This is a genomic window from Autumnicola musiva, from assembly GCF_031846585.1.
GTDB classification, from domain to species: Bacteria; Bacteroidota; Bacteroidia; order Flavobacteriales; family Flavobacteriaceae; genus Autumnicola; species Autumnicola musiva.
This window is the reverse complement of record NZ_JAVRHK010000014.1, coordinates 1-57671: the sequence shown is the minus strand read 5'-3', so window position 1 is coordinate 57671 and position 57671 is coordinate 1. Positions and strand designations below refer to the sequence as shown.

The following is a 57671-nucleotide window of genomic DNA, read 5'->3' as shown; positions in this document are numbered from 1 at the left end:
GACTATTGGTTAAACTACAATTTTTTTGTCTCCTTTTACTTCTTTATGGTTTTTGCTCAAATCTTCTTCCTCATTTTGCTTTTTGAAGATCTTATAGGCCAGATATCCAACTCCGGCGGCGGCGCCAAGTGTGGCGCCAAGTACTCCACCGTTCATTACAACTTTTCTTCCTGCTCTAAAAATAGCGCCTTTTGCTAAGAATTTGCTTCCTGTGGTTAATAAACTACTCATTATTTAAATTTTAAAGGTTAGTAATTGATTTTTATGCTTTGCCTGTGGGCTTTATTAATAATTCATTTACGTTAACGGTCTCCGGCTGTGAAATAGCATAAAAAACCGCATCGGCAATATTTTTGGTATTAAGTTTGGGTTCATCTTCACTGTAGTCTTTATCCTTAAGTAACTCCTGGTCACTAATATCATTTCGCAATTCTGTTGCGACGCTTCCCGGCTCTATGGAAGTAACACGAATATTAAATTCGGGAGAAAGCTCCATTCGCATAGCTTTGGAAAGTGCAATAATTGCAGCTTTTGAAGCACCGTAAACTGCACCGCCCTCAAATATTTCTTTTCCATCTACCGAGGCGATATTAATAATGTGCCCGCTTTGTTGTTCTTTCATATGAGGTAGTACAGAATATATACAGCGCAAACAACCTTTCAGATTTACTTCCACAGTTTGCAGCCACTCATCTAAATGACGGTTTTTGAGATAGGTAAGTGGCATGACTCCGGCTGAATTTACCAGGATATCAATTTTGCCCAGGTTGTTAGTGATTTGTTTAAATCCCGCCACCACACTATCGGTGAGGCTAACGTCCATTTCTACCACCAGGCTTTTACCGGGTAAGTCTTTTTGTAGTTTTTCTAATTTTTCAACATTGCGGCTGGCCAGGGCTACCAGGCAACCTTCAGCAGAAAGTTTTCTGGCTATTGCCTTGCCAATTCCGCTGCTGGCCCCGGTTACCACAGCAATTTTATTTTCTAGATTCATTTTTTATTCGTTCTCGGATTATTTTCAATATCCAAATTATCTGAAAAGAAGCACGTTAACAGCATTGTAAATAACATGATTTTAACGGCAGCCTTTTTTTGCAATTTAATTTAGCTTTTAAAGGAGCTATTGAAAATATGAATTTGAAAGAATTTGCCTGTAATTCTGGAGAAAACATTAGTTCCCGGGAGGGTATTTAAATGCAGAATGGAAATACATACAAAATATTTACTTCAGAAGGCGCCTATACTATTATATGGGAAAGGGATAATAGCAATACCCAACGGAAGATTAAGCTGATGGGTATTTCTGAGAAAAAAGAATAAGGTTTAGCATTGAAATCAGTTAAGAGAATGGTTAAATGCTTTCATCATTTTGTATGCACATTTAAAACTCCTTCCCGTTTTGGAACTTTTTGCCTGCTCCATATTTATACTTATAAATTTTCCTCCTAGCCTGTAGAAACTTAAGTTGCGGGCCGGGATTATCACTCCAGAAGGATCAAGTTTAAACGCATCTCTTTTTCTGAAAATAAAATTGCCTGTACAATTTCTAATTAGATCGGAATTGTGAAAAGTATCATCCATGATTATGTATTTATAAAAATAATAACGGTTTAATTTACAAAAAATTAAGAATAAACTTATGTATATGATAAATATTTATTTTTAAAACATAAAATTTATCAAATATGTAAAGAGGGGATGATTGTCCGCTAAGAAATCCTAAAATATGCTATGTAATTTGGTTGAGGAGATATGTACTCCATCCTCACCCCAGCCCCAGGTCTTCCCGTGAGAGGGAGTGTTGTTCTGCTATCTTGAAATGATGAGCTAAATCCACTTTAGGTGTTAATCCGGACAGGAATATATTGAGACATGCTTTATAAGAAGAAAAATATACCCCGTGAAGAACTGCGGCATTATTTTAATTATCTTAGTTTTTACATTTTAAGTTTCCAGCTCTTGAAAAAGGCTTCAGTAATATTGCTACTTTTTATCTTCTCCTTTAATTCCGTAGGGTTTTATATCACCTTCGGAATTCAGCTTTACCAGATTAAAACGGAAGTGAGACAAAAAATTATTGACGGTACTCCGGAAGAGGAATTGGTACAGCTGAAATATTCTTCAGAAACAAAAGAGGAATTCCACTGGCATGAAGACGGTGAATTTCGATACAGGGGTAAGATGTATGATGTGGTAAGAGCTGAAGATGGAGAGAACACCATTGTGTACTATTGTATTGTAGATAAGGAAGAAACTATTTTGCTGGCCAGTCTTAAAAAACAGCTGGAGAAGAATTCCAAACGCAATAAAAGGAATGGCAAAATGGCAAAATCTTTTCATAAGGTTTTCTTTCAGCCCAGGAATCTGCCTGATGCTTTAACGCTATTTACTCCTGAAGAAAATTTGCTGATTAATTCCCGGCATTTCAATTTTTATACACCTCCGGGGCTGGAGCCTTCCGGGCCTCCGCCAAAATGGGTTTAACATTCAAATAAATATTCTGTTTAATTTTTTAGATTTTCCAATTCCCACTCCGGCTAATCTTCCGGAGGTACTCTACTATGGTTTTAGGTAAAGCAGAAGCTAAAAAGCAGATTATTTCAACCTAAGTAAAAGTGGTCGTTATTACGGTTGCTTGTCCTCTTATTAAACTTATTTAAAATTGAAATACATGATAAAATCATATTTATACCTAATTATATTATTAATTTCCATCCCTGGATTTAGCCAGAACAGCAGGCTTGCCGGGAGGATAATAGATGCGAAAAGCGGTGAACCGCTTTCTGATGCAAAAATCAGTATCAATAGCCTGGCTGCCGGAAGCTCCGGAAAAAATGGCTATTTTGATGTACGCTGCAAACGTGGAATGGAACTGGAGGTGAGTTTTGTTGGTTATACCAGCTGGAATGCGACTATAGAAGACTGTAGTAAAACTCTTAATATCGCCCTCATTCCTTCTGTTGCAGAACTTGGGGAAGTGCAGTTAAAAACTGCTTTACATGTACAGCGGGCGCTGGAAAATCCGGTTTCTGAAGTGCAGCTGAACCCCGTAGAACTCAATCGTGGCACGGGCCTGTACCTGGATGATGCGATAAATGCCAATGTTCCGGGGGTAAGCATGAACCGGAGGGCAGTGTCTTCCGGCCAGCAATTCAATATTCGCGGCTATGGCAATGGTGTTGGTTTCAGGGGCGCCACCAATAATTTTGACGGGCAGGGGTACAAGGTTTATCTTAACAATATTCCCGTGACCGATGCTGAAGGGGTAACTTTGCTGGATGACATTGATTTTGCTTCTATAGGTTCGGTAGATGTAATCAAAGGACCTGCGGGAACAAAATTTGGCCTTGCCATTGCGGGAGTGGTGCAATTGCAGACGCAAAGGCCCGAAGCCGGGGAGATATCGCTGGGACAGGAGCTAACGGTAGGAGATTACGGCCTGTTACGTTCCACGACCAAATTTGCCACGGCAACAGAAAACACCTCTTTATTGCTGAATTACGGGCATCAGACTTCTGATGGATATATGGCGCACACTGCTTCTGACAAAGATTTTGTAAATGCCGTGGTCGATTTTCGCCCGAATGAAAATCAGTACCTCTCGGCTTACTTTGGCTATAGTAATAGCTATGATCAGCGCGGGGGTGAGCTTACCATAGAGCAATATAATAATCTGGATTACAGCGGGAGCGCCAGGTATATCAAGAATAATGCACATTCTGAAGTGATTAGCTTCAGGGCCGGGCTTAGCCATTCTTATTTGTTTAATAACTGGCTTTCCAACACCACTTCCGTATTTGGATCGGGGGTGAATAGCAACGCCAGTTCGGCAGGAGGCTGGACAGATAAGACGCCGGTAAATTACGGCACCCGGTCGGTTTTCGATTTCAGCTTTAATCTGAACAATGATTTTGCCCTGAACGGAAGTGCGGGTTTTGAACTTCAGGAGCAACGTGCGCAGATTGTTGGCTACGGAATGGTGGAAAACCCTGAAGATCCTGAGGGATATAACATTATTGGTGGCCTGAGAAGCAATCAGTTTGCTGTTTCTAATAATTCCAACATTTTTACTGAATGGACGCTGCAGATGCCGCGGGACTTTTCCCTTACCGCGGGCGTGGGCATGAGTTCCATGAATATAGACCTGGAGAATCGCATGTATGAAGCCGATAGCGACATGGAAAGAAATGTAAATGCCGATTACCACAACCTGGTATCACCGCATTTCGCCCTTAACAAAATCTTTAACGACAATGTTTCGGTGTACGCGTCTTACAGCCGGGGCTACAATGCGCCGGTGAGTGGTAATATTGTGCTTTCCACTTCAGGAGAACTTAACACCGGGCTGGAGCCGGAAGTGGGCGATCAGTTAGAAATTGGTTCTAAGGGAAGCCTTTTCAGCAATCGTTTGTATTATGAAGCGGCTGTTTTTAATGCCTTTTTTAAGAACAAATTCACTTCAGTGGCTGTGCCTCTGGATGAAAACACCACCTCCTATACCTATATCGCCAACGGCGGAAAACTGGATAACAAAGGAATTGAATTGCTGCTGAAGTTTAATGCTTATGAATCTTCTGCAGGTTTCTTCCGAAGCATTCGTCCTTACGGGAATTTCACATATTCAGATTTTGAATATGAAGATTATGCCTATGAATCATTAAATTCCGAAGGTGAAGCCGTGCAGGTAGATTACAGCGGAAATGCTGTGGCTGGTGTGGCGCCATGGGTGGTAAATGCCGGGGTGGATTTACAGTCCAATGCCGGGTTCTACGGAAATATTAACTATTCCTATCGTGATACCGTGCCGTTTACTTCAGACGGTGCAAATGTAACCGATCCTTATAACTTGCTGAATGCGAAGCTTGGATACAGGCAGAATTTTGGCCATTTTGAAGCAGATGTTTATGTCGGCGCGCGCAATATCACCGGAAGCCAGTATTATTACATGGTATTTTTAAACCAGCTGCCAGATGCCTATTTACCCGCTCCTTATGAAGCGAATTATTTTGGCGGCATACGTTTAAAATATAATTTTTAAGCTGAAAAAAGAAAGCTGTCTCAAAAGCTTGTTATCGTCACCCTGAATTTGTTTCACGGTCTCATAACAAATAGTAAATCAACTAAGGTGATATCCTGAAATAGATTACCATTGGCTCCTGTTAAGCTGGAAAAAGCTCCCGGAAACGGGAGTTTTTTTGTATTTGTTGAAAATTTTAGCAGAAGAATTACCGAGGTTCAATAGATTTATGCAAACTCAGCTTTAAATACTAACCGTCCCCCTGAACTCGTTTCAGGACCTCATGGGGCTGGTTTTTGATTTCCAACCCATGAATTAGATGCTGAAACAAGTTCAGCATGACGAGCCTTGCTTTGTTACAATTTAGAAGATCATCAATTATTTTAGTTCTGATATTTCCCTGCTCTTATTGATAAAAATTTTTCAGGCCAACCCAGCTTTAAATATAACCGTCACCCTAAACTTGTTTCAGGGTCTTCAGGTTGGTTTTGCTTTCCAACCCATGAATTAGATGCTGAAACAAGTTCAGCATGACGAGCCTTGCTTTGTTACAATTTAGAAGATCATCAATTATTTTAGTTCTGATATTTCCCTGCTCTTATTGATGGAATCATTCGTGCAAATCCAGCTTTAAATATAACCGTCACCCTGACTTGTTTCAGGGTCTTCAGGTTGGTTTTGCTTTCAAACATTGATGAGATGCTGAAACAAGTTCAGCATGACGAGCCTTGCTTTGTATAATTTAGAAGATCAATTAATTATTTTAGTTCTGATATTTCCCTGCTCTTATTGATGGAATCATTCGTGCAAATCCAGCTTTAAATATAACCGTCACCCTGAACTTGTTTCAGGGTCTTCAGGTTGGTTTTGATTTCCAACCCGTGAATTAGATGCTGAAACAAGTTCAGCATGACGAGATTCCAGTTTACTATATTTTAGCTGCTCCAGTGGATAAGAAAATTGCTTCTGTAAAGATAATCTAGATAATTAGCAGTTAACAATAGAGAATAAACATTTCCCTATCTTAGTGGCTTCACCTAAACTTTCTGAAAATGTTTAAAAAAATCACTACGGTGCTGCTACTTAGCCTGTTGCTTACAGGATGCAAAGACGAAAAGACAAGTACACAGGAGGAGGCTGCAATGGCGGCCGGTGCAAAACTCGATACAATCCTGAATAATTATTACGAAGACGGACTGCAACTGAATCCGATTTCTGCGACCACTTCGGGAGATATGCGGTACAACGATCGTTTTCCGAATTTCCTTTCAGATAAGTATAACGATAGCCTTCGGAATTATTACAAAACATATAGAAATAAAGTACAGGCAATTGACGACGCCAATCTTTCAGAAAGTGAAAAAATGAGTAAGGAGATTCTGCTTTGGGAGACCAAAATTAATCTGGAAGGATTGGAATTTGAAAAGGAAAAGTATATGCCCATAGACCAGATGTGGTCTGTTAATCTCTTTATGGGGCAACTTGCCAGCGGCATGGGAGCGCAGCCTTTTAAAACGGTGGAAGATTACCAGAACTGGCTTGATCGTGTTGAAGGCTACCTTACCTGGATGACTACTGCGGAAGACAGGATGCGTGAAGGTATGGCCAAAGGTTATGTTTTACCGGTTTCCCTTATAACAAAGGTAATTCCGCAGTTCGCTTCTATGGCTGAAGGTAATGCTGAAGATCACCTGTTCTTTGGGCCGGTGAATAATTTTCCTGATAATTTTTCTGAAGAAGAGAAAAAGCAGCTCACGGCTGAATATAAGGAGATGGTTAAAGAGAAAGTGATCCCTGCTTATAAAAAGATGCACGATTTTATGGCGGAAGATTACCTTGCAAAAGGACGTGAGAGCAGCGGAATTGCTGATATTCCCCGGGGAGAGGACTTTTACAAACACCAGATTAAGCTTTACACCACTACAGATATGACTGCCGAAGAGATCCATCAGCTCGGGCTAAGGGAAGTGGAGCGTATCTCGCAGGAAATGACGGAAGTGAAGGAGCAGGTGGGCTTTGAAGGCAGCCTTAAGGAATTCTTCAATTATGTGCGGGAGAACAAAGATCTTATGCCTTACAGCTCGGCAGAAGAGGTAGTCGCCAATTTTGAAGACATTCATCAGCGAATGAAGCCGAACCTGAGCAGGCTTTTTAACGTAAAACCAAAAACAGCTTTTGAAGTACGAAGGACTGAAGAATTTCGGGAGCAATCGGCCAGTGCCGAATATAATCCCGGTTCCCTGGACGGTACCCGACCGGGGATATTCTACGTTCCTGTGCCCGATGCTTCTGCCTACAACGTGTACAGTGATGAATCGCTATTCCTGCACGAGGCCATCCCGGGTCATCACTACCAGATTTCCTTAACGCAGGAAAATGAGGATTTACCGGATTTCAGGAAGACCCTTTGGTATAGTGGCTACGGCGAAGGCTGGGCTCTTTATGCAGAATCCCTTGGAAAAGAACTGGGGCTTTATACAGATCCTTACCAGTATTTCGGGATGCTTGGCGCAGAGATGCACCGTGCAGTAAGGCTGGTGGTAGATACCGGTTTGCACAGCAAAGCCTGGACCCGGGAAGAGGCGATACAGTATTCGCTGGATAACGAAGCTGAATCTGAAGCCAGTGTAATCTCAGAAATTGAAAGGTATATGGCCAATCCCGGCCAGGCACTTTCATACAAGATCGGGCAGCTTAAAATCCGGGAACTGCGCGAGCGTGCAAAAACAGAGTTGGGAGACCAGTTTGATATTCGGGAGTATCATACCAAAGTACTGGAAACAGGAGCTGTTCCTTTGCAGCTGCTGGAAGAGAAGATTGACCGGTGGATTGGGGAGAAGACCGGAAGCTAACCCTGAAATTTATTTTCATTGTGATACTTCAAGAATTCTGTATCAGGTAAAAATTTTGATGGCAAAAAAATATCCTGGTTTTCGTACTGATAGAAATATTTTTCAAGAGAATCACTTTTCTTTTGTTTCAATATAATATTAGAAATTTTGATTTTGTAGTCTGGTGTGATTGTAATCAACCCACTCTCGAAAGCTTTATCGTGTAAAGCATTTATGGCAATACCATTCCTTGGATTTAATCTATTTTGCTCATCAGAACTCCAAGGTTTTATATGTCCTGCAATAAGAAGTTCACTCTGGCTTATCCCTGTTACACAGCAAGTATTGTTGTAAGAAGCTAAAATGGAACTACGGAAAAATGATTGATTCACTCTGACCTTTACAATTTGCTCTCTTGATTTTCCTTCGGGTAGATTTTTTAAGTCAATTTCGTTTAATTCTTCAATCGATTTATTTTCAAACTTGGATAGTAATATTTCACTTTCAAATGGTAGATCTGTCCAGTTGTTATAAAATTCATCCCAGATAATTTTGTCTAACTTGCTTGCATTAGATGCACCTTTTATTCCTCTTGCTTGTAAACTAGGATCAAGACTTGCAAAATTCACTAATTTGTAGGCTATTGAACTGGGTGTTCTTCCAATTAACTCTGCAAGGTGAACGACCTGTGGGTTGGACCGATGTAATCGACCAAAAGGTAACTTGCAATATAGATTTATTGCTAAAATTAATTCTTCCCTATTCCAAAGTTTTTGCCCTTTTTTCATTCATATCGATTTGAGTGACAAATTAATTTTTACAACTTTGAAATAAGCATTTATGAATTTGTGTCTGCTCATTTGTATGTGACAAATCTAAAATTATTTCAGTTCTATTTCCACAAATAGGACAGTTTACACGTTGGTCATTGTAGCATATCACTTCTTTAAAATCTATCATATAATTTTAGGTCACATTTGCGATAGGAATATAAATATACCTATTTAAATAGAAATTCAACCACCACTATATCCGCCTCCAGCCAATCCAAATTCTTAGTTCCTCTAAACTAAGCCATTTAATTTGTTTATGCTCTGCTAATGTTATCTTCCCGCTGGTGATTTTGCAGCGAAAGGGTAAAAGACTGATAATGATATTACCGGGATAAGTATGTTTGGAAGTCGGGAGCTGCTCAAGGATTTCAATTTCCACTCCCAGCTCTTCTTTTATCTCCCGCTGCAGGCAGGACCCGGGACTTTCGGTTTTTTCAATCTTTCCGCCGGGAAATTCCCATTTTAGGGGGTGCTTCATTTTTTCACTGCGTTGGGCGCAAAGGATCTTTTCATCTTGTTCTATGATGGCACAGGTGACGGGGGTTATTTTGTTTGGAAGGTTCATGTGCAATGAAAATACAGGTTTTTGAATAATTTTTTAATAGAGATTAATCTCATTTTTAACATTGCTTCGGGTTTCTTCCTGTTGCTAATTTTATACTTTTGGAAATATTCCATTTAAAAGGAATAAATCCAAATAATGAAAATAAAGTCAATTTTACATCTGGACCTGGATGCATTTTTTGTTTCGGTGGAACGAAAGCAAAACAGCGAATTAAAAGGTCGGCCGCTAATAGTGGGCGGAATGGGAGATCGTGGCGTGGTAGCGGCTGCGAGTTATGAAACCCGTAAATTTGGGGTGCATTCCGGAATGGCCATGAAAGTAGCCCGGCAGCTTTGTCCTGAGGCAACGGTGATTAAAGGAAATGCAGGGACCTATACCAAAGAGTCCCATACTGTGACCGAGATTATCCGTAGCCGCGTACCGGGTTTTGAAAAAGCCAGTGTAGATGAATTTTATGCCGATCTTACCGGGATGGATCGCTTTTTCGGGATTGAACAGTTTGCATCAGGATTGCGGGAAACTATCATCAAAGAAAGCGGACTCCCTATTTCTTTCGGACTTTCTCAAAACAAGGTAGTTTCTAAAATCGCTACCAGCGTCGCCAAGCCCAATGCCCGGAACATTATTCCAGTGGGAAATGAAAAGAATTTCCTGGCTCCCCTGGAAGTCAATAGAATCCCGATGATCGGAAATAAAACTTTTCAGACTTTACTCAACCTGGGCATCAGGGAGATCAGGACCATTCAGGAGATGCCGGTGGAAATGCTGGAGAGCGTGCTGGGAAAAAACGGCCGGACGATCTGGAAAAGGGCGCACGGGATTGATGAGGTGCCTATCATTCCTTTTCATGAACGCAAGTCGATCTCTACCGAACGTACCTTTGGCCGCGATACCATAGACGTGGTGCGTTTGCATGCCACACTCGTTGCGATGGCCGAAAGCCTGGCGTACCAACTTCGCAAAGGAAATAAACTTACCTCTAATGTGAGTGTGAAAATCCGCTATTCCGATTTTCAAACCTATACGAAACAGGCAAAAATCCCCTATACCAGCGCCGATCATATTCTTATCCCGAAGGTAGAAGAGCTTTTTAAACAGCTCTATAACCGCAGGCTGCTGATAAGACTTATCGGGGTAAAGTTTACCGGACTAGTAGGCGGAAATTACCAAATTAACCTTTTTGATGACAGTGAGGAGATGTTGAGTTTATATAATTCGCTGGACCACATCCGTAATAAATACGGCGAACACAGCGTGCGGCGTGCGGTAACTATGGACACGAGAACCATTGGCCGCATGGGAAATCCCTTTAACGGCGAACCTCCTGTGGTGCTGGCGCACAGGAAACAGTAATTTGAGGTTAGAAGTTAGAGGTTGGAATTGAAAAGTGAGAAGTGGAGAGTTGAAGTTTTAAAAAATGTCACCCTGAATTTATTTCAGGATCAACATGTTCAAAACTTCAAACAAGAAGATGCTGAAACGAGTTCAGCATGACGAAATTCATGCATGACGTACCTACCGTCACCCTGAATTTATTTCAGGGTCTGCATGTTAGGAAGTACAAAATTAAAAGTGAAGAGGAAAAAATGATTATTTATAAAAAGATAAAATCAAATTAACCTACAGCTGCATTGCAGATTCAGCGGAATTCGGCCACCTCCCCTTGAAAAAATGGGAGGAGCTTTTGTGTCGGAAGGAATTTTTTTAATAACAATAACAGACAGCAAAGAACAACATCAAACCCCAACAAAAAAACAACTGAAGCCTACAGCCTAACGCTTAACACTCAAACAACAGACAACAGATAACCCACAACCGAGATGTACCTAAACTGCCACACCTACTACTCTCTTCGTTACGGCACTTTTCCGGTGGAGGAGTTATGTAAACTTGCACAGCAAAACGGGGTAAATTCCCTGGCGGTGACCGATATCAACAATACTTCCGCCTGCCTGGAATTTCTAAGGATTGCTCCGCAGCTTGGTATACAGCCTTTGGTGGGGATCGATTTCAGGAATGGAGTGGATCAGCAATATTTGGGGATTGCCAGAAATAATGAAGGTTTCCGGCAGCTGAATGAGCATCTTTCGGCTCACCTGCATATAGAAAAAGATTTCGCTGCGCAGGCTCCGCAGCTGCCCGATTGTTATATTATTTATCCTTTTGAAAAAGTGGTTGCTCAAAAAAAAACAAATTTCAGCAAGAATGAATTTATCGGGGTTTCTGCAGAAAACCTTCAGAAATTAAAGTTTTCGACATACCGGAACATGGAAAATAAACTGGTACTGCTGCAGAGCGTAAGCTTCCGCAGTAAAAAAGATTATAACGCGCACCGCCTGCTACGGGCAATAGATAATAATACCTTGCTGAGTAAACTTCCCGAAAGCGAACAGGGAAGTTTCTCGCACCAAATGCAGCCGTTGAAAAAACTGAAAGCCGAATTTGAGGAATTTCCTCATATTCCTGAAAACACTAAAAAGATAATGCAAAGCTGCAGGGTGGATTTTGAATTTGGAAAGAGAGAAAGCAAAAATCTGAAATATTTAGAAGGGAAAGAGAAAGATGAACATGAATTGAAGAGAATCTGTTATAAAAATTTTCCTAAAAAGTATCCCGATGCGGAGAAAAAAGTTCTGGAGCGGGTAGATAGGGAGCTTTCGATAATTATTGACCTGGAATTCGTCTCTTACTTTTTAATCAACCTGGAAATTGTGGAATATGCAAAGGGTGAAAATTATCCGGTGATAGGGCGGGGGAGCGGTGCCAATTCCATCGTGGCCTATATTATTGGCATTACCAATGTAGACCCGATTGAGCTCGACCTTTATTTTGAACGCTTTATCAATGCCAACCGTAAATCTCCACCCGATTTTGATATTGATTTTTCATGGAAACACCGTAACGATGTAACGGCTCATATTTTTGAAACTTATAAAAATACCGCGCTTATGGGAACTTATGTGACTTTTAAGCGGCGGGCGGTGGCGCGGGAGCTGGGGAAGGTTTTTGGTCTGCCTAAAGAGGAGATCGATAAACTTTCTGCCGGATTTTTTAATTATAAAGAATTGGATGAATTAGAAAAACTGGTGCTGCGATACAGCGCCTTAATTGAAGGTTTTCCGAATTACCTTAGTGTTCATTCCGGCGGAATTTTAATTTTGAATGAGGACGTACACAACTATGCCGGCACTTTTCTTCCGCCTAAAGGTTTTCGCACCATTCAGATTGATATGAATATCGCTGAAGAAGTTGGGATCCATAAATTCGATATTCTGGCCCAGCGCGGACTTTCGAAAATCACCGATGCCATTGAAATCATTAAGCGCAACCAGCCCGGGGCTTATATTGAGGATATGGCAAATATTTCCGTTTTTAAAAATGATCCCGAAATCAATAATCTGCTGAAAGTTGGTGATTGTATGGGAGTTTTTTATGTGGAGTCCCCGGCCATGCGGGGGCTGCTCACAAAATTGCAGACCGATAATTATGAAAATCTTGTAGCGGCCAGTTCTGTAATTCGGCCGGGGATTTCCAGCGCCGGCATGAAGGAGGAATTCATCAAACGCCACCGCGATCCTGAACGCCGAGAACAGGCGCATCCGGTGATGTACAAAATTATGAAGGATACTTATGGCGTGATGGTTTACCAGGAGGATGTGATGAAAGTTGCCTATAAATTTGCCGGACTGGATTTAGACGATGCCGATGTGTTGCGGCGCGGAATGAGCGGCAAGAAAACTTCTAAAGCCCAAATGCAAAAAATTGAACAAACCTTCAGGGATAATTGTAAGCAAAAAGGCTATTCTGAAGCATTGACCACAGAGGTATGGGAGCAGATTTCATCTTTTGCCGGCTATGCTTTTCCGAAGGGACACTCCGCTTCCTATGCGGTGGAGAGTTACCAGAGCCTCTATCTTAAAAAATATTTTCCGCTGGAATTTATGGTGGCGGCGTTAAATAACGGTGGCGGATTTTATAAGGTGGAAACCTATATCCAGGAAATAAGAAAATGCGGCGGCACGGTACATGCGCCCTGCATCAACAAAAGCGATCATCCCAATACTATCTACGGGAAAGATGTTTACCTGGGTCTTGGATATATTAAGGAGTTAGAAACAAAAGTTGTTCAGCAGATTCTGGAAAACCGGCAGTTTTTTGGAGAATTTAAGTCGCTGGACGATTTTATAGACCGTATTCATATTTCTATTGAGCAGCTGGGTATTTTGCTGAAGATCAATGCCTTTAGGTTTACCGGACTTGATAAATATCATTTGCTTTGGAAAGCACATTTTAAATTAAGTAAAAGTAAGCCTAAATCCAATCAGGCGGTGTTGTTTAAACCGCAGCATAAAGATTTTGATTTGCCGGAATTTGAATTTTCCCGTTTAATTGAAGCTTATGACCAGATGGAGTTGCTGGGATTTCCGCTGAGCAGTCATTTTGATTTGCTGAAGTTTCCTATGAAACCTGCAGTAAATGCCGCAGATTTAAAAAGGTATATAGGAAAGGAAATAGAAATTTACGGTAACCTGATTACCGCTAAAAAAACCGGTACAGTAAACGGGAAGTATATATATTTCGGAACTTTCTATGATGAAAACGGGGATATTTTCGATACTGTTCAGTTTCCGGAGTCTGCGGAAAAATATCCGCTGCGGAATAAAGGAATTTACTTGTGCCGCGGAAAAGTGGTGGAAGAACTGGATTATATTTCTATAAGTATCAGCTGGATTTCCCGGCAGGAAACAGCTGGGGATCCAAGGCTTATGAATAATGGGTTTAAAGTGAGTTTTTAAGTGGAAAGTGATTTTCATCATGCTGAATTTATTTTAGCATCTTGTTGTTTGCAGTTTCCAACCTGTAGACCCTGAAACAAGTTCAGGGTGACATTGTTTGTGGAGTTTTGATTTATTTTTTTTCGTCCTGCTGAATCAGAATTGCGATTTACTAAGTCATGCTGAATTTATTTCAGCATCTATTTAGTTTGCAGTTTCGAACGTGCAGACCCTGAAATGAGTTCAGGGTGACATTGCTTGTGGAGTTTTGATTTGTTGTTTTCGTAATGTTGAATTCAGGGTGGGCAATCCACCACGTCATGCTGAACTTGTTTCAGCATCTCTTCAATAATATTTACAACTCTTCAAATAAATCCCTAAGCTCAGGATTTTGAGATTTAATGAGATTCCATTTCCACTCTTTATGCCAGTTTTTTAACTGCTTTTCCCTTGCAATGGCTTGCGTGATATCTGAAAACTCTTCAAAATATGCTAAAAAGGAGAGGTTGTATTTTCTTGTAAAGTCAGACCCCTTTCCTTCTTTGTGTTGAATAATTCGTGCCGGTAAATTAGAAGTGACCCCAATGTAAAGCATGTTTCTGGACTTGTTTGTTAGAAGATAAACATAGCTTGTTTTCATTGTATCAAGTTACTATAAACTTTCATAGTCTTAATGCTGAACTACATCAGCAGGTTCGTCATGCTGAATTTATTTCAGCATCTATTTAGTTTGCAGTTTCGAACGTGCAGACCCTGAAATGAGTTCAGGGTGACATTGCTTGTGGAGTTTTGATTTGTTGTTTTCGTAATGTTGAATTCAGGGTGGGCAATCCACCACGTCATGCTGAACTTGTTTCAGCATCTCTTCAATAATATTTACAACTCTTCAAATAAATCCCTAAGCTCAGGATTTTGAGATTTAATGAGATTCCATTTCCACTCTTTATGCCAGTTTTTTAACTGCTTTTCCCTTGCAATGGCTTGCGTGATATCTGAAAACTCTTCAAAATATGCTAAAAAGGAGAGGTTGTATTTTCTTGTAAAGTCAGACCCCTTTCCTTCTTTGTGTTGAATAATTCGTGCCGGTAAATTAGAAGTGACCCCAATGTAAAGCATGTTTCTGGACTTGTTTGTTAGAAGATAAACATAGCTTGTTTTCATTGTATCAAGTTACTATAAACTTTCATAGTCTTAATGCTGAACTACATCAGCAGGTTCGTCATGCTGAATTTATTTCAGCATCTTTTTGATTGTTGCTTCCAACATGTAGACCCTGAAACAAGTTCAGGGTGACGTTGCTTGTGGAGTTTTGATTTGTTGTTTTCGTAATGTTGAATTCAGGGTGGGCAATCCACCACGTCATGCTGAATTTATTTCAGCATCTATTGTGTTCAGAGTGTTCAACATGTAGGCCCTGAACCAAGTTCAGGGTGACGAAGCTAGTTTTTCAACTACCGCATCTACACAATTTATTCCGTCTATAGCTGCTGAAATAATTCCACCGGCATAACCGGCACCTTCCCCACAGGGATAGAGACCTTTTACTTTAATATGTTCCAGTGTTTCAGGATCTCGCGGAATGAAAACCGGGGAAGAGGTACGGCTTTCCGGAGCGTGAAGTACAGCATCATTGGTATAGTAGCCTTTCATTTTTTTACCGAACATCACAAAAGCTTTCTGGAGCCGTTTAGCGATTAGTGGCGGTAAAACTTTATTTAGATCAACACTTACTATTCCCGGCTGATAGGAGGTTTTAGGGAAATCGGCAGAGATTTTTCCTTCCACGAAATCTATCATTCGCTGCGCCGGTACCTGCTGGGTTTTGCCCGCAGCTTCCCAGCATGTTTGTTCCACCATTTTTTGAAAATCAAGACACACAAAAGGATCACCAGGTTCAAAATTTGGCAAATCTTCCGGTTGTATACTTACCACAATTCCGGAGTTGGAATAGGGATTATTTCGCTTGCTGGGGCTCCAGCCATTGGTAACCACTTCTTCCGGGGAGGTGGCACAGGGTGCAATGATGCCGCCGGGACACATACAGAAAGAATAAACTCCCATCCCGTCTACCTGCTCCACAAGGCTGTAAGAAGCGGGCGGTAAATATGGATTTTCATCATCTCCATGGTATTGAATCTGATCTATAAGTTTTTGCTGATGTTCAATTCGAACGCCGAGGGCAAAAGGTTTGGCTTCAATTTTAATATTCTTTTTATGCAGCAGGTAAAAGATATCCCTTGCAGAATGTCCTGTAGCCAGGATTACCTCATTAAAAGTATGCCATTCTTCAGCATTAATTTCAATGGCTTCAATTTGTGAATTTTTGAGCCTGAGATCTGTTAGTTTCGAATTAAAATATACTTCGCCGCCGGCTTCTATTATCGCCTTCCGCATAGAAGTGATTATTTTCGGCAATTTATTGGTGCCAATATGAGGATGAGCATCTACAAGAATATCTGGATCGGCTCCAAAATGAACAAACCATTGCAGGGCCTTCAGTACATTTCCGCGTTTTTTGGACCGGGTATATAACTTCCCGTCCGAATATGTTCCTGCGCCACCTTCCCCAAAGCAGTAGTTGGACTCGGGGTTTACAGTTTGTTCCTTATTGATCTTTGCCAGGTCATGCCGGCGTGCCCGTACATCTTTTCCTCGTTCAAAAATAACCGGTTTTAATCCGGCTTCAATACACCGAAGTGCAGCATAAAGTCCTGCCGGCCCCGCACCAATAATTGCGATTTCTTTAGAAGCAGAAACCTGCTGCGGAAGATAAACAGGGATTTCTGTCCCTACTTCATCCTTCTGCCAAAGCTCTACCTGCAAATTAAGCTTTACCGGTTTTCGGCGGGCATCAATAGAACGTTTCCGTATACGCCAGTCGCCTAATTTGGCCTTTTTCAGCTTCGCTTTTTCTAAAGCAAGTTGCAAAACAACATCTTTATTTTCCTGCTGATGAGGTAGAATTGAAATTTGTACCAGTGTGCTCATTGAGGGCAAAGATAATACAAAGGCAAAGAGAATTTTAGGTTGCGCTTTATGTTGGCAGGAAATTCTTCCGTAGAAAGAATCTACTTTTTTCCTTTTGTATTGTGACGAATATAATTTTCTGTTTCTGAATTTAATTCAGCTCCCAGAAGAATAATAAAACTGGTAAGAAAAAGCCACATAAGCAGTACTACAATTGCTGAAATTGAGCCGTAAACTTCTCCGTAGCTCCCAAATTTACTCACATAATAGGAAAAGCCCCAGGAAGCAATCAGCCAGAGTACGGTAGATAAAATTGCACCGGGAAGCACCCATTTAAATGCAGGGGTTTTACGCGGGGGTGCATGGCGGTAAACCAGCGCCAGAAAAAATACAACAATAAGAGCCAGAAGCAGCCATCGTGCCCAGCTAATAAGTGTTTTTACTGAACCTGGAAATCCAATCTGATCAACTAAGGCAGGAAAAGCTACAATAAAAGCCATACTTAAAATCACCAGAATTACAGCGCCAAAAGTAAACAGCAGGGTAAGGGCATTCTCTTTAATAAAGCCTCTTTCCGTTTGAATTCCGTAGGCGATATCAACTCCTATAAACAAAGATTTTGTCCCTTTATTGGCACTCCATAAACTAAGAAGAATTCCTATTGCGGTACTCCACCCCAAAGCCTCTCCCGGAGTAGCGAGGAAACTTTCCACCTGGGCCTGTAGAATCTCATATGCCTGCTGTGGCATCATAGAGGAAAGTTCTGCCAGCTGTCCCTGGATTTGTTGAGGATCTACCGCAAGGCCGTATATTGATATTAAAGCCATAATCGCAGGGAATACGGCAAGAAAAGCATAGAAGGCCACTCCTGCAGAGACTATGGAAACTTTATCTTCTGCAATTTGATCTTTTACGCTTAATACAATCTTTTTCCATCCTGAAAATTTGATTTTCGTGGGCTTCTTAATTCCCTTTATTTCACCTTTATGCTCTGTCATAGTTATATTAAAAAATTAAAAGGGCCTTTTGGCCCTCTTAATTGAATTATCCTAATTTAGGAATTTTAGCTGTTCCAGGTGCCTAAACTATTGTTAAGATCATCCTGTGGAAGCTATTTGCAATATCGAATTATAATTGCCTGTCCTCTGCGGTGAATTCGAGCATCCAGCCAGGGTATTCTGCAGGTAACCGGCTCACTTCGTCCAGTTTTTGAAGTTCGTCTTCAGTAAATTCAATTTCTGAAGTATTCAAGTTCTGCTCCAGTTGGTCTGCATTTTTGGCTCCTACAATCACGCTGGTTACTGCCTGTTGTTTAAGAAGCCAGGCGATAGAAAGTTGCGCCGGGGAGGCATTTTTCTTTTCAGCCATTGGTTTTAGTACATCAAGAATATCAAAAGCACGTTCTTTATTTACAGGAGGAAAATCAAAATCGTCTCTTCTTCCACCCGATTTTTTCTCCTCATCGCGGCTATATTTTCCGCTAAGCAAGCCTCCCGCAAGCGGGCTCCAAACCATTAATCCCACTTTCTGGTCCTGAAGCAGGGGGATAATTTCCCTTTCCAGGTCACGACCGGCAATGGTGTAATATGCCTGGAGGGAAGCAAATCTTTCAAGGTGATTATATTTGGAATGATCCAGTGCCTTCATCAGCTGCCATGCGGCAACGTTGCTGGCACCAACATAACGTACTTTTCCACTGCGCACCAAATCGTCAAATGCCCTTAAGGTCTCATCTGTTGGAGTAAGGGGATCGTTAGAGTGCATTTGGTAAAGATCAATATAATCGGTGCCCAGTCTTTTGAGGCTTTGCTCCACCTGATTTATAATGTGGTGCCTGGTAAGGCCTTTTTGATTAGGCCCTTCGCCCATACTGCCACGAACTTTGGTGGCAAGAATGAGATCTTCTCTGGAAGTACCTGAATTTTTAATTGCCTGTCCCGTGATTTCTTCTGAGATCCCTTCAGAATAAACATTTGCAGTGTCAATAAAGTTTACGCCCTTATCAATAGCCTGTTGTAAAAGCTTATCGGCATCTTTCTGTTCAACACCGCCAATGCTTTCAAACTTTCCTTTGGCTCCAAATGTCATTGTGCCAAGGCAGAGTTCAGATACTTTTAGTCCTGTGTTTCCTAATAAATTATATTTCATAGCTAAATTTTGTTTAGCTATAATTTAAAGGAATAGCGGCAGCCGTCAAAATGTTTAGAAGTACTTTAACAGAGGGAGAGAAAACCTATGACTCTATTTATTTAAAATATAATCAGCAAGGTGTTTTGCATCCTTTTTTATACCACCCAAAGTAGCCGAGCCCCGGGTATGCAGCCAGGGCAGACCAATAAAATAGAGCCCTTCTATGTTACTGATACCTCGATGGTGTTCTGGATATCCGTGTTTATCGGGTTCAAGTCCTTCAATCCAACTAAAATTAGCTCTGTAGCCCGTGGCCCACACAATATTTTGAATATCGGTAAGCTCCTTTTTTTCAGTGATAATGAGATTTCCATCGGCATGTTTAGTCTTGCCAACAGGATTGATGTTTTTTCGCTTTAAAATGGATTTTACACTGGTTCCTATAATGGGTTGACGGCCCTTGCGGATTTTCCTTCCCATCCAGGAATCGCGGCTAAAACTAAGGAATCCGGTTTTAGTGAACCACCACCATAAGGTTTTTCCCAATAATTCCTGCGGAAGGGTTCTCACCTTTTCAGGGCCTGAATAGTAAACTTTCCTGCCAGTCCTTGAAATTTCATCCAGAATTTGAAAACCGGAATCTCCGCCACCCACCACCATTGTATTGCCTTTCTTCAGCTGTTGCGGATTTTTATAATAATTGCTGTGGATCTGAAAAATATTTTTATTTATGTTTTTTGCAAATGGGGGTGTATAGGGAATGTGAAAAGGGCCGGTGGCGATAATAACATTTTTAGTCCGTAGATCTCCCTGCGTACTCTTCAGCAGAAAATAGTCTTTTTCACGGCAAATCTTACTGATGAAAGTATTGAAGCGGATCGGGATTTTATATTTTTCAGCATAAAGCTTAAAATAATCGGCCACTTCTTTTTTTGAGGGATAATGTCCCTGTGGAGCAGGAAAATCAAGGCCAGGCAGATTATTAAATTCCGAAGGAGTAAAAAGTTTAAGAGAATCCCATCGGTTAAGCCATGAAGCACCAATTTGCTCTTCTTTATCTACCAGCAGGAAATCTTTGTTGATATCCCTTAGATAAAATGCCATGGCCAAACCTGCCTGCGCTGCGCCAATCACTATAAAATCCTTTACTTTTTCCATTAATGTAAAAATAGGATTATTATACGTTACCGCTAAGCCTGTAAGCATTTACATTTACGCCTCTTCTTTCTGCTCCCGTTCGCGTTCTTTCTCAGTTTTTCTCTTAAAATACCCAATAATGGCAGGAGCGGAAAAGCCGTGTATAATAATGGAAATAAGAATGATATAGGCCGTGATGGCGTATAGTTCATTTTTATATTCAAAACCATCAAACTGCATGAAAGCCCAGGATAAATAGAAAACGGAACCTATTCCACGTATTCCAAGGAAACTAATAGCCAGTTTTTCTTTAAAACTTTCTCTTTTTCCTCCAATAAGCGCGATCATTCCTGCCAGTGGTCTCACAAAAAGAACAAATATTAATGCGAAAACTATCGCTTTCCAGTCGGTTAAACTAAGCATTCCGTTAAGCAGGGAACCACCAAACAGAATAATCCACACCACTAGTAACAGGCGTTCAATTTCATGGATAAAGTCATGCATTTTTTGCTTATAATCTCCACTTACCTTTTCATAATAGCGCAGGCTCAAACCTGCAAAAAATACTGCGAGGAAACCATAGCCGTGAAGGAGCTCACTAAGGCCGTATGTCATAAAGGTAAGGGAAAGCGCCAGAAAGCCGTCAAAGGTTTTTATGCCGGTAAGGCGATGGAAAGCAATTAAGAGCAAACCTATTCCCCGTCCTATTACCAGGCCTACTATAATTCCAATTACTATTTTTAATAAAAGTTTATCCCAGAACCATTCCTGAAAATTAAAAGCTGCCCAACCACCAGCCTGTCCAACCATTACTGCCAAATAGGAAAACGGGAAAGCCATTCCGTCATTAAGTCCTGCTTCTGAGGTTAAGGCAAACCTGATTTTACCTTTATATTCTTTTTCCCTGTCCGGGTCGTCCAGCTGTACATCGGCAGCAAGAACGGGATCTGTAGGAGCAAGTACTGCTGCCAGTAAAAGAGAGGAAGGTATGCTGAGAAGAAGAAAATAATTTCCCAAAAAATAAGCGCAAACCATACATATAGGCATGGTTATAAATACCAGCAGAAGCGGGCGTTTCCACGATTTCCAGTTGTACCTGGTGCCAATTTTTAATCCGGCACCCATCAGGGAAATTATAACAATTGTTTCAGAAAAATACATTAAGCCCTTATCTGCCCAAAGTGGATCCGGCCAGGGTAGCGGAATATCTGCGGCAAATAGCAAAAATCCGATAAGGATAAGAATAAGAGGGGAACTTACTTTAATTTTTTTTGAAACAGAAGGTAACCAGGCCATGATTAAAGTAGCAAATCCAAGTCCGGCCAAAATAAGGTAATGTTCTTTCATAGAGAATAGAAAAATCTGAATTTAAGTCTTCTGCTTTTGCTGCTCAAACTTTTTACAAAAGCCTAACATTTGATGCATTTCCAGAAAACCCACTCACATAGTCGTAGTAAGTTCTTTAAAGTTTCAAGTAGTTCATCAAAATGTTATAATATAAATTGAAGAGGAATTGATGGTCAGGGCCAAGGACTTTCAGAAGAACATTTGCAGGAGATAAACAAGGGAAATATAATTTGTCCATTAACTTCGGGAAAAAGGATGTGAATAAGATTAAAGTTAGGACAAGCAAGTCACTTGGGGGAATATGCCGTCTAAAAAAACCGCCTTCAGTAGGGTGAAGACGGTCTTATGTCCATAAATTAATTAACATGGAGCTATTGAGTGGTTGTAATAGTATCAATATCTGTACTGTAATTTGAAGTATCCACACCTGAAGGGGACATAGGAGAACTATTTATCTCTGAGTCCATTTGGCGTAGAATATCGGCAGACTGGGTAAAAAATCCGCTTAAGAAAAGATTTCGATCTTCATCACTGGTGTCTACAGCCAAATCATTAAGATGTGTCCTTAACCCCTGTACCTCATCTTCAAGTTCCGGATACTGGTTACTCTGGATTGCCTGAAGATTGTCAACTACTACTTTCCCGGTACGTCTAATACTATCCAGTTGTTGCTGGGGTTGCCACTGGCTGATACTTTCCATTTCGGGTCCCGGAGTGTGATTAAGTTCTATCGATTTCTCTTCCACAGCCTCTAAAAGAAGCATCATTGCCCTTTGCTGTGAACGGGGATCATTTCCCAAAAGGTCATCATCACTTCCCCCCTCTACGTAACTTAGATATTCCCCAACTGCGTTCTCAGGGTATTCATTGTTGGCATAATCTTCGGTTTCGTACTGCTCAATTTGCTGGATGTTATCTTCATCTGAAACATCGTCATTAGTACCATCGTCGGCCCATACAAAGAAGTAGAGTAATGCCAGGATGATTATAATAATTAGTAAAACCCAGGGCCAGACGGGTTTTTTCTTTTCAACATGTATTTCTGCCATAATTGTGTTTTTTTGGTTTATAGCTGTGCTTAATATTTAAAATTAAGAAAAATAGGAAAGGGGTAGGATTAAAGCTCTAATAAAGAAAAGCAAAGATTTGTTAATTGTTATAGCTGGAAAATGATTAATTATCAGGTACTTCAGGTGCTGATTTAGATAAACTACGGGGCGAATTAAATATATAAGATATCAATTTTCTGCAGATTCTGGTAGCCCTGGAATATGACAGTATTTAATTAGCAGAAAGATATAAGTAGTCATCCCGGGATGATAGAAAAGTTGGCTGAAGTATGATTTTTTAATAGAAATAATTTTATAATCCCAGCTCTGAAGGAAAATCTCAGGCGAAGGTTTTAGAATATAATTTGTCTGTATTCCCAAAATTTTACCAGGAATAGAATAAGGAAAATAAAAGCCGCCATAAATTCCATAAAAGTTGAAGCGAGGAAGCCTGCAAAAGAACCAATTGCAGCACGTAAAGCTGATTTTGAATTACTTTTATTAATCATTTCCCCTATAAAGGCTCCCACAAAGGGGCCAATTAAAATAGCAAAAGGAATTGGAGTAAAAATACCCACTATAAGTCCTATAGTGGTACCAATAACTCCTGCTCTGCTCCCGCCGAATCTTTTTGTACCCATGGCGGGAATTACAAGCTCCAGAATATAAATGAGTGCAGCAACAAAAAAGCTTATTCCTAAGAACCAGTAGTTAACAGGGACTGAAGGGGCAAGGTGGAATACGAGCAATCCGCACCAGCTTAACGGGACTCCCGGCACAACAGGTAGAATACTACCCATAACACCAAGAATCATCAAAAGTGCGGCAATGCTAAAAAAGATAATATCCATAGGACAGGGGATGGGCGATTTATATTTTATTGTTTTTCTAAAAGTAGTCTAAAAAATTGTTCTACTTCATCAATATTCTTCAGGGAATAATCGGCGGAGGTTTGGTGTCCATGGTCTCCAACAAGTATACCCAAACCGTTTTGTACATATTTAAAAGCGTCTTCATCAGTAACATCATCCCCGATATAAACTGAATAATTCTGATCCTTTTCACCGAGCTGCTCTTTTAAAAATTCAACAGCCTTACCTTTATGCCAGTCTATAGAAGGACGTATTTCTATTACTTTTTTACCATCGGCTTTCTTCAAATCCGGATAATCTTTAAGGCTAGCAGCTACACGATCATGAACCTCGTCTGTCATTTCTTCCTTTACCTTCCGGTAATGTATGGCTAAGGTGAATTTTTTACGCTCAAAATCCACTCCGGCAATATCACTAAGTTCCTCATGCAACAAAGGTTCTATTTCGTCAAATGTCGGTAATACTTTTTGCGCTTCATCATTTTCCTTAAGGAAATTTCCTGGCCCGGAAATTTCAAAACCATGGCTTCCGGCGTAATAAAGCTCAGGAATATTTACTCTCTGGCTCACATCCTTCATCCCGCGCCCGCTTACTACAGCTGCTGGATAAACTTTCGAAAGCCGCAATACCAGGTCGCGCATTTTTTCTGAAATAGCCGCGTCTTCATGGTGTTCTACTATTGGAGCCAGCGTACCGTCAAAATCCAGGAACAACAAAGCTTTTTCCTGTTGAAATTTATCTCTGAGTTCTTTCCCGTGTTCCAGGGCTGAAGGCAATTGATGTGACATTTTATTGAATATTTAGTTGATTATTTTAGGCCGTTGTTTTTCAAGATAAGCAAAATAGATAATTTTACTACTTCAGTATAAAGAACGGTATCAGGAACTGCTAAGCTGTTTATAGAGTTTTTCGGCGTCTTCTTTTTGCAATAATTCCGTTCCCGGGGAAATAAGAGTGGCACTTCCGCAGGCGAGTCCATACTGAACGGCTTCTTCAAGGGATTTACCGGCAGCAAGGCTGTACACCATGCCACCTACCATACTGTCTCCGGCACCTATAGAACTATTAGGTTTTACGTTTGGTGCGGGAAAATGCTTTACTCCTTCTTTTGTAGCCAGAAATGCCCCGTCCGGACCCAGGGAATGTACAATAATATCTAAAGAATATTTCTGAAGTACTTCCTGCAGCATTTCCTTCCGGTCTTCCATACTTTCAGCTTTTCTACCACTCAGGTCTTCCAGCTCGTCCAGGTTTGGCTTTACCAGATAAGCTCCTTCCTTTAAACCTGCAGCCAAAGCTTTTCCTGAAGTATCCAGCACAAATTTTATATTCTTGCTTTTTGCAATTTTAGCCACCTGGGAATAGAAATCTTCCGGGACCCCTGGGGGCAGGCTTCCGCTGGCCACCAGAAATTCTGCTACAGGTAAATTTTCTATTTTTTTAAGCAGTGCTTTGTATTCAGCTTCTGATAATTCTTCTCCGGGAAAACCAATGCGGTAAAGTTCACCTGTAGACTCTTCAAAAATCCCAAAATTCTGGCGCATTTCATTTTTCACCTCCAAAGCATCCAGTGCAATATTTTCCTTTTTCAGCAGTCCGCTAAAAATTTTTCCCGTAAATCCACCGCAGGTATAAATCGCTTTTGTGTCCCCACCAAGCCTTTTGATCACGCGCGAAACATTTATTCCGCCCCCACCAGGATCTTTTTTAGGCGAATTAGAGCGCATCTTTTTCTCAGGTTCTACTTTTTCCACATTGGTGTAAATATCCAGAGCGGGATTAGCGGTGAGGGTGATTATTATTTTCATTTTTTCTTTTTATAAACTTTCTCTCTAAATGTAACTGTTCTTCTACGGAATTCATTATTCTGCCTCCATATTTGGAAATTATTTAACAGCACCAACTAAGGGAATAAAGGGGTTGCAGATCGAAAACTGATAAATTTAAATAAATTCTTTCCCAGTTATTTCTGCAATTATAACTAATATATTAGTTTAAACTAAATATTTAGTTTATATTTGAAATATCAATACAGAAATTTTTACATTAAATCCATCAAATGAAGCAGCTCACTAAAGCCGAAGAAGAGATTATGCAGGTGCTCTGGCAGCTAAAGGAAGCAAATGTTGCCTCCATAATTGAAGAATTACCTGAACCAAAACCGGCTTACAATACCGTTTCTACCATTGTAAGAATTCTGGAAAGCAAGGAATTTGTAGACCACAGGCAACAGGGGAAGGGATATATTTATTTCCCTGTTGTGGAGAAGGAAACGTATAGTAGCCAGAGCATGAATAAGCTTATCAATAATTACTTCAATGGTTCTTTTAAAAGTATGGTATCCTTTTTTATGAAGAACAATAAAATGGATACGCAGGACCTGGAAGCGATTTTAAAGGAGATCAATAAAAAAGAAGACTAATGTTATATTATATACTCGAAATTATAATTTTCCAGCTTTGCTTTTTGCTGGCGTATGAAGTGCTGCTAAAAAAAGAAACTTTCTTCAGCTATAACAGGTGGTATTTATTGCTGACACCAATTGTTGCCATGCTGTTGCCTTTACTAAAACTGAATTTTTTGGCAGAAGCAGTACCGCAAAATGCGCGGGTAATGCTGCCTGCGGTGGTAATTGGGGAGCAAAACCAGGCCATAGAACAGTTACCTGCCGTAAATCTTACTGCAGCAGAGGGATTCCAGTTAAACTGGTGGCTGGTAATCTATAGTATTGGCTTTTTGGTAGTCCTAATGCTGTTTCTGAAAAAACTCAGGAACCTTAACAGGATGTTCCGTTTCAGGAAAATTTCAGAAGAAAAAGATTTCAGGATCATTGAGATTCCAGATTCCAATGTGGCCTATACATTTTTCAGCACCATTTTCCTGGGCGATCAGCTTTCCGAAGAAGAAAAAGAACAAATCCTTTCTCATGAATTGGTGCATGTAAAACAGAAACATAGCTGGGATCTGATTTTCTTTGAAATGCTGAAAATTATCTTTTGGTTTAATCCGCTTATCTATATCTATCAATCCAGAATTGCCGGGCTTCATGAATTTCTGGCAGATGAAGAAGTGGTAAAAAATACTGAAAAAAGGACGTATTACGAGCAACTCCTGAATTCGGCTTTCAACACTCAAAATATTTCATTTATCAATCAATTTTTTAATCATTCATTATTCAAAAAACGAATCGTTATGTTACAAAAATCAAAATCAACAACTATTGCAAAATTCAAATTCCTGATCATTATTCCGCTAATGATGCTAATGCTTACTTATGTGGCGTGTTCTGAGGATCAAGCTTCAGAAGAACTTCAAACCGGGCAGATAGAGAAAGGAATTCTTCAATTAGAAGTAAAGGATTTTGAGAACCTGACTGCTGAAGAGCGTAAAAGCCTCACTGCAGCATTTGCCGAAATGTCTGATGACGCTGGTTACAGCAGAATAGAGATTACAGATGGAGAGAAAACAATAGTCATGAACGGAAATCCTAAAGATGAAGACTCCAGCATTGAGGTAAAGCGAAACGATGGCAAAACTACATCGCCCGCTTATACTGAAGGAGGAGACGTGCCATATGGGGTAATAGAGGAAGTTCCGGCTTTTCCCGGCTGTGAAGGCATCGAATCCAACGAGGAAAGGAAAAAATGTACTTCCCAGAAAATCACTGAATTTGTAAATAAAGAATTTGATAAAGATATCGGTGAAGAGCTTGGATTAAAAGGGTTAAACCGCGTGATCGTACAGTTTAAAATCGCTAAAGACGGGACTATACAGGAGGTTAGGTCACGTGCGGCCGCACCGGAACTTGAGGAAGAGGCCGAGCGCGTAATTAAAAGCCTGCCTGTGATGACTCCCGGAAAGCAAGATGGCAAAGCAGTTGGAGTAATGTATTCCCTGCCAATAGTATTTCAGGTAAATGAGTAGGATTTTTCTTTTGTTCATTGTTTATTTAACAGCCTGCGGGGCCGGGGCACAGACTCCGGCTCTTGCTGTTTCAGATAGTTTATATGCGGTGGGAAAGTATGCTGAAGCGATTGAAATTGCCAGCAAAGCTGAAGCTTCCGAAGGAGTTTTCCTGAAATTAGCAAAATATCACAAAGCTGATGGAAACTACGAAGCAGCGCTGGAAAACTACCGGAAGGTTTTAGCTGGAAATCCTGGCCGCCTTTTAACTGGACTAAAAATGAAGTATTGAAAACCCTTGATTCATAAAATAATTGTAATGTTTATAGATACACTTAAAAAAATATTTTACGCCTTAATTTTAATTTCAGTTTCTGGTTGTAGCTCGAAAATCAGCCAAAATTTTCAAAATAACCGGTATGTAAATAATTACAGTTTACATATTATAAATGATTCCCTGAAAATGTATTTTAAAACTCCTGCCGATATTGATTTTGTACGAAGCAAGAGGCAACTAAAAAAAATCATTAGACATTCTTCAATAGAATTTCCGAATAAAATCCTTGCTTATGGTAGAACTGATTTTCCTCCTTATGAATTTTTTGTCACTATCGGAAATAGAAACTTTCCAGATTACAATAAAAATTTAATTGTCTTTGACACCGTACTTATGGGAAAGAGAATGCATTTTATTGGTAATCCTCTGAACCAAAGCTCCGCTAATCCTTTAAGAAATGATTTGGCCAGTACCTTTAATACTCTGGAAATTGGTGAGGGATATAGGAGAAATATCACTTCTGTCATGGATATTGTAAGGAAATATAATGAATCTAATAAATTCTACTATGCTTTAGATCAAATACAGCAATTTCCGGCTTATGATAAAGCTGAAGAATGGACAAAATTTCAAATGGAAATTACCTATGCTTCTTTTTTAGGTGAAAACTTAATCTATAAAGAATTACTTGATCAATATGAGGCTAATTATACTCCTCAGGATTCCGTAAAAAACAAAATAGGAAAGGCTGCCCTCTTTAATACAAAAGCAATAAATTTAATTATTGAAGAAGCCGGCCGGCATAAAATTGTGATGATCAATGAGAAGCATTTTTTTCCCAATCATAGGCTAATCCTTTTAGAGTTATTACCAAAACTAAAAGAAATAGGCTACAATAAGCTAGCTCTGGAAGGTCTGGGTACCAACCAGGATAGCATATTGAATCAGGAAGGGGGATATCCTACATTAAAAACCGGATTCTACACCAGTGAACAAAATTTCAGCAACTTAATTAGAGAAGCAAAATCTTTGGGTTATGAATTTGTAGCTTATGATGATATTGGAGCAAAAGACCGTGAAGTTAGCCAGGCAAAAAATCTTTTTGAAAAGACACTTAAAAAACATCCCAGGGATAAAGTTTTGGTTCTGGCAGGGATTGCCCATATCCTTGAAAAACCTACTAAGAATGGTAATAAGCGAATGGCTACAGTGTTGAAGAACGAATACAAAATTGATCCTCTAACCATTAGTCAGACCCAATTGAGCTACTACCGTAAATATTTTGATGAAGATTATATTTTATTGAGCAGTAAGAATTTAACTGATTATCGTTTAAGATCTGTAGATTATCATTTACTAAATAACAAATCTTTAGATTTTTCTCTGTGGCAATCAAATTTTAAATATAAAAATGAACATGATTTTGAAGTGCAGGTTGCTCTTTTTTATTCCAGCGAATTACTTTATAAAACCGATTATCATAATAAGATTCCCTATTTTACTACTATAGTTAAAAAGGGTGAAATGGTTAATTTGCCTGTAAAATCCGGAAAGAAAATTTATTTATATAGTTATGACAAGAATGGGAACAGAATAGATAAAATTGTATTAGGTTCTTCGGATAATAGCTGATAAACCTAAAGTTTAAGTTTAATTACACATTTTATTTACATTTCCGGGTTTTACCTCATTTTCATTACTTTTGCTAAAAGCTTAACCGCAGATTGGTAATGAAAAGAATTTTACTTCTTGTTTTTCCTTTGCTTATTCTAACTGCCTGTAATTTCGAAACAAAAAAAATTTCTTCGGAAGAGGTTTTGGATCAAGAAACCAGGACCCTTAACTGGAAAGAAGTAGATGAGTATCCTGCTTTTGAAGATTGCCAGCAGGAAACCGAACTCACCAAAGCCAAAGATTGTTTCGAAAATAAAGTCGCCAAAACAATTTATGCCTACCTGGCAAAACAGCAACCGGTGGTAACCGAAAGTATAGATGACACTTTATATCTCTACCTTGAAATCAGTAAACAGGGTCGGCCAAAAATAGATTCTATAGTTTCCATAGACACTACTTTAACCAATGAGCTACCAAAAATTGAAGAATGGCTTTACCAAAGCATCGATTCCCTTCCAAAAATTTATCCCGCCAGCAAACGTGGGATCCCTGTTTCTACGGTTTTTAAGATGCCGGTTCTCATTAAAGCGGAATAACTCAATAGACAAATTAAAATTGACAATGGAGAATTCTTAATTGTATATTAGTTGTCCATTGTCATTTATCCATTATCAATTTGCGATGTCATTTCCAATCACCACATTCCACTTCCTGATGCTCCATTTTTTTACAAGTCCGTTTTTTACGTAGGGATCGGTTTCGGCAAAAGTTTTTGCGGCTTCATCATTCTCTGCTCTAAATACAAATACTGCTTCATCTGCAGGATTATCTAAAGCTCCGGCCAGGATAATAGTTCCGGTTTGAGCGGCTTCCTTTGCAAGATTTAGATGTTCGTTACGATATTTACCGCGTTCTTCAAGATAATTTTCCTGAAGCTGGTATCTTAGGATATAGTAGTTCATTATTGTTGCTGTTTAAAACCGAAGTTACAATTTTTTATTAGTGGAGAGCGAAAAGTGGAAAGTGGAAAGTGAGAGTGAAGAGTGAAGAGTGGGAAGTGTAGCTAGAAGCTGTAAAAAACCGACAACAAACAACTGATAACATTCAAAATAACTTTTCAGCTCTTAAACTTTCTTCCTTTCCATTGAAACCCTGAGAATAAGGAGGCAATAGCTACAAAAGCTGAAAAAGGCGGATAAACAATACTGCACCAGAAATAATTGCGCATGGCTAGTTCCCTTTTAAAGAATTTGGCAGCAAGGAAAATCAGGATAAAGTCGGCATTAAATTTTAGAAGGAAAATTACCAGGATTGGCTGTTGTGGCAAAACTTTAAAAAGCACCAGGAAAGCTGCTATTATCAGTGAAAAGTTCATCAGCAGGACACTTAATCCGGCAAATTTAGAAAAAGTAGATGTGTAAGCAGGAGCTTTCGCGGCCCAGCGGATACGTTGTGAAACCAACTGCGGAAGGCTTTGCTGAGGTTTGGTCTTTACCATCGCATGTTCTGATTTCAAAAAGGCAATTTTCAATCCTGTTTCCTGAAACTTCTGAAGCAGAAAAACATCATCGCCACTGGCAATTTTATCGTTTCCGTTAAAACCTTTAGCTTCTAAAAAAGCTTCCTTTTTATAGCATAGGTTTGCGCCGTTACACATAAACGGCTGATTAATTCCAAAAGCACCAACTGTAGTTGCCTGCAGGCTGAAAAAATCCAGTTTCTCGAATTTCTGAAACAGCTTTTTTCTTTTTTCTTCCTTAAAATAAACAGGTCCGCAAATCATGCCGGCGTCACTTTTCAGAATAAAATCATTAAAGCTTTGCAACCAGGATTCCGGCACTTCACAATCGGCATCAGTGCTAATAATATATTGAAAATTGCTATTTTCAATTCCTGTCTTTATCGCGTTTTTTTTTGGTGATCCTGAAATTCGCTCATTTTCCAAAATAGAAATTTTCAGGTGTGGGTTTTGAGCCTGGTATTCTTTGCATATTTCTACCGAATCATCTTCGGAAGCGTCATTTACCAGTAAAATTTCAAAGTGAGCAGCAGGATAATTCAGTTTTGAGAGCGATTTTAATAAACCCGGAAGGTTTTTAGCTTCATTTCTGAAGGGGATAATTACAGAAAACCGAATTTTAGGTTTTAAAACTTCCGGTTTAAATTCCGCCACTTTATTCCAGCCGTAGATAAGTGCCAAAATAAGGGACAGGTAACAGGCGGCGATAAGAAAAAAGAGGTTTAGAAGCATGGGCTTTTTTAATGCAGGTTCAAAATTCAGGGAAACAACAAGAATTCCGTAGCTTTGCGAAGCTGATCGAAATTAAGGAAATTCCGGAAGCATTCATCCGAAAAATGGCAAATTTGAAGAGCGAAAAAATCATTTTAGGTATAGATCCCGGAACTACCATTATGGGTTATGGACTTATAAAAGTGGTGGATAAAAAAATGGAATTTTTGCAGTTAAATGAACTTCAGCTGCAAAAATATGATGACCATTACGTAAAGCTGAAAATAATTTTTGAACGTACCATAGAACTTATTGAAACTTATCATCCGGACGAGATTGCCATTGAAGCCCCTTTCTTCGGAAAGAACGTACAATCTATGCTAAAACTTGGCCGTGCGCAAGGAGTTGCAATGGCAGCCGGGCTTTCCAGGCAGATTCCCATCACGGAATATCTTCCGAAGAAAATAAAAATGGCTATTACCGGGAACGGAAGCGCCAGCAAGGAGCAGGTGGCTAAAATGCTGCAAAGCCTTTTAAAACTGAAATCTTTGCCAAAAAATCTCGACTCCACCGATGGGCTTGCCGCTGCGGTTTGTCATTTTTACAATTCCGGCCGTGTGGAAGTTGGCAAAAGCTATACCGGCTGGGCTGCATTTGTGAAGCAAAACCCGGGGAAGATCAAATAACAATAATCAGTAAACAATTATCAATTATCAATGAAAGAGGTAAAGGGCAACCCACTGGCACAGAAATCATATTCCTTTGCTTTGGAAATTATAACTAATTGTAAGTTATTGATGAATGAGAAAAGGGAATTTATTCTTTCCAAACAGCTCTTGCGAAGCGGTACATCTATTGGCGCTAATATAGCAGAAGCAAATGGAGCCATTTCTACTGCTGATTTTTCTGCTAAAATTTCTATCGCTTATAAGGAAAGCCTGGAAACCAAATATTGGCTCTCCCTATTAAAAGATGCAGAATACATAAGCCTGAAAGATTTTGAAAGGCTACAGCCTTTAGCCGATGAACTTTCCAAAATTTTGTTCTCCATCCTTAAATCGACCAGGTTAAAAAAGAACTGATTATTGTTAATTGGTAATTGAATATTGTAATGAGCGGAATTTACATCCATATTCCATTTTGTAAGCAGGCCTGCCATTACTGTGATTTTCATTTTTCTACCTCCATGAAAAAGAAAGATCAGCTGGTGGAAATGTTGTGCAAAGAACTGGTGCTGCGGAAAAATGAGCTGCCGGAAGAAAAAATACAAACCATTTATTTTGGCGGCGGAACTCCCAGTTTGTTGACTTCAGCTGAACTTCAGCAGATTTTTACTGCGATTTTTTCCAATTATGATGTTGCTGAAAATCTTGAAATCACGCTCGAAGCCAATCCCGATGACCTTTCCGAAGGAAAACTTAAGATTTTAGCTGAATCTAAAATCAACCGACTCAGTATTGGCGTGCAGTCTTTTTTTGAAGAAGATCTAAAACTGATGAACCGTGCGCATAATTCTGAAGAAGCTTTAAAAAGCATTCAGCTGGCAACAAAGTATTTTGATAATATTTCCATGGACCTTATTTACGGAATTCCCGAAATGTCTGCGGAAAGATGGCAGGAAAACTTAGAAATAGCGCTGAATTTAGGGGTGCCCCATATTTCAAGTTATGCACTTACGGTAGAGCCAAATACCGCACTGCATAAATTTATTGAAAAAGGCAAAATAAAACCTGTGGACGACGAGGCTGCAAAAACTCATTTTGAGATTATGTTGGGCATGCTCAAAAATGCCAGTTTTCAACATTATGAATTTTCAAACTTTGGGAAAGAAGGCTATTTTTCTCAAAATAATACCGCGTACTGGTTGGGGAAATCCTACCTGGGAATAGGCCCTTCAGCACATTCGTATGATGGCGAAAGCAGAAAGTGGAATGTTAGCAATAATGCTTTGTACATAAAAGCGCTGGAGAAAAATGAGCTGCCAATGGAAATGGAAAAACTTTCCAATACCGATAAATACAACGAATATGTAATGACGCGGCTGCGAACCAAATTTGGTGTAGATATAGTTGAAGTTGAAGAACGATTTGGCGAAAAATATAAAGATTATCTTTTACAGCAGGCTCATTTTTTACTGAAAAAGAATCTATTACAATACGAAAGCGAGATTTTGCATGTTACTTCCAAAGGAAAGTTTTTGAGTGATGGGATTGCTGCAGATTTGTTTTTTCTTGATGAGTGAAAGAGTTAAAAGTTTAAAAATAAAAAGTAAATGATTTAAAGAGGGAAGAAGAGAGCGGGTAATTTGAAAAAATCACGACTGAATGTAACCTCCGAGCTAAAAATTCCGAACTGAGAAAACTTACAACTGACAACTTCCCAACCGACGAGAAAATTTAAAATTCTGCATTCAAAATAATAAAAAAAGCTTTCCTAATTTAGCCTTATGAAGGCAAAAATAGAAACTGGCTCCAAAACCTATACTGTCGATCTGTCAAAGCCGCTGGATATTTCTTTAAGCTTGCGGGGAGACAGTAAAAATCCGCTTGCCTGGTACCTGGATGCGCCGGAAATAAAACCTGTGAAAAACGGTAATTTTATTGGGAAAGTAAGTGAAGGTGCATCAGTTAATTTCAACAATATCAGCTTTAATCCGCACGGGCATGGTACGCATACAGAATGTGTGGGGCATATAACTCGGGATTTTTTCAGCATCAATCAAACACTTAAAGATTTCTTTTTTTCGGCTAAGCTCATTTCCGTAGAACCTGAAAAAATAGGAGAAGACCAGGTTATTTCCGAAGAACAGCTAAGGGCGAAATTTGCCAAAAATGAAGCGGAAGCTTTAATTATCAGAACACTTCCCAATTATATAGAAAAGCGCAGCCGCAAATATTCGCATACCAACTGGCCTTATTTGGAGGAAGCCGCTGCACGGTACATCCGCGAATGTGGAGTCAAACATTTACTCATCGATTTGCCTTCGGTAGATAAGGAAAAAGACGGCGGGAAGCTGCTGGCACATAAATCTTTTTGGAACTATCCAAAAAATATAAATTTTGATGCTACCATTACTGAGCTGGTGTATGTTTCGAACAACATCGTTGACGGGGAATACCTGTTAAATCTGCAAATCGCTTCTTTTGAAAATGATGCGACGCCCAGCAAACCAGTTTTATATAAAATTCAGCAATAAGATGAAATATACTTTACAACTTGAAGAATTGGCCATGCTGGCTTTGGGTATATTTGCTTTTAGTTTTCTTGATCTTTCCTGGTGGTGGTTTATAGGCTTATTTTTTGTTCCGGATGTTGGGATGGCGGGTTATATTTTTGGGAACAAAGCAGGAGCTTTTACTTATAATCTTTGTCATCATAAAGGACTGGCCATAGTTTGTTGGATTTTAGGTTTCATGCTGCAAGCCCAGGTTTTACAATTAATAGGCTTAATTTTGTTTTCACATTCGGCTTTTGATCGTATTTTAGGATACGGCCTCAAGTATAAAAAGGGCTTTAAATTCACACATCTGGGAGAAATAGGTAAATAATATGGAGCTTTTGTTTATTGGCCTTGCCGCCGGTGCGGTGGTGGCTTATTTTATTTTTGCAAAATTCAATACGAAACGTTCAAAAGAAAATACCAGCGAACAGTCTGTAATTCTCATGGATAAAATCAGGAGCGTTTGCAAATTTATTACGGTGGAAGGCGATTTTTCTGAAATTTACCATTATGAAAATCTCAAAGAAAAATATCTCAGCCTTTTCCTCGGAAAAAAGAAAGCGATAATCCTGGTAAATGCCAAGGCGCATATAGGATTTGATCTTAGCAAGATTAGAATGGATAGTGATAATGAGAAAAAACGAATTGTCCTTACTAATTTTCCGCAACCGGAATTGCTCACCGTGGAAACCGATTTCAAGTATTATGACAAGCGTGAAGGCTGGGCAAACCCTTTTACCACTTCAGATTTAACCGATATTAACCGCGATGCGAAAAAACATATTGTAGATAAAATCCCGGAGAGCGGACTTTTTGAAAAGGCGAAAAAAGAAGCCTTGGGTACGATCCTGCTTATGGAAAAAATTGTGGAAACCATTGGCTGGAAACTTGATTATACTGCGCTTACTTTAGAAGAGGCGGAAGAAAGCAGGAAACTGGAGAAATAGTGTTGAAAGGAGATGCTGAAATAAGTTAAGCATGACGTGCGCCATGAAATTTGATATGGATATAGAGACATATAGAAACTACTGCATTGGAAAAAAAGGAGTGACCGAAGAACTGCCTTTTGGTCCTGATAATCTCGTTTTTAAAGTGATGGGCAAGATGTTTGCCCTGGCTGCTTTAGATGAAGTTCCGCTAAGGGTAAACCTGAAATGTGCTCCTGAAAGAGCTTTGGAATTACGGGAACAGCATGAGGAAAATATCCTTCCAGGGTATCACATGAACAAAAAGCATTGGAATACACTGGTGATGGATGGCCGGATAGGTAAGAAGCTGATTTTTGAACTTACCGATCATTCCTACGATCTGGTGTTTGCCGGGCTAACGGGAAAACAAAAGAAAAAACTGCGAAATTTAGAATGAAAAACGCTTTAGAATTTTATAAAAAACAGAAGGATCATCATGAAGAGCAGTTATCTGCGATCTCTAAAAAGTTAATGATTTCCAGTCTTGTCCGGTTGCTTGTTTTTCTGGCGATTTGTTATGGTATTTACTATTTCTTCGGAAATATGAATGTTCTGGTGCCTTTGGTAATTGGCGGGATTGCCCTTTTTCTTTTCCTGGTTTCCCGGCACAGCGATTTAAAAGATAAAAGCAATAAGCAGAAGGAGCTCATCGGGATAAACGAAACCGAAATTGATATCCTGAAAACACGAAATTTTTATCACTTGCCCGATGGAAAGGAATTCGATGATCCGCTACATGCTTACAGTCAGGACATTGACCTTTTTGGAAGAGGTTCTTTTTTTCAGTATCTAAACCGTACCGCTTTACAGGAAGGCAAAGGGAACCTGGCTGCAATTTTAAAAGGAAATGAAATTTCCAATATTTTAAAAAAACAGGAAGCAGTAAAAGATCTTGCTGAAAAAGCAGACTGGCGCCAGGAGTTTACCGCTCTGGCACGGCTGGTAAAAACCGAGACTCCTTCAGCCACAGTTTTAAACTGGTTTCAAAATTATAATTTTTTTGTGCCTGCTTTAATGAAATGGCTGCCGACCGTCTTTTCGTTGATTTCCGTAGCGGCTATCGCGGCTTATTCCTTTGATTACATTGGCGGAATTCAACTGGCGCTTTGGTTTTTTGCAGGTTTGCTTATCACAGGTTATTTTTTGAAAAAGATAAATCTGCTTTCCGGAAGTGTGAGCAAGGTCCAGGATACTTTTCATCAATATCATCACTTGTTGGCTCTGTTGGAAAGTGAAGATTTTTCTTCGGAAATAATGAAAGAGAATCAGCAGTTAATCCGTTCAGAAAAAGAAAAAGCTTCGGCTATTTTTAAGAAGTTTTCTAAAGCCATAGATGCACTCGATCAACGAAATAACATGCTTTTTGGCTTTTTTGCCAATGGATTTTTACTTTGGGATTTGCGGCAGAGTTACCGTCTGGAGAAATGGATTGGAAATTACAGGCAGAATGTGGAAAACTGGTTTAAAGTAATTGAATTTACCGATGCTTACAATTCCCTGGCGAATTTTGCTTTTAATCATGAGCATTATGTTTTTCCTGAAATCAGCAATAAGAATAGCGGAATTTCAGCCAAAAAACTTGCGCATCCGTTGCTCAATCCGCAGAAGCGAATTGCCAACGATTTCAGTATTGATAACGAAGAATTTTTTATTATCACCGGCGCAAATATGGCCGGGAAAAGTACCTTTTTAAGAACGGTTTCCCTGCAGATTGTGATGAGTAATATGGGGCTTCCGGTATGTGCCGAAAACTGTAATTATTCGCCAATAAAGTTGATTACCAGTATGCGCACCAGCGATTCGCTGAATGACGATGAATCCTACTTTTTTTCAGAATTAAAAAGGCTGAAATATATTGTGGATGAAGTTAAAACAGACCGTTATTTTATTATTCTGGATGAAATTCTGAAGGGCACAAACAGTACCGATAAGGCGATTGGAAGTAAAAAATTTATTCGGAAACTGGTAAGTTCCAATTCCACCGGAATTATCGCTACGCACGATTTGAGTTTATGTGAAATCACTTCGGAACTGCCGCAGGTTAAAAATCATTATTTTGATGCTGAAATTTTTAACGACGAACTTAATTTCGACTATAAATTTAAAGACGGAATTTGCCAGAATATGAATGCTTCTTTCCTGCTTCGGAAGATGGAAATTGTAGATGAATGAAGATAAGGTTAGAGGTACGAGGTTTGAAGTTTGCAGAAGTGGAAAGTGAGAAGAAAATGATTAGGGAGCAAAAATGTAAAATAAATCTTACAAAGCATGAAAAGTCCCCTCAATTTTTTAATGAGAACTAATAAAAAATTTAAACAAACAGCTTGCTGAAATAATTTAAAATTCGGCATTCAAAATAATAATTGTGGATTCTTTAACGCAAATAGTATTAGGCGCTTCGGTAGGAGAAGTGGTGCTGGGAAAAAAAGTTGGTAATAAAGCTATGCTTTATGGTGCTATAGCCGGAACCATTCCCGACCTGGATACTTTTGCAACCTATTTTACCGATACAATCACTGCTATTGAAATCCACCGCGGGTTTAGTCATTCCATTATTTTCTCGATTTTATTTGCACCAATTTTCGGCTGGCTTATTTCCAAAATCGAAAAGAAATCGGAGACTAATTGGAAGGACTGGTCAAAATTGATGTTTTGGGGATTACTTACACATCCTTTGCTGGACGCGCATACCACCTGGGGAACCCAGCTTTTCTGGCCTCTGGATATGGAACTGGCTTACAAAAACATCTTTGTGATAGATCCGCTATATACACTCCCTTTCCTGATATTTCTCATTCTGGCGATGTTTCAGAAAAAAGGAACGGAAAAGCGGCGCAAATTGAATTATTGGGGATTACGCATTAGTACCTTTTACCTGCTGGTGATCACTTTGATGCTTAAAGGCTATACTCTCGGAAAATTTACCGATGCTTTGGAGGCACAGGGATATAACTACAAAGAAATAGAAACCAAACCGTCTCCTTTTAATACCATTCTCTGGACAGCTAATGTGGAGCTAAAAGATAAATATCTTATCGGAGATTATTCAATTTTTGATTCACAGCCCATAAAATTTCAGGAATATCCAAAAAATCATTATCTGCTGGGAGATTTAAAAGGCGATAGAAATGTGCAACGCTTAATCGATATTTCCAACGGCTGGTACACCATCAGCAAAAAGAACGGGAATTTATATTTTAACGATTTACGCTTTGGAACATTAAACCCGGATTCAAAAGATGGCAGTTTTGTTTTTAGTTATGAACTTATTAAGCAGAATGGCAGTATTGATGCAAGAGAAGTGGAAAAGGGCAGGGGAGATGCGAAAAAATTACTGGCAGATCTTGGCGATAGGATTTTAGGAAATTAACTTTCCTGTACTTAGCTTCTTCAGCTAAAATAAATGAATAAACTACCTTTTGCCGTTCAATTGAATACATGATGAACTTATAAACATAATTAAAGAAAAAGAGCGGCTCCAAATGTAAAAAAGTCTGATGATTTAATTAAAAAACCTCACAGGTTTTCAAATCTGTGAGGTTTAAGTTATATATAAATTACTATACTATTCCTCCTTCTTTAGTTCGGTGAAATATTTATAAAAATATGGAATGGTTTCAATGCCTTTCAGGTAATTCCAAATTCCGAAATGTTCGTTGGGAGAGTGAATGGCATCGGTATCGAGGCCAAAGCCCATTAAGATAATCTTGCTTTTCAGTTCTTTTTCAAACAAAGAAACAATAGGGATGCTTCCCCCGCTGCGTTGCGGGATTGGTGTTTTTCCGAAGGTTTCCTCATACGCTTTGCTCGCCGCCTGGTAGCCTGGGTTATCTATAGGAGTTACATAGGCATACCCGCCATGATGAGGTTTTACTTCCACCGTAACCGCATCGGGTGCTATTTGGTCAAAATAGTTTTTAAATAACTGGGTAATCTCTTTCCAGTCCTGGTTGGGCACTAAGCGCATAGAAATTTTAGCAAATGCCTTTGAAGGTAACACAGTTTTAGCACCTTCTCCTATGTAACCGCCCCATATCCCGTTTACATCTAAAGTTGGGCGGATAGAGGCCCTTTCGAGAGTGGAATAACCGGCTTCCCCGTAAACATCTTTGATTTTCAGCTTGTTTTTGTACTCTTCTTCATTATATGGAGCTTCCGCCATTTTCCCCCTTTCTTCTGAAGTCAGTTCTTCTACATTGTCGTAAAAGCCGGGAATGCTAATGTGGTTATTCTCATCGGTAAGCGAAGCTATCATTTTGCTTAAAATATTGATAGGGTTTCCAACCGCCCCGCCATATAAACCGGAATGCAAATCGCGGTTTGGGCCGGTAACTTCAACCTCAATATAGGAGAGCCCGCGCAATCCGGTGGTAATAGAAGGAGTATCTTTGGAAATTATCCCGGTATCGGAAATAAGGATCACATCATTGGCCAGTTTTTCTTTATTGTTTTCAATAAACCATCCAAGATGTTCGCTTCCTACTTCTTCCTCCCCTTCAATCATAAATTTTATATTGCAGGGCAGCTCATTATTTTTGGTCATATATTCCAGCGCCTTTACATGCATATACATCTGGCCTTTATCGTCGCAAGCACCACGGGCGTAAATAGCACCATCGGGATGAATTTCGGTGTTTTTGATCACCGGTTCAAAAGGCGGATTATCCCAAAGCTCCAGCGGGTCCGGCGGCTGTACATCGTAATGGCCGTAAACCAGTACTGTTGGTAGACTACTATCGATTATTTTTTCACCATAAACCACCGGCTGGCCCGGGGTTTTACAAATTTCAACCTTTTCGCAACCGGCATCCTCTAAACTTGCTTTTACTGCTTTGGCAGTTTTCAGCATATCTTTTTTATAGTTGGAATCGGCGCTTATGGAAGGTATTTTTAAAAGCTCTATAAGTTCCTGAACAAAACGATCTTTATCCTGGTCTACATAAGTTTTGATGTCTTGCATTTTGTGGTTTTAGAATTCACCCAAAGGTAAGAATTTGAAAATTTTCAATTTTTTTTCTGAAGCTGTTTGATAATTGAAACATTTCTTTATATTTGCATCCGCTAACGAAATAAAGTTTAGCAGAATTGTCCAAACAAGCGGGCGTGGTGGAATTGGTAGACACGCTAGACTTAGGATCTAGTGCCTTACGGTGTGAGAGTTCGAGTCTCTCCGCCCGCACAGAAAGCTCTTCAGGAATGAAGGGCTTTTTTATTTTTAATATATTTTAGTTGAAAACGATCTTGTTTTCATCATAATCTTAATCCCAGAAGCGTTAAGATCAGGAGATAAGGACTGTGTATGAAAAGCCTGCAAGTGTGGATTACGATTTTTTTGGCCTGTGCACAACTAAAATTAAGATTTTTAGGTTCCGATTTTAGTTTTTTAATAAAAAGCTATTTTCTCAAATCATTTTCTACAGGAGGTATTTCTCTGCTGCAATGCAAATTGTATATTTCCATTTTTAAATTCTTGAATCTGTACATAGAATATTTTCTTTAGTAAAGAAGATAATAGGTACACTGTTTTTCAATTTATGTCCAATATCGGTAATTACGAAAATCTAGATGATATGGAACTATGGGAAGACCTGCGCAACAATGACAGGGATGCCCTTAATGAAATTTACAGGAGGTATATAGATGTTCTCTATGCTTATGGAAATAGAATCTCTAATGATCATGGACTTGTTGAAGATAGTATTCAGGAGGTCTTTATAACTATTTGGGAAAAGCGGCAAAAAATTAAAAAAACCACCTCTGTCAAATTCTATCTCTTCAAATCTTTAAAGCGAAGAATCTTCAGGAATCTTAAGAGTAGTAAAAAGTTTGGATTTCAATACGATTTTTCTGAATCTAGTCTTGCCGCCAAACTCAGAACCGAGCCTACAACTGAGACCTTGGATGAGGTAACAATAAAAAAAATACATCAAAGCCTTAATCAACTTACTAACAGACAAAAAGAAATTATCTATTTACGCTTCTATGCAAGACTGGAATACCCCGAAATAGCCGAAGTGATGGGACTTACCGTAAAAGCTACCTATAAGCTTTTAGCCCGTGCTATTCAGCGTTTAAAGGATAATTTTAGGTTTACTTTAATCTTTTTGTAAAACTTTTATGAAAAAATGGGGTAAATTCTCAAAGCTGTGCATTTACTGATAACAAACTAGTTGAATTTCGCGCGTTTTTCATCTAAACATTTAAATCAAATGAACAGGTATCAAAGCTATAATGCTGCCGATTTTATTGGAGATGACTACTTCTTAAATTGGGTATTGTCTGGTGATAAAAAGTCTGATGCTTTCTGGAGAAACTGGTTATCTCAAAATCCTCATAAACAGGAGGAAGTTGATAAAGCCATTAAGATTATAAGATCTCTGGAATTTAAAGACGAGGTAGTATTAAACCCTTTTCAGAAGGAGAAATTACTGGATAAGATCAACTCCAGGATTAATACTTTGGAGGAGAGGGAAAATAAATCTCAATCCCTTTTAAGCCGAAGAGGTTTACGTTATGCCACAGGGATTGCAGCAGGCTTTGCTATTGTAGCGTTTCTAAGCTATTTTTTTATTACTAATTTTCAGCGAACTACTATAAGTACAGATTATGCTGAAAAACGGGAGATGGTTTTACCAGATGGATCTTCAGTTATTCTTAATGCCAATTCAGAAATTTCGTATGCCAAAGATTGGAATGAGGAATCTGTTAGGGAAGTATGGCTGAAAGGAGAAGCTTTCTTTCAGGTAGTAAAAATTCGTGGAGAAGAAAATATTCCAAAAACTTTTCTTGTTCATTCTGGAAACCTTGATGTAGAGGTGCTCGGCACTTCCTTTAATCTTGGAGAACGTAGGGGGGAGACTCAGGTAACCCTTTTAACTGGTAAAGTTAAAGTGGAGAATAAGCTGGATAAAAGCGCAGACCCCATTTTTCTTAAACCCGGCGAACACGCCGAACTCTCTAACGAAAACAAGGTTCTTAAAAAATCTAGAGTCAATACCCGGAAATATGCAAGCTGGGTAGATGATATAATGATTTTTGAAGGTGCTGAATTACGTGAAGTTAAACATGTGCTTGAAGATAATTTCGGATTGGAAGTGGTCTTTAAAGACAAAAAGCTTTTGCAACGTAAATTCACCGGGATAATTAAAACCGGCAATATAGAAGAGTTTCTTAGAACCCTGGAACTGTCATTTGATATAGATGTTACTAAAGAGAACGGAAAAATAATTTTTCGAAAGTAACTAAAACTATCTAAAACATGTTGAAATTCGTACAGCCTTTATTGGGTGTCACGATGTTCATGGGAATATTCTTTTATTCTCATGCGGCAAGCTCGCAGCAGCAGCTGGCATCGGTACAACCGCTTCAGGAAAAAGTAAAAAAATCCTCTCGGGAGATTTCTCTAAAGAAGCTCCTTAACGAGATATCTAAAGAATTAGGAATTCATTTTAATTACGACAGTAATCTGGTAGAGAGCCAGTTAATTAAAATGGATGAAATTAAAATACACAAAGGAGAACTCGAGAAATCTCTTAAAGAAGTGCTTAAAAAGGTAAATCTGGATATCGAGCGTATAGAGAATGATAATTATGTGATTTTCTCTCCTTCTACACAAACTGGAGCCAATCTTCAAAAATCTTTTGAAAATACGGTACCTGCTAATAAAAGTGAGGGAAATATAAATAGGGATTTCGCAACACAGGCTTCAGCAATACAGGATTTTCGGGTAAATGGTAAAATAGAAGATGAAGACGGTTTACCGTTACCTGGTGTTACGGTGGTAGAGAAGGGCACATCTAATGGCACCGTTACCAATATGGAAGGAAATTATAACCTGCAAGTTTCAGGAAATGATGTTGTACTTGTATTCTCTTTTATAGGTTATGAAACGAAAGAGGTGGAGATTGACGGAAGAGAGAACGTAAATATAACATTGGAAGTTAGCTCTGAAGCCTTGGATGAAGTAGTAGTAACTTCTTTTGGTGTAAAACAGGAGAAGAAAGCCTTAGGATACGCAGTACAGGAGGTTTCGGGAGAAGAAATTGCGCGAACCGAAGAACCAAATTTAGTAAATGCACTTCGCGGTAAAGTGGCCGGGGTTTCTATTAATAGTTCTAGTGGTGCCGCAGGTGCCGGTGCAAATATTATAATTAGGGGCATTACCTCGCTTAGTCCTTCTGGCGATAACCAACCCCTATTTGTGGTAGATGGAATGCCAATTTCTAACTCTACAACTTCAGGAAGTGTTTTGCCAAGTGAAGGTTCTGCAGCCTCAGGAAGTAACGAACAATATTCCTTTACCAATCGTGCTGCTGATATTAATCCTGAAGATATTGAGTCCATTTCAATCCTGAAAGGCCCATCGGCTACAGCATTATATGGACTTAGAGCTGCAAATGGTGCTGTAATTATAACTACTAAAAAGGGTAAGGAAGGTAGAACCCAGGTTAGGGTAAAAAGTACCGTTGCTTTTGAAGAAGTAAATAAAACACCAGATATTCAAATGACTTATCGTGAAGGTTGGAGAGGCCGTGCACGTGCCTTTGAAGATCCCGATAGCCGCTTTGGATATACATATGGTTATTATACCTGGGGACCACCAAATGGTCCTTTAGATAACCCTGCAAATCCTCACGAAGAATTTTATAGAACTGGACTGAGGTTTAATAATTATGCGAGTATTTCTGGAGGAACCAATAAGACTAATTTTTATACTTCGGTTTCTAATATGAATCAGGAAGGAATTGTGCCAAATACCAATTATAACCGTACCACCATCAAAATAAGCGGGGAAACAACCTTAGCTGAAAATTTTAAGGTTTCCGGTAGTGCCAATTATACGAATTCCGGAGGTAGCAGGCCTAACGGCGGGGACAAATCTGTAGTAAGTAATCTTAGAAGGTGGTCTCCTACCATAGATGTTAACGATTACCTTATGCCGGATGGATCTGAAAAAGATTATACCAATGGAGTAATTAATAATCCATTATATCTAGCCATGAATAGCACCTTTGAGGATGATGTAAACAGGATTATAGGAAATGTCGGTTTTAACTATACTCCTTTTGAATGGATGACTGTAGATTATAAAATTGGATTGGACTATTATAATGACAGTAGGGTTAGATTTGCTGCGAATGACATTAAAGTAGCTATCCCGGTTAATGGGTTTATGATAGAGGAGAACATCAACTACAAAGAAATAAACTCCAATTTCCTTGTTACGCTACAAAAAGATTTTAATCAGGATTTTTCCGGATCTCTTACACTGGGGAATCAGGTTACCGATATCAATTACGACAGGTTAAATACCAGGGGAGAAGGTTTTAATTTGCCAGATTTTGAAGACCTTAGTAATACCACCAACCTTTTTACAAATAAAAACGCTTATACCAGGAGATTGGTAGGTGTCTTTGCCGATGCAAAACTGAATTATAAAGAAACACTGTTTTTAAATGTAACCGCCCGAAATGACTGGTCTTCTACATTGCCAAGAGAAAACAGATCATTCTTTTATCCTTCAGTTAATATGGGTTATATATTTACAGAAACCCTGGACACTCAGCAGGATGATTTTCTTAGCTATGGTAAATTAAGGGCTTCCTGGGCAAAGGTTGGTAAAGATGCTTCCCCTTATGTTGTAGGGCAGTATTTTGAAGGAACTCCCGGATTTCCGTTAAACGGAATTGGTGGCTTCAAAAAATCGAATTCTGCAGGAGATTTAAATTTAAAGCCTGAAACCACCACTTCTTATGAATTTGGTACAGATTTGAGGTTTTGGGGTAATAGGATTGGGGTAGATTTGACCTATTTCCAACAAGCCAGTAAAAACCAAATTGTCTCTTTCCCGGTAAGTAATCCAAGCGGGTTATCAAGATTCACAACTAATGCAGGTGAGATAGAGAGCACCGGTATAGAAGCTCTAATAGATATTAGGCCTGTGCAAACAGATGATTTTTCCTGGGATATAACCCTAAACTGGTCCCGGATTAGGAGTGAAGTTTTAAGCCTTCCGGAAGGATTGGAAGTTATAGAGTTTCAAAGTTCTGCAGAAGGTGTTACCAGCAGGGTTCTTGAAGGGGGGTCTCCGGGCGATTTGTATGGTTATGGATATGAACGAACAGCGAATGGCGAGTTACTTATAGATGACGCCGGTTTTCCAAATGTAGACAGGGATTCTTTAAAATATGTAGGTTCGGCAATGCCAGATTGGACCGGTGGAATAACAAATTCTTTTTCCTATAAAAACTTCAATCTTTCTTTTCTTGTGGAAGTTAAGCAGGGAGGTGACGCTTATGACGAAAGTCGTATAAACGATTGGGAATTTGGTACTATCACCGCTACTAACGATAGGTATAAAGAAGTTATATTCCAGGGCGTAACTGCTAATGGGCAACCCAATACACAACCCGTGATCCTGGATCAGGATTATTACAGGTTATCGCGCTACAATGCCGCTTCAGAATTATTGATGCAGGATGCTTCCTGGGTTAGGTTAAGAAGTGCTTCGTTATCTTACCGATTGCCAAATTCTATTTTAGACAGAACTTTTTTCACTGGGATAACCTTAAGTGCAACCGGTAACAACCTGTTGCTCATTACACCTTTTGAAGGTTACGATCCCGAAGGAACAACTTATAGTGCCGGAAGTAATGCTTTTGGATTAACAGGTTATAATATACCTAATACCAGAAGTGTGATTTTTGGCCTAAGTCTTAATTTTTAAAAAATTATAAGGATGATGAAAACGAGATTAACATACCAATATCTTCTTATATGCTGCATGCTAGTCATGAGTACAGGATGTGAAGATTATCTGGACGCAAACAACGATCCTAATAGAATTAGCGAAGAAGAAGTTGAAATGGAGGTTATATTACCAACATCAATTTACTATCTTGCTGATACTTATTACGAAATAGCTTATTTCACAAGTCAATATACCCAACAGTCTTCCTCAGTTGGAAATAATGGTCCTAGTAACCAAAATGAACTTTCGCTTACTTCGGCCTGGGTAAACATTTATCTCGACGGGCTTACTTCGGCAAAAACCATTATTGATAAAGCAACTGAAGCCGAAGCTTATCATTATCGGGGTATTGCTAAAGTACTTCGGGTGATGAACATTGGAATAGCAACAGATCACTGGGGAGCCATTCCTTTTGATGAGGCATTAATGGAAGAAGAAAATTTTAGTCCTTCTTACAATAAACAAAGCTATATCTATTCGCAAATTCCCGGTTTACTGGATGACGCTATTGCCGATCTTGAGATGGAAGACAATACCATTTACCAGCCCGGTGAAGAAGATCTTGTTTATGAGGGAGATATCTCTAAATGGATAAAACTGGCTTATACCTTAAAAGCCCGTTATGCTATTCATTTAACCAAAAAGGGTACTGTTGAGGCTGCTCAGAATGCACTGGATGCTCTCGAACATGGCATGGATAGTAATGCAGATGATTTTGGCCTGGATTATTCTACAAGAAATTTTAATCCATGGTATGCAGATGTTGTTTTGGCAGGCCAAACGGGAAATTCAAATCTTATTGTTTCTGAACAAGTTGTTCAATATATGGACGGCACCAGCTATCCGTTTGCCAGTGCAGAATTGGATAACGACCCACGCCTGGATATTATCGCCTTTAATGAAGCTGAAGGGGAACCGCTTATAGGTGGTATTAATGGTGCCGGAAAAGGAGCCGCGAATGCCCGTTTCGCGGAAGACAGCTACTACACCTCGCAAACGGCCCCTGTTGAAATGGTAACCTATGCAGAACATAAGTTCATAGAGGCCGAAGCCAGGTTTTTGCTTAATGGAGGTAATGCAAGAAGCGAAGGTTCTACACAAGAAGCTTACCAGGCTTATCTTGAAGGAATAGAAGCCAATATGAATAAAATTGGTGTAAGTTCAGCAGAGGCAGATCTATATCTTTCTGATGCAAGTATAGCTGTGGGTGCAGATAACCTGAGTCTGGACCTTATTATGAAAGAAAAATATCTGGCTATGTTTCTTCATCCGGAAATTTGGACAGATATGCGTCGCTACGATTATAACGAAAATGTGTACAAAGATCTTGCGCTTCCGGTAGCCCACAATCCATTTCTTGAAGGCCGCTGGGTAAGAAGGGTGAGGTACCCGGATTCTGAATACAGCCGGAACGATGTAAATGTACAGGAAGCAACAAAAGATGTTTCTACCAGATTATGGTGGGACCAATAAATAAATAAAACACAAATGAAAAATATATCGAAAATACTATTCTTAGGGCTTATTGCCATAGCGGTTACTTCTTGTTATAACGATGACCTATGGCTTGATGAAAACGCAGAGGAGACGGGAAGGAGCACCCCTGTTATTGCCAGTTTTACCACGGCAGATGGAGATTATTCCCCCGGTTCAGAAATAACCCTGGACTTAAGGTACTGGTCTAACGATTCCATAGAACAGGTAGATTTCTTTGCCCAGGTAGACGGGCATCCCGAACTGGACGATTTAAGGGTTTTCCCTTATGAGGAAGCCTACTCTGCGCTAAGTAGAACAGATTCCCTTTTAATTGATTATACCGTTCCAAATGTTCCAAGCGGAACAGAGTTTGAATTCCAGGTGGTAGTTAGAAACGTAAACGGCCTTACTGCAACTTTAGATGAAGTTAGAGAAAGTCCTACCGGAGTAGTACAAGGTCGTGACGGAGGCGTAATTAATTTTGAAGTGGAGTAAGATTCACCAAGCTTAATAAAAAATTTAAAAATGAAAAAAATAAAAATAATGATACAACAGTTTCTTATAGTTTTTGTCTTGATGGCGAGTATATTTTCCTGTTCTGAAGACGAAAATACCACAACTACAGATGATGATGCAAACCCTAATCCCAATCCCGAAGTGGAGGTGTCTTATGATATTCCCGAAGGTGAACCGGAGGATCTTGGCTTTGATGCCGAAGAATTCCCTAAAGTAGACAGTCGTGCAGCTCTAATGGAGCGTTTGCACAGCCTGCTTGTTATTAAAAACGATACGCTGGTATTTGAAAATTATTATAATAATTTTTCAGAAGGTCAGGCAAGTAACCTTAAGTCTTCTTCAAAAAGTATCCTTAACCTTTTAATTGGTATTGCGATAGAAGAAGGTTTTATAGAAAGTATAGATGAAACTTTATACGATTATGTACCGGAAATCTACAACGATGAAATGGATCCGCGGAAAAAGGAAATTACGATAGAACATCTTATGACGATGACTTCAGGCCTGGAATCTACCAGTCTGGATAATTACTCTGGCTGGACAAATAGTGACGACTGGTTACGCTATGCACTAGAGTTGCCTATGGAAGCAGATCCCGGGGAATGGTTTGCTTACAGTACAGGAGATACGCACCTGCTTTCGGCAATTATTACCGAAGCAACCGGGATGAGTTCCCTGGAATTTGCCCAACAATATCTTTACGAACCTATGGAGATAGAAGTTACCCGTTGGGACGAGGATCCACAGGGCTATAACGAAGGGGGAAATAATGTATATGTAAAACCATACGATCTGGCCAAAATAGGAATAATGGTGAAAAATGGGGGTGTTTACAGGGACAAGCGTATTGTGCCTGAAGACTGGATTGAAGAGAGCATAAAATTTCAGGTTGAACCCCAGGGCATTTCAAGACCTTTCGAAATAGAGGGCTACGGATATCTTTGGTGGTTGGTAAAAGCTAACCAGTATAGCACCTACTCTGCTATTGGCCACGGCGGACAATATATGATGACGATTCCAGATCTTGATATGATTGTAGTACTTACCTCTTTAAGTCAGGGGAGCACCCCGGGAGATCATTTTACAGATATCGCCAGTTTAGTAGAAGATTATATTCTCGCTTCGCTTGAAGAGTAGAAATAATTCTTTTACCAATTAATCTTAAAATTGAAATAATGAAAAATAATTATATAAATATAAAAGGAAAGCGGCCTTTTAGCTATTTATTAGCCTGCCTTTTGGTAGTTGGTCTTTTAGGCGTTTCCTGTTCGTCAGATGATGATCTCGAGGATATTGAAGAAGAGACCGCCAGGCAGGATGCCGAAATTAGTTTTGATCCCGAGTATTTTGGACAAAGTTTCAGCACAGCACCAGATTCTACGCACCAGTTTACCGTAAACATTAATAAAGGCCAAAAAGTGGCCACAGGTTTTTCGGTATACGAAAAAATAATTTCTGAGGGTGTGGTGGTTCAGGAAAGAACAGAACTGCCAGAATATCGCCGGGATTTAAGCGGAGAGGAAAGTGAAACGATCCAGTTTGAATATCATGTAGCTGAAGACCGGCAGGATAAAGATAAAATTACGTTAGATTTTGTGTTAGAGCAGGAAGAGGACGAAGTTTCAGAAGCTATGGTTTTGGAGGTAGAAAAAGAAGTTCCGGAGGAAGACCCGATTCAGGAAATAAATGATATTATTTATTATACGCAATTAGCCCTTGGCGGCCAGGATAATGCTGAAACCGGAAGTTTCTTTAATATAGAAGAAGCTACAAATTATACCCTTCCGGAAGCCAGTTCTAATCAGGAAAGTATAGACCTGGCGATGCTCGTAGGAGCATCTACCGGTATTAACTTCCTTGCCCCGGCGAGTAGCGGTTTCCAATATTTTGGCTCAGAAATCAGCGATGCAGTGTATGATGGCTGGGATATTAAAAATGAGGGTGAATTTGTGAATATTGGTAATCTGGAAGATGCAGAGGCAACTTTTGAAGGCTTAGAATATGCAGCCGATATTATCTCAGCCTACGAACAGGCACAGGCCAATGTCACCAATATTCCCGGCTATGTTGAGAACGAAAATGGCCCCGGAGACAGAGTTAGACGGGTAAATGTTGGTGATATAATTTTCTTTAAAACCGAAGGTGGCGCTATAGCCGTTCTAAAAATAACCTCCATACTGCCGGATACTGCCGGAATGGTAGAATTTGAAATGAAAACCGCTGCCGATCCTGACGCCGAACCGGTGGATCCCGGAGAAGATGAAGATGAGGATAATGAAGAAGGCGAACTTGCCCATTTTTCAGATATAGAAGTTGGGGGGCAGGATAATACAAGCGTTGGAAGTTATTTTAATATTTCAAACCAAACAGTTTACACCCTTGATGATGCTACTGCTGTTCAAGCTGAAATAAATTTTATAATGCTGTTAGGGGCAAGTACGGGAGTTAATTTCCTGGCGCCGGCAAGTAGCGGATTGCAGTATTTTGGTTCTGATATAGAAACCGCTGTCTATGAAGGCTGGGAGACTAAAAATGATGGACAATTTGTAAATATTGGCAATGCCGATACCGCAGCTCTTTTTGACGGGCTTTCTTCAGAAGAGGAACTTAACGAAGCCTATCAATCTGCTTTAGCTGAAGTAGAACAAATGGATGGTTATGTAGAAAACGAAAATGGTCCGGGAGATAGAATACGCCAGGTGAAACAAGACGATGTGATTTTCTTTGAAGCTGAAGATGGTACTCTGATTGTTTTTAAAGTTAATCAGCTGGCCACCGAGACTTCCGGTTCTGTTATTTTTGAAATGAAAACAGCAAATTAGCCAGAAATAATTAAGTCTGATTAAGAAAAATTGGTGATTATACCTTTTTTCTTTTCAGGCTTTTTTATTCAATTTTAAATAAAAAGAATAGCAAATGAAATATTTTAAAAGTCAATATCTAATGGCTTTACTGGTAGTCTTTGGGATTTCCTGTAAAGAAACCAATACAAAAGATGTTGCAAAAAACGAAAGTTCCGAAGAAAAAGAACGGGCGATAATTTCTACGATTTTAGAGAAAGAAGATTCTTTTTACCATGTGAATTTTGATGATTATCCCGAGATGGATAACAGCCTTCCTATCGGGGTTTTTGATTCCGGTACCGGGGGATTAACTGTGCTGGACGCGCTGGTTAATTTTGACGGCTACAACAACGAAAACCAGGAAAAAGGTAGTGATGAGGTGCCCGATTTTAATTCAGAAAAATTTATCTATCTGGCAGATCAGGCCAATATGCCTTATGGTAACTATTCCAGTGAAGAAAAAACCGATTTGTTAATAGAGCATATCCTTAAAGATACGCAGTTCCTGCTTTCAGATAAATATTATCGCCAAGCGGGTGATACTGTATTCCAACGGGATAAGCAACCTGTGAAGTCTATTGTGATTGCCTGCAATACAGCTACCGCTTATGGGAGCGAATTTATAAGGGAGTTTATAGAGAAAACAGGAATAGAATTAAAAGTAATTGGGGTTATAGACGCGGGTGCTCGTGGTACGCTTGCTACTCTGGAAAAAGATGAAAACGGTTCTATTGGTGTAATGGCAACGGTGGGAACCATTGCTTCCAAAGGTTATGAAAATACGCTGTTAAAGGTGAAAGATGAATTGGGCTACACCGGCGAAATCCAGGTTTTTAACCAGGGTGGCCACGGAATTGCCGAAGCCGTAGACGAAGAACCTGATTTTATTAATAAAGACCTCGAAAAACCACGTGAAGATTATCGTGGACCTTCTTTAAATGATGAAAACTTCAAGATTGACAGGACTTTGATGGATATCTACAATTTCGATTTTGATCATAATAAAATGCTATGTGACAGTAAAAATACCGATGATTGCCAGATCCTTCAAATCAACGATTCTGAAAATTATGTGCGTTATCACGTGGTGAGTTTGTTGGAAAAAATCAGGAATGCTGATAATCCACAGCCATTAAAGGCTATTGTATTGGGTTGTACGCATTATCCTTATTTAACCGAAGAAATCAACCAGGTTTTGGATGAACTTTATAATTACCAGAAAAATGGCGAACATATTTATCGCGATTTTATGGCAGAAGATATTGCTATTGTAGATCCCGCGGTAAATGTTGCCGATGAGTTGTATGTTTATATGAAGCAGAAAAGCCTTTTCAATCCTTCCGGGGATATTATGAACAGCGAATTCTTTATTAGCGTTCCCAATACCGAAAATGAAAATGTTCAGCTAGACGACAACGGAAGATTTCCATACGATTATAAATATGGAAGAACCGAAGGCGAAATCCAGGAATATGTAAAAGTAGTTCCTTTTAGTAAGAATAATATTTCAGAAGAAACGCTGGATCGGTTTAAAAATTCAATACCTGAAACTTACAAACTGGTAGAGGAATTTACACGTTCCAACCCGAAAACCGAATATTTAGATGAATCAGCAAGAATAGAATAAATGAAGAAAAAAATAAGATCCCTCAGTTTTTCAATTTTGGCTGCATTAATTGGCGTAATAGGTTGCGCAAATGCGCAAATTTCACAGCCAGACCTGTTAATTACCGGAGCCAAAGTTTTTATAGATAAAGAAACCGGGTTTAAAAACCTTGACGTTGGGGTGAAAAACGATAAAATTATGTTTTTGGGCAATGCTGCCTCCCAGAATTTTAAGACTACAAATATTATTAAAGCCGAAGGGAAAATTCTTTCTCCCGGCTTTATAGATCCGCATACGCACCTGTCTTACGACCTTTCGAGGGAAGACCGCAAAGCTAATTTGCCTTATTTAATGCAGGGAGTTACCACTATTGTTACCGGAAACGATGGCTCGAGTCCGCTTCCAATCGGGGAAAAACTCGATGAATGGCAAAAAAACGGCATTGGCACCAATGCCGCACTGTTAGTAGGGCACGGTTCGGTTCGGAAAGAAGTGCTGGGTTTAAAAGATGTGCAACCTAATGACCAGGAATTGAATAAAATGAAAGACCTGGTGGCTAAAGCGATGCAGGATGGGGCTTACGGCATTTCCACCGGACTTTTTTATTCCCCCGGAAGTTATTCTGAAACTAAAGAAATTATCGAACTTTCAAAGGTAGCTTCAGAGTATGGAGGCATCTACGACACGCATATGCGTGATGAAAGCAGCTATACCATAGGCTTAATAAAATCTGTAGAAGAGATTCTGGAGATTGCAGAGAAAGCCGATATCCCTGTTCATATCTCCCATATTAAAGCGTTGGGAAAAGATGTTTGGGGGAAGAGTGCTAAGGTTATTAAAATGGTAGAAGAGGCCCAGGAGAAAGGTTTGGAAGTAACCGCGAATCAATATCCATATCCTGCCTCCCGGACTAACCTTATTGCTGCGGTAATCCCAAGATGGGCAGAAGATGGCGGGTATGATAGTTTGCTGAAGCGTTTTCAGGATAAAACTATTCAGGACAGTTTACAGGCCGGCATTAAGGAAAATATCAGAAGGCGTGGTGGCCCTGAAACACTTATTTTTTCTTCTGCGGAAGATGAAAAATTAAATGGACTTTCACTGGAGGAAATTGCCGAAAATTGGGAATTAACTCCTACTGAAGCCGTAATTAAAGCACTTAAAGCCGATGGTGAAATAAGAGTGGTAAGTTATAATATGACCGAGGAAGATTTAAATGCTTTTATGCAACAGGATTGGGTGATGACCGGATCTGATGGAACTCCTGGGCATCCCAGGAAATACGGTTCATTTTCAACAAAAATGAGAAAGTATTATAAAGAAGACGGTATTATAGATTTGCCTTTTTTACTGCACAACCAGTCAGTTCAGGTAGCGGAAACATTTGGTTTTGAAAAGCGGGGAAAAATTGAAGAAGGCAATTATGCCGATTTGATCCTTTTTGATCCGGATAAAGTGATAGACCACGCCACCTTTGATGAACCTTCCAAATTGGCATCAGGAATGAGCCTAGTTATAGTTAATGGTGAAATTGCTGTAAAAGATGGAGAATTCACTGGTAAACTCCCGGGAAAAGCACTAAGACATATAAATAAATAAAATATTTTTTTGATTGCTTGAATCAGCTGGAATGACAGGAAAAAACGGACATACCTGTCTTTTCAGCTGTTTATTCGACAAGCACAACAGGAAAATTTTAGTAACTGCAAAAAATGATGTTTATAACATGAGAAAAAATATTAGAATTTTAGTTCATATTCTTATCACCACCTGCCTTTTAGCTTGTGCGGATTCCCAAAAAGTTTTTAAGGATACCACTACAAACGGTAAATCGGCATTTTCGCAAAACGGAATGGTGGTGACTGCCCATCCTCAAGCTACCAAAGTAGGATACGAAATACTTAAAAAAGGGGGGAATTCAATAGATGCCATGGTAGGCGTACATTTTGCCCTGGCTGTGGTTTATCCTTCTGCCGGGAACCTTGGAGGAGGAGGTTTTATGATGTACAGAGAAAATAACGGTGAAGTTTTTTCACTGGATTTCCGGGAGAAAGCATCTGGAAACGCATATGAAGACATGTATTTAGATGAAGATGGGAATGTGATTGAAGGGGAGAGTTTATATGGACAGAAAGCTTCAGGCGTACCTGGTTCTGTAGATGGAATGTTAACAGCACATCAGAAATTTGGTTCATTGCCTTTTTCTGAATTAATAGAGCCGGCTATAAAACTGGCGAAAAAGGGATTCCTTGTTACCTCCAAACAGGCGCGGAACTATAATCATTATAAGGATGCTTTTATAGAACATAACCGTAATCCGGGCACAGTGCAATTAGTTAAAGAGAAAGAATGGAAAGAAGGCGATTTACTTGTACAAAAAGATCTTGCCAAGACCCTTGAGCGTATTAAGGAAAATGGAAGAGCTGGTTTTTACGAGGGAAAAACTGCCGAACTCCTGGTAGCAGAAATGAATGCAGGAAATGGCATCATAACTCTTGAAGACTTAAAGAACTATCATTCCACCTGGAGAGAACCTGTTACCGGGAATTATAGGGATTTTAAGGTATACAGTATGGCACCTTCCAGTAGCGGGGGGATAGCATTGGTCCAACTTCTAAAAATGTCCGAACATTTTCCTCTGTCAGAATTTGGATCCAAATCTGCAAAAACAATACATGTAATGACAGAGATGGAAAGAAGGGTCTATGCAGACAGGGCAAAGCATCTGGGAGATTCAGATTTCTGGGATGTCCCCACAGATGAACTTCTGGATGATAAATATATAGCCAGTAGAGTAGAGCAAATTGATTTGTCTCAGGCAACAAGCAGTGAAGAGGTAAGGGCTATGGATCTTGATAATATTAATGAAAGTGAGGAAACCACTCATTATTCAATTATTGATATGCAAGGTAATGCAGTGTCTTTAACCACTACGATAAATTCAGCTTATGGATCTAAAGTTTTTGTGGAAGGTGCCGGTTTTCTAATGAATAATGAAATGGACGATTTTAGCAGTAAACCTGGTGTTCCAAATAAATACGGACTTTTAGGCGGTGCTGCAAATTCTATTCAGCCTGGTAAACGCATGCTTAGTGCGATGACTCCCACAATACTTGAGAAGGATGGGAAATTATTTATGGTTGTAGGAACGCCGGGAGGTTCCACTATTATTACATCAGTTTACCAAACCATACTAAATGTAATAGACCATGAAATGAGTATGACCGGAGCGGTTTCAGAAAAAAGGTTTCATCATCAATGGAAGCCGGATCAAATTTATATGGAAGAGGGTGCTATAGAAGAAAGTGTGATTAAAGAATTGAATGGGATGGGTCATAAGGTGAAGAGGCGAAGTTCTATAGGTAAAGTTGATGCTATTCTGGTAAGGCCTGATGGATCATACGAAGGTGCGGCAGATCCTCGTGGGGATGATTGGGCTATAGGAATAGAGTAGATATGAGTAACTGAAATAAAATTCTGGTACTATGAAAAAGGTAGTAGTCATAGGAGGTGGTATCTCTGGCTTATGTTCTTCTTACTATCTCCTAAAAGAGGGTTTCGAAGTTAGCGTAATAGATAAAGGAGATTTAACAGAAGGGGCATCTAATATAAATGCAGGTTATTCCACCCCTAGCCATATTATTTCACTGGCCGCACCGGGGATGATAAACAAAGGCCTTAAATGGATGTTTGACAGTAGTAGTCCTTTTTACATAAAGCCCCGGCTGGATCTTCAATTTTTGGACTGGGCATGGAAATTTAAAAAATCAGCTAAAAAGGCTAAGGTGGAACAATCCATTCCTGTGCTCAAGGAACTAAGCGTTAGAAGTCAAAATCTATATGAAGAGCTAAGATCATCGGTTAATTTTGAATCCCATTACGAGAAGAAAGGACTTCTGAATGTTTTTATGACACAGAAAGCTGCAGATGAAGAATTGGAAAAGGCCGAAAGGGTTAAGATGGAAAATTTGGAATTGGAAATTTTATCTAGAAATCAGGTTCTTAATTTGCAGCCGGGACTTTCTGAAGACGTTCTTGGGGCCGTTCACTACACCTGTGACTCTCATTCCACTCCCAATGATTTTATGTTGAAATTAAAGGACTGGCTTTCTGAGCATGGCGTGGTTTTTCATCTAAATGAGTCTGTAAAAGAACTCTACACTATGGGTGAGAAAATTGAAAAAATTAAAACAAACAAGGATATTCATAACGCAGATTTCTTTGTTATGGCTGCAGGAACCTGGACCCAGCAACTTGCCAGGCAAATTGGAGTTAAAATACCTCTGCAGGGTGGGAAAGGGTACAGTTTGAATGTTTACAGAGATATGGGAATTGATTTTCCAACTATCCTTACTGAGGCTAAAGTGGCAGTAACACCTATGGATGGCTTCACCCGGTTTTCGGGAACTATGGAGTTCTCAGGTAATAATACTTTTATTAGAAAAAACAGAATTTCAGCTATTGCAGATGCTGCTAAATTATATTATAAAGATGTACATATCACAGAAGGAGAAATGGCCAATGCGCGTTCTGGTTTAAGGCCTGTATCACCAGATGGCCTACCTTATATAGGCAAGACATCTAAATATAATAATATGGTAATTGCTGCAGGTCACGCTATGATTGGCTGGAGCCTGGGAGCTGTAACGGGGAAATTGGTAAGTGAAGTGATAACGGGTAAAAAAACCTCTGTAGATATTGCCCCTTTACGGCCTGAAAGGTTTTAATTAATTTCTTATCAATAC

General features: G+C 39.5%; 48 protein-coding genes and 1 tRNA gene. 31 read left to right on the top strand and 18 right to left on the bottom strand.

What is annotated here, in order from left to right:
* Positions 1 to 9: 9 nt before the first annotated feature.
* On the bottom strand, positions 10 to 231 hold the full coding sequence (locus RM539_RS15615) for a hypothetical protein (RefSeq protein WP_311504350.1): 222 nt from the start codon (positions 229 to 231) through the stop codon (positions 10 to 12).
* Between the two features lie 31 nt (positions 232 to 262).
* Complete coding sequence (locus RM539_RS15610) at positions 263 to 994, bottom strand: SDR family oxidoreductase (RefSeq protein WP_311504349.1); 732 nt, start codon at positions 992 to 994, stop codon at positions 263 to 265.
* 965 nt (positions 995 to 1959) lie between these two features.
* Between RM539_RS15610 and RM539_RS15605 the strand changes: the two genes are divergently transcribed.
* The 3 genes from RM539_RS15605 (at position 1960) to RM539_RS15595 (ending at position 7869) form a co-directional block, all read left to right on the top strand.
* Positions 1960 to 2484 (top strand): hypothetical protein, encoded by a 525-nt coding sequence (locus tag RM539_RS15605; RefSeq protein WP_311504348.1) that lies wholly within the window; start codon positions 1960 to 1962, stop codon positions 2482 to 2484.
* A gap of 187 nt (positions 2485 to 2671) precedes the next feature.
* A complete protein-coding gene (locus RM539_RS15600) occupies positions 2672 to 5038 on the top strand; it encodes a TonB-dependent receptor (RefSeq protein ID WP_311504347.1) in 2367 nt (788 codons plus the stop codon).
* A 1031-nt stretch (positions 5039 to 6069) separates the two neighbouring features.
* A complete protein-coding gene (locus tag RM539_RS15595; protein WP_311504346.1) occupies positions 6070 to 7869 on the top strand; it encodes a DUF885 domain-containing protein in 1800 nt (599 codons plus the stop codon).
* Here the strand turns inward: RM539_RS15595 and RM539_RS15590 are convergent.
* Positions 7866 to 8636, bottom strand: coding sequence for an HNH endonuclease (locus RM539_RS15590; RefSeq protein ID WP_311504345.1), 771 nt, complete (start codon positions 8634 to 8636; stop codon positions 7866 to 7868). The two genes, RM539_RS15595 and RM539_RS15590, sit on opposite strands and share 4 nt — an antisense overlap.
* 238 nt (positions 8637 to 8874) lie before the next feature.
* Positions 8875 to 9246, bottom strand: coding sequence for a (deoxy)nucleoside triphosphate pyrophosphohydrolase (locus RM539_RS15585; protein ID WP_311504344.1), 372 nt, complete (start codon positions 9244 to 9246; stop codon positions 8875 to 8877).
* 135 nt (positions 9247 to 9381) lie between these two features.
* On the opposite strand from RM539_RS15585, the gene dinB reads away from it, so the two are divergent.
* Positions 9382 to 10599: a DNA polymerase IV gene (gene dinB, locus RM539_RS15580; protein WP_311504343.1), complete on the top strand. Its 1218-nt coding sequence runs from the start codon at positions 9382 to 9384 to the stop codon at positions 10597 to 10599.
* Positions 10600 to 11066: 467 nt separating this feature from the next.
* Entirely contained in the window at positions 11067 to 14042 is a 2976-nt protein-coding gene (locus RM539_RS15575) for a DNA polymerase III subunit alpha (protein WP_311504342.1), read from the top strand.
* Between the two features lie 334 nt (positions 14043 to 14376).
* On the opposite strand, the gene RM539_RS15570 is transcribed toward RM539_RS15575, so the two are convergent.
* The 11 genes from RM539_RS15570 to RM539_RS15520 form a co-directional block, all read right to left on the bottom strand.
* Positions 14377 to 14661, bottom strand: a complete 285-nt coding sequence (locus tag RM539_RS15570; protein ID WP_311504341.1) for a GIY-YIG nuclease family protein — start codon at positions 14659 to 14661, stop codon at positions 14377 to 14379.
* Between the two features lie 236 nt (positions 14662 to 14897).
* Positions 14898 to 15182, bottom strand: coding sequence for a GIY-YIG nuclease family protein (locus RM539_RS15565; protein WP_311504341.1), 285 nt, complete (start codon positions 15180 to 15182; stop codon positions 14898 to 14900).
* A gap of 264 nt (positions 15183 to 15446) precedes the next feature.
* Positions 15447 to 17009 carry an NAD(P)/FAD-dependent oxidoreductase gene (locus tag RM539_RS15560; protein WP_311504340.1) on the bottom strand — a complete coding sequence of 521 codons (1563 nt, stop codon included), beginning with the start codon at positions 17007 to 17009 and terminating at the stop codon, positions 15447 to 15449.
* Positions 17010 to 17089: 80 nt separating this feature from the next.
* Positions 17090 to 17986, bottom strand: a complete 897-nt coding sequence (locus RM539_RS15555) for a YihY/virulence factor BrkB family protein (protein WP_311504339.1) — start codon at positions 17984 to 17986, stop codon at positions 17090 to 17092.
* A gap of 130 nt (positions 17987 to 18116) precedes the next feature.
* On the bottom strand, positions 18117 to 19136 hold the full coding sequence (locus RM539_RS15550; RefSeq protein WP_311504338.1) for an aldo/keto reductase: 1020 nt from the start codon (positions 19134 to 19136) through the stop codon (positions 18117 to 18119).
* A 93-nt stretch (positions 19137 to 19229) separates the two neighbouring features.
* Positions 19230 to 20276 (bottom strand): flavin-containing monooxygenase, encoded by a 1047-nt coding sequence (locus tag RM539_RS15545; RefSeq protein WP_432264635.1) that lies wholly within the window; start codon positions 20274 to 20276, stop codon positions 19230 to 19232.
* A 54-nt stretch (positions 20277 to 20330) separates the two neighbouring features.
* The gene (locus RM539_RS15540; protein WP_311504336.1) at positions 20331 to 21602 is read right to left on the bottom strand and encodes a cation:proton antiporter; all 1272 of its coding nucleotides are present in this window, start codon (positions 21600 to 21602) and stop codon (positions 20331 to 20333) included.
* Positions 21603 to 21973: 371 nt separating this feature from the next.
* Positions 21974 to 22651, bottom strand: a complete 678-nt coding sequence (locus tag RM539_RS15535; protein WP_311504335.1) for a hypothetical protein — start codon at positions 22649 to 22651, stop codon at positions 21974 to 21976.
* Between the two features lie 353 nt (positions 22652 to 23004).
* Positions 23005 to 23502, bottom strand: coding sequence for a DUF456 domain-containing protein (locus RM539_RS15530; protein ID WP_311504334.1), 498 nt, complete (start codon positions 23500 to 23502; stop codon positions 23005 to 23007).
* 26 nt (positions 23503 to 23528) lie between these two features.
* Positions 23529 to 24311, bottom strand: a complete 783-nt coding sequence (gene otsB, locus RM539_RS15525) for a trehalose-phosphatase (protein WP_311504333.1) — start codon at positions 24309 to 24311, stop codon at positions 23529 to 23531.
* 90 nt (positions 24312 to 24401) lie between these two features.
* Positions 24402 to 25331: a 1-phosphofructokinase family hexose kinase gene (locus tag RM539_RS15520; protein ID WP_311504332.1), complete on the bottom strand. Its 930-nt coding sequence runs from the start codon at positions 25329 to 25331 to the stop codon at positions 24402 to 24404.
* A gap of 251 nt (positions 25332 to 25582) precedes the next feature.
* Between RM539_RS15520 and RM539_RS15515 the strand changes: the two genes are divergently transcribed.
* The 5 genes from RM539_RS15515 (at position 25583) to RM539_RS15495 (ending at position 29913) form a co-directional block, all read left to right on the top strand.
* On the top strand, positions 25583 to 25945 hold the full coding sequence (locus RM539_RS15515) for a BlaI/MecI/CopY family transcriptional regulator (protein WP_311504331.1): 363 nt from the start codon (positions 25583 to 25585) through the stop codon (positions 25943 to 25945).
* On the top strand, positions 25945 to 27447 hold the full coding sequence (locus RM539_RS15510) for a M56 family metallopeptidase (protein ID WP_311504330.1): 1503 nt from the start codon (positions 25945 to 25947) through the stop codon (positions 27445 to 27447). Before RM539_RS15515 ends, RM539_RS15510 begins: the two co-directional genes overlap by 1 nt.
* Positions 27440 to 27718, top strand: a complete 279-nt coding sequence (locus RM539_RS15505; RefSeq protein WP_311504329.1) for a hypothetical protein — start codon at positions 27440 to 27442, stop codon at positions 27716 to 27718. The genes RM539_RS15510 and RM539_RS15505 overlap by 8 nt, the downstream gene beginning before the upstream one ends.
* Positions 27719 to 27889: 171 nt before the next feature.
* Positions 27890 to 29335 carry a hypothetical protein gene (locus tag RM539_RS15500; RefSeq protein WP_311504328.1) on the top strand — a complete coding sequence of 482 codons (1446 nt, stop codon included), beginning with the start codon at positions 27890 to 27892 and terminating at the stop codon, positions 29333 to 29335.
* 98 nt (positions 29336 to 29433) lie between these two features.
* Positions 29434 to 29913: a hypothetical protein gene (locus RM539_RS15495; protein ID WP_311504327.1), complete on the top strand. Its 480-nt coding sequence runs from the start codon at positions 29434 to 29436 to the stop codon at positions 29911 to 29913.
* A 75-nt stretch (positions 29914 to 29988) separates the two neighbouring features.
* Here the strand turns inward: RM539_RS15495 and RM539_RS15490 are convergent, their stop codons facing one another.
* Both RM539_RS15490 and RM539_RS15485 read right to left on the bottom strand, forming a co-directional pair.
* Positions 29989 to 30279 carry a YciI-like protein gene (locus RM539_RS15490; protein WP_311504326.1) on the bottom strand — a complete coding sequence of 97 codons (291 nt, stop codon included), beginning with the start codon at positions 30277 to 30279 and terminating at the stop codon, positions 29989 to 29991.
* 155 nt (positions 30280 to 30434) lie between these two features.
* Positions 30435 to 31568 carry a glycosyltransferase family 2 protein gene (locus RM539_RS15485; RefSeq protein ID WP_311504325.1) on the bottom strand — a complete coding sequence of 378 codons (1134 nt, stop codon included), beginning with the start codon at positions 31566 to 31568 and terminating at the stop codon, positions 30435 to 30437.
* A 113-nt stretch (positions 31569 to 31681) separates the two neighbouring features.
* On the opposite strand from RM539_RS15485, the gene ruvC reads away from it, so the two are divergent.
* From ruvC to RM539_RS15440, 9 genes are all read left to right on the top strand, one after another.
* Positions 31682 to 32233, top strand: a complete 552-nt coding sequence (ruvC, locus tag RM539_RS15480) for a crossover junction endodeoxyribonuclease RuvC (RefSeq protein WP_311504324.1) — start codon at positions 31682 to 31684, stop codon at positions 32231 to 32233.
* A gap of 30 nt (positions 32234 to 32263) precedes the next feature.
* On the top strand, positions 32264 to 32629 hold the full coding sequence (locus tag RM539_RS15475) for a four helix bundle protein (RefSeq protein WP_311504323.1): 366 nt from the start codon (positions 32264 to 32266) through the stop codon (positions 32627 to 32629).
* 29 nt (positions 32630 to 32658) lie between these two features.
* Positions 32659 to 33789: a radical SAM family heme chaperone HemW gene (hemW, locus tag RM539_RS15470; protein WP_311504322.1), complete on the top strand. Its 1131-nt coding sequence runs from the start codon at positions 32659 to 32661 to the stop codon at positions 33787 to 33789.
* A gap of 204 nt (positions 33790 to 33993) precedes the next feature.
* Entirely contained in the window at positions 33994 to 34743 is a 750-nt protein-coding gene (locus RM539_RS15465) for a cyclase family protein (protein ID WP_311504321.1), read from the top strand.
* 1 nt (position 34744) lies between these two features.
* Entirely contained in the window at positions 34745 to 35095 is a 351-nt protein-coding gene (locus RM539_RS15460; protein ID WP_311504320.1) for a DUF4260 domain-containing protein, read from the top strand.
* A gap of 1 nt (position 35096) precedes the next feature.
* Positions 35097 to 35714, top strand: a complete 618-nt coding sequence (locus RM539_RS15455; protein ID WP_311504319.1) for a DUF4230 domain-containing protein — start codon at positions 35097 to 35099, stop codon at positions 35712 to 35714.
* A gap of 55 nt (positions 35715 to 35769) precedes the next feature.
* Positions 35770 to 36132 carry an MmcQ/YjbR family DNA-binding protein gene (locus RM539_RS15450; protein ID WP_311504370.1) on the top strand — a complete coding sequence of 121 codons (363 nt, stop codon included), beginning with the start codon at positions 35770 to 35772 and terminating at the stop codon, positions 36130 to 36132.
* Positions 36129 to 37907 (top strand): MutS-related protein, encoded by a 1779-nt coding sequence (locus tag RM539_RS15445; RefSeq protein ID WP_311504318.1) that lies wholly within the window; start codon positions 36129 to 36131, stop codon positions 37905 to 37907. Before RM539_RS15450 ends, RM539_RS15445 begins: the two co-directional genes overlap by 4 nt.
* Before the next feature lie 193 nt (positions 37908 to 38100).
* Positions 38101 to 39105: a metal-dependent hydrolase gene (locus RM539_RS15440; RefSeq protein ID WP_311504317.1), complete on the top strand. Its 1005-nt coding sequence runs from the start codon at positions 38101 to 38103 to the stop codon at positions 39103 to 39105.
* Positions 39106 to 39300: 195 nt separating this feature from the next.
* Here RM539_RS15440 and RM539_RS15435 read toward each other — a convergent pair whose 3' ends face one another.
* Entirely contained in the window at positions 39301 to 40695 is a 1395-nt protein-coding gene (locus RM539_RS15435) for a dipeptidase (RefSeq protein WP_311504316.1), read from the bottom strand.
* Positions 40696 to 40832: 137 nt separating this feature from the next.
* Here RM539_RS15435 and RM539_RS15430 point away from each other — a divergent pair.
* The 12 genes from RM539_RS15430 (at position 40833) to RM539_RS15375 (ending at position 57653) form a co-directional block, all read left to right on the top strand.
* Positions 40833 to 40914, top strand: a tRNA-Leu gene (locus RM539_RS15430).
* A 355-nt stretch (positions 40915 to 41269) separates the two neighbouring features.
* On the top strand, positions 41270 to 41845 hold the full coding sequence (locus RM539_RS15425; protein ID WP_311504315.1) for an RNA polymerase sigma factor: 576 nt from the start codon (positions 41270 to 41272) through the stop codon (positions 41843 to 41845).
* Between the two features lie 99 nt (positions 41846 to 41944).
* Positions 41945 to 42976, top strand: a complete 1032-nt coding sequence (locus RM539_RS15420; RefSeq protein WP_311504314.1) for a FecR family protein — start codon at positions 41945 to 41947, stop codon at positions 42974 to 42976.
* Positions 42977 to 42993: 17 nt separating this feature from the next.
* Positions 42994 to 46461 carry a SusC/RagA family TonB-linked outer membrane protein gene (locus tag RM539_RS15415; RefSeq protein WP_311504313.1) on the top strand — a complete coding sequence of 1156 codons (3468 nt, stop codon included), beginning with the start codon at positions 42994 to 42996 and terminating at the stop codon, positions 46459 to 46461.
* A gap of 12 nt (positions 46462 to 46473) precedes the next feature.
* Positions 46474 to 47958 (top strand): SusD/RagB family nutrient-binding outer membrane lipoprotein, encoded by a 1485-nt coding sequence (locus tag RM539_RS15410; RefSeq protein ID WP_311504312.1) that lies wholly within the window; start codon positions 46474 to 46476, stop codon positions 47956 to 47958.
* Between the two features lie 15 nt (positions 47959 to 47973).
* Entirely contained in the window at positions 47974 to 48456 is a 483-nt protein-coding gene (locus tag RM539_RS15405; RefSeq protein ID WP_311504311.1) for a hypothetical protein, read from the top strand.
* 30 nt (positions 48457 to 48486) lie between these two features.
* Positions 48487 to 49614 (top strand): serine hydrolase domain-containing protein, encoded by a 1128-nt coding sequence (locus tag RM539_RS15400; RefSeq protein ID WP_311504310.1) that lies wholly within the window; start codon positions 48487 to 48489, stop codon positions 49612 to 49614.
* Between the two features lie 38 nt (positions 49615 to 49652).
* Complete coding sequence (locus RM539_RS15395; RefSeq protein ID WP_311504309.1) at positions 49653 to 51299, top strand: hypothetical protein; 1647 nt, start codon at positions 49653 to 49655, stop codon at positions 51297 to 51299.
* Between the two features lie 94 nt (positions 51300 to 51393).
* Positions 51394 to 52947, top strand: a complete 1554-nt coding sequence (locus tag RM539_RS15390; RefSeq protein WP_311504308.1) for a glutamate racemase — start codon at positions 51394 to 51396, stop codon at positions 52945 to 52947.
* Complete coding sequence (locus RM539_RS15385; protein WP_311504307.1) at positions 52948 to 54525, top strand: N-acyl-D-amino-acid deacylase family protein; 1578 nt, start codon at positions 52948 to 52950, stop codon at positions 54523 to 54525. It abuts the gene before it with no gap.
* 31 nt (positions 54526 to 54556) lie between these two features.
* Positions 54557 to 56380, top strand: a complete 1824-nt coding sequence (gene ggt / locus RM539_RS15380; RefSeq protein ID WP_311504306.1) for a gamma-glutamyltransferase — start codon at positions 54557 to 54559, stop codon at positions 56378 to 56380.
* A gap of 31 nt (positions 56381 to 56411) precedes the next feature.
* Complete coding sequence (locus tag RM539_RS15375) at positions 56412 to 57653, top strand: NAD(P)/FAD-dependent oxidoreductase (RefSeq protein WP_311504305.1); 1242 nt, start codon at positions 56412 to 56414, stop codon at positions 57651 to 57653.
* Positions 57654 to 57671 lie beyond the last annotated feature (18 nt).

What these genes read in the sequence shown, in the direction of transcription:
- RM539_RS15465 (WP_311504321.1), top strand. Translation starts at nt 33,994, where the DNA reads ATGAAGGCAAAAATAGAAACTGGCTCCAAAACCTATACTGTCGATCTG.
- RM539_RS15460 (WP_311504320.1), top strand. Translation starts at nt 34,745, where the DNA reads ATGAAATATACTTTACAACTTGAAGAATTGGCCATGCTGGCTTTGGGT.
- dinB (WP_311504343.1), top strand. Translation starts at nt 9,382, where the DNA reads ATGAAAATAAAGTCAATTTTACATCTGGACCTGGATGCATTTTTTGTT.
- RM539_RS15575 (WP_311504342.1), top strand. Translation starts at nt 11,067, where the DNA reads ATGTACCTAAACTGCCACACCTACTACTCTCTTCGTTACGGCACTTTT.
- RM539_RS15570 (WP_311504341.1), bottom strand. Translation starts at nt 14,661, where the DNA reads ATGAAAACAAGCTATGTTTATCTTCTAACAAACAAGTCCAGAAACATG.
- RM539_RS15405 (WP_311504311.1), top strand. Translation starts at nt 47,974, where the DNA reads ATGAAAAATATATCGAAAATACTATTCTTAGGGCTTATTGCCATAGCG.
- RM539_RS15615 (WP_311504350.1), bottom strand. Translation starts at nt 231, where the DNA reads ATGAGTAGTTTATTAACCACAGGAAGCAAATTCTTAGCAAAAGGCGCT.
- RM539_RS15540 (WP_311504336.1), bottom strand. Translation starts at nt 21,602, where the DNA reads ATGAAAGAACATTACCTTATTTTGGCCGGACTTGGATTTGCTACTTTA.
- RM539_RS15375 (WP_311504305.1), top strand. Translation starts at nt 56,412, where the DNA reads ATGAAAAAGGTAGTAGTCATAGGAGGTGGTATCTCTGGCTTATGTTCT.
- RM539_RS15485 (WP_311504325.1), bottom strand. Translation starts at nt 31,568, where the DNA reads ATGCTTCTAAACCTCTTTTTTCTTATCGCCGCCTGTTACCTGTCCCTT.
- RM539_RS15395 (WP_311504309.1), top strand. Translation starts at nt 49,653, where the DNA reads ATGAAAAATAATTATATAAATATAAAAGGAAAGCGGCCTTTTAGCTAT.
- RM539_RS15500 (WP_311504328.1), top strand. Translation starts at nt 27,890, where the DNA reads ATGTATTTTAAAACTCCTGCCGATATTGATTTTGTACGAAGCAAGAGG.
- RM539_RS15445 (WP_311504318.1), top strand. Translation starts at nt 36,129, where the DNA reads ATGAAAAACGCTTTAGAATTTTATAAAAAACAGAAGGATCATCATGAA.
- RM539_RS15535 (WP_311504335.1), bottom strand. Translation starts at nt 22,651, where the DNA reads ATGGCAGAAATACATGTTGAAAAGAAAAAACCCGTCTGGCCCTGGGTT.
- RM539_RS15455 (WP_311504319.1), top strand. Translation starts at nt 35,097, where the DNA reads ATGGAGCTTTTGTTTATTGGCCTTGCCGCCGGTGCGGTGGTGGCTTAT.
- RM539_RS15490 (WP_311504326.1), bottom strand. Translation starts at nt 30,279, where the DNA reads ATGAACTACTATATCCTAAGATACCAGCTTCAGGAAAATTATCTTGAA.
- RM539_RS15400 (WP_311504310.1), top strand. Translation starts at nt 48,487, where the DNA reads ATGAAAAAAATAAAAATAATGATACAACAGTTTCTTATAGTTTTTGTC.
- otsB (WP_311504333.1), bottom strand. Translation starts at nt 24,311, where the DNA reads ATGTCACATCAATTGCCTTCAGCCCTGGAACACGGGAAAGAACTCAGA.
- RM539_RS15410 (WP_311504312.1), top strand. Translation starts at nt 46,474, where the DNA reads ATGATGAAAACGAGATTAACATACCAATATCTTCTTATATGCTGCATG.
- RM539_RS15600 (WP_311504347.1), top strand. Translation starts at nt 2,672, where the DNA reads ATGATAAAATCATATTTATACCTAATTATATTATTAATTTCCATCCCT.
- RM539_RS15495 (WP_311504327.1), top strand. Translation starts at nt 29,434, where the DNA reads ATGAAAAGAATTTTACTTCTTGTTTTTCCTTTGCTTATTCTAACTGCC.
- hemW (WP_311504322.1), top strand. Translation starts at nt 32,659, where the DNA reads ATGAGCGGAATTTACATCCATATTCCATTTTGTAAGCAGGCCTGCCAT.
- RM539_RS15515 (WP_311504331.1), top strand. Translation starts at nt 25,583, where the DNA reads ATGAAGCAGCTCACTAAAGCCGAAGAAGAGATTATGCAGGTGCTCTGG.
- RM539_RS15545 (WP_432264635.1), bottom strand. Translation starts at nt 20,276, where the DNA reads ATGGAAAAAGTAAAGGATTTTATAGTGATTGGCGCAGCGCAGGCAGGT.
- RM539_RS15565 (WP_311504341.1), bottom strand. Translation starts at nt 15,182, where the DNA reads ATGAAAACAAGCTATGTTTATCTTCTAACAAACAAGTCCAGAAACATG.
- RM539_RS15390 (WP_311504308.1), top strand. Translation starts at nt 51,394, where the DNA reads ATGAAATATTTTAAAAGTCAATATCTAATGGCTTTACTGGTAGTCTTT.
- RM539_RS15475 (WP_311504323.1), top strand. Translation starts at nt 32,264, where the DNA reads ATGAAAGAGGTAAAGGGCAACCCACTGGCACAGAAATCATATTCCTTT.
- RM539_RS15450 (WP_311504370.1), top strand. Translation starts at nt 35,770, where the DNA reads ATGGATATAGAGACATATAGAAACTACTGCATTGGAAAAAAAGGAGTG.
- RM539_RS15530 (WP_311504334.1), bottom strand. Translation starts at nt 23,502, where the DNA reads ATGGATATTATCTTTTTTAGCATTGCCGCACTTTTGATGATTCTTGGT.
- RM539_RS15585 (WP_311504344.1), bottom strand. Translation starts at nt 9,246, where the DNA reads ATGAACCTTCCAAACAAAATAACCCCCGTCACCTGTGCCATCATAGAA.
- RM539_RS15555 (WP_311504339.1), bottom strand. Translation starts at nt 17,986, where the DNA reads ATGACAGAGCATAAAGGTGAAATAAAGGGAATTAAGAAGCCCACGAAA.
- RM539_RS15610 (WP_311504349.1), bottom strand. Translation starts at nt 994, where the DNA reads ATGAATCTAGAAAATAAAATTGCTGTGGTAACCGGGGCCAGCAGCGGA.
- RM539_RS15590 (WP_311504345.1), bottom strand. Translation starts at nt 8,636, where the DNA reads ATGAAAAAAGGGCAAAAACTTTGGAATAGGGAAGAATTAATTTTAGCA.
- RM539_RS15595 (WP_311504346.1), top strand. Translation starts at nt 6,070, where the DNA reads ATGTTTAAAAAAATCACTACGGTGCTGCTACTTAGCCTGTTGCTTACA.
- RM539_RS15385 (WP_311504307.1), top strand. Translation starts at nt 52,948, where the DNA reads ATGAAGAAAAAAATAAGATCCCTCAGTTTTTCAATTTTGGCTGCATTA.
- ggt (WP_311504306.1), top strand. Translation starts at nt 54,557, where the DNA reads ATGACAGGAAAAAACGGACATACCTGTCTTTTCAGCTGTTTATTCGAC.
- RM539_RS15510 (WP_311504330.1), top strand. Translation starts at nt 25,945, where the DNA reads ATGTTATATTATATACTCGAAATTATAATTTTCCAGCTTTGCTTTTTG.
- RM539_RS15435 (WP_311504316.1), bottom strand. Translation starts at nt 40,695, where the DNA reads ATGCAAGACATCAAAACTTATGTAGACCAGGATAAAGATCGTTTTGTT.
- RM539_RS15505 (WP_311504329.1), top strand. Translation starts at nt 27,440, where the DNA reads ATGAGTAGGATTTTTCTTTTGTTCATTGTTTATTTAACAGCCTGCGGG.
- RM539_RS15520 (WP_311504332.1), bottom strand. Translation starts at nt 25,331, where the DNA reads ATGAAAATAATAATCACCCTCACCGCTAATCCCGCTCTGGATATTTAC.
- RM539_RS15420 (WP_311504314.1), top strand. Translation starts at nt 41,945, where the DNA reads ATGAACAGGTATCAAAGCTATAATGCTGCCGATTTTATTGGAGATGAC.
- RM539_RS15415 (WP_311504313.1), top strand. Translation starts at nt 42,994, where the DNA reads ATGTTGAAATTCGTACAGCCTTTATTGGGTGTCACGATGTTCATGGGA.
- RM539_RS15425 (WP_311504315.1), top strand. Translation starts at nt 41,270, where the DNA reads ATGTCCAATATCGGTAATTACGAAAATCTAGATGATATGGAACTATGG.
- RM539_RS15560 (WP_311504340.1), bottom strand. Translation starts at nt 17,009, where the DNA reads ATGAGCACACTGGTACAAATTTCAATTCTACCTCATCAGCAGGAAAAT.
- RM539_RS15550 (WP_311504338.1), bottom strand. Translation starts at nt 19,136, where the DNA reads ATGAAATATAATTTATTAGGAAACACAGGACTAAAAGTATCTGAACTC.